Genomic DNA, 57,671 nt, shown 5'->3' with positions numbered 1-57,671 from the left:
CGGTGCGGTGGGGGACGTGCCCCAAGGACGTCGCCGCGCCCGGCCTGGAGTGCTCGACGATCACGGTGCCGCTCGACTACCGCGAGCCGGACGGGCGGAAGATCGAGGTCGCGATCTCCCGCCTGGCGAGCGCGGACCCGGCGCGGCGGCGGGGCGTGCTGCTGCTCAACCCGGGCGGCCCGGGCGCGGCGGGCCTGCGCTTCCCGGCCGACCTCGTGGCCGCCGGCCTGCCGCGCGGTGTGCTGGAGGCCTACGACGTGATCGGGTTCGACCCGCGCGGCGTCGGCCACAGCACGCCGGTGACCTGCGCCCTGACGCCGGAGCAGCAGTTTCGGGGCAACGTCCCGCCGTACGCGGCCACCGCGGCCGAGGTCGCCGAGCGGGCCAGGGAGGTCAGGGCCGTCGCCCGGCAGTGCGCCACCTCGAAGACGGCCTGGATGCTGCCGTACGTCACCACCGCCAACACCGCCCGCGACATGGACCGCGTCCGCGAGGCACTGGGCGAGCCGAGGCTGTCCTACCTCGGCTACTCCTACGGCAGCCACCTCGGCGCGGTGTACGCCACGCTGTTCCCGCGGCGCGGCGACCGGATCGTGATCGACAGCAACCTGCCCCCCGGCGGCATCGGCCACCGGGACAGGAGCCTGTTCGCCCGGGGCTTCGAGGACCGCCTCCCCGACTTCGCCGAGTACGCCGCCGCCCGCCCCGAGCACGGCCTGGGCGGCACACCGCGGCAGGTGACCGCGAAGTACTTCGAGCTCGCCGGGCGGCTGGACAGGACACCGGTGCACGGGGTCGACGGCGCGATGTTCCGGATGATCACGTTCGGCATGCTCTTTCGCGACACGACCTTCCCCGCGCTGGCCGAGCTGTGGAAGATGGCCGACACCGGCCAGGCGCCGCCGCCGGCGGCGCGGGACGCCGTGCCGGACGTGGACAACTCGCTGTCGAGCCATCAGTACGTGATCTGCGGCGACTCGCGCTGGCCCAGGACGGTCGGTACCTACCGGCGTGACGTCGAGGCCGACCGGAAGCGGTACCCGATGTTCGGCGCGGCGGCGGCCAACATCCGGCCGTGCGCGTTCTGGCCGTCCGGCCCCGTCGAGCCGCCGGTGCGCGTCGGTGACCGCGGTCCGTCGAACGTCCTCATGACGCAGTTCCTGCGTGACGCGGGGACGCCGCTGGCCGGCGCGGAGAAGATGCGGCGGGCGCTCGGCGACCGGGCCCGGATGGTGACGGTCGACCAGGGCGGCCACGGTGTCTACCTGTTCGGCGGGAACACCTGCGCGGATGCCGTGGTGACGGCGTTCCTGACCACGGGCGAGCGCCCGGCGCGCGACCTGGCCTGCGCGGCCGAGCCCTCCGCGGCCGGGACGGGCTGAGCGGCCCGCCTGCGCAGCAGCGCGGCGAGGCGGGCCGCGGCGGGCTGGCCGAGCAGGATCCCGAACAGGACCAGCGCCAGCCCGCACAGCTGCCGCGCGGTGAGCGCCTCCCCGGCGACCGTCGTGCCGAGCAGCACCCCGGTCACCGGGTTCAGCAGCCCGACCAGGCCCACCGTCGCCGCCGGCAGGCGCCGCAGCCCTGAGAACCAGGCGGCGAAGGCGAGGGCCGTGGCGACGACGGTGACGTAGCCGAACCCGAGGACCGCCGCTGCGTCCAGGGCCGGCGGCGGGCCCTCCACCGCGACGGCGAAGGGCAGCAGGACCAGGCCGCCGGCGACGAGCTGCCAGGAGGTCGAGGCCAGCGCGCCGACGCGGGCGCCGGGATCGGTGCCGGCGGTCCACCTCTTGGCCAGCACGTAGCCGAACGACGACATCACCATGGCCGCGACGGAGGCGAGCACGCCCGGGGCGTCGACGGCGGCCGCGCCGGTGAACAGCATGAGGCACACCCCGGCGATGCCGACGCCGGCTCCGGCCAGGTGCGCGAGCCGCGGCCGTTCGGCGAGCATCGGCCAGGCCAGGAGCATCATCGCCACGGGCGACGTCGCCATGATCGTCGAGGCGACGCTCGTCGGCAGCAGCTGGGCCGCCAGGTAGACCAGCGCGAAGAACGCGCTCATGTTGAGGGTGCCCAGGACGAGGGACCTCCACCACCACGACCCGCGCGGGAGCCTGCCGCACAGCAGCAGGAGCAGGAGCCCCGCGGGCAGCGCCCTGATGGCCGCTCCGTACAGGGGGTAGCCGGTCGGCAGGAACTGGTGGGTGACGAAGTAGGTCGTCCCCCAGGCGATCGGTGCCGTCGCGGTGAGCAGCGTCCAGCGGAAAGTGGCTTCCATGGAAGCAATATACCTTCCCGGGAAGCTATGATGGCGGCATGAGCGAATCCTTGGATCACGTCGCCCGCATCCAGCGGGAGTGGGCCCGCGAGCGCCCGGATCTGGATGTGAGCCCTCAAGGGGTGATCGGGCGCCTGCACCGCCTGGCCGGGCACCTCACCGAGCAGCTGTGTGTCGTCTACCGGCGCTACGGGCTGGGGGAGGGGGAGTTCGACGTCCTGGCCACCCTGCGGCGCGGGGGCGCGCCCTTCGAGCGCGCCCCCGGGGAGCTCGCCGCCTTCACGATGGTCACCACCGGCGCGATGACCAAGCGTGTCGACCGGCTGGAGCGCGACGGGCTCGTCACCCGCCGCCCGAGCGAGAGCGACGGCCGGGGCCGGGTGGTCGCGCTCACCGCCGCGGGCAGGGAGCTGATCGACCGGGCCTTCGCCGAGCACATGCGCAACGAGCGCCGCCTCCTCGACGAGCTGCCCGCCGAGGAGGTCGCGCTCCTGGAGTCGCTCCTCACCGCCTGGCTGGCTCGTTTCGAGGCGCCCCACTGAATAAATCTACATTGTAAAGGCGCTCGCTCGGGGCACAAAATCATTTACAGCGGACTAAAGACTCATCACCGAAAGACAAGGGCACCCTGTTCGGGTACGGCCGCAACGGGGCGGGCCGCCGGCCCGCGGCTTCGGGGGCCGTACGTCAGGCTGTGACAGCCCGGCGGCCGGCGCCGGACGGTCCTGAGCCCTGGCGCCGCCGTCCGCTCATCGTGAGCGCGTGTCCGTCTCGCCGGCGCCGGTGCCGGTGGGCTGGGTGTGTGGTTGCGGTGTCTTGCGGGGGTGCAGCGCTCCGGCGGAGGCGGCCATGAAGGCGGCCAGGAGGGCGGGGATGCCCAGGGCGGCGGGCAGGCCGACGAGTTCGGCGGCGCCGCCGATGATGGCGGGGCCCGCGACGAGGCCGGCGTAGCCGACGGTGGCGACCTGGGCGATGGCCTGCCCGGCGCGGGCGGGGTCGTGGTTGCCGGCGGCGGAGAAGACCTGGGGGACGATGGTGGCCAGGCCGAGGCCGAAGAGGGTGAATCCGGCGATGGCGACGGGGATCTGGCCGGAGAGCAGGGCGGCGGTCAGGCCCGCGGCGGCCAGGAGGCCGGAGTAGCGGACCAGGCGTACGGGTCCGAGGCGTTGGGCGAGATGGTCTCCGGCGAAGCGGCCGACGGTCATGGCGGTGGAGAAGGCGGCGAATCCGGCGGCGGCGACGGCCTGGGAGGCGCCGAGGTTCTGGAAGAGGTAGACGGCGGTCCAGTCGTTGGCGGCGCCTTCTCCGACGAGTCCTGCGAAGGCGACGACGCCCATGAGGATGATCCAGCCGGTCCAGGGGGCGCGCCGGTGCGGGGTGGTGGTGGTCGTGGCGGGGGGTGGGGTGGTGGGCAGGAGGTGGCGGCGGGCGTACAGGGAGGTGAGGGCGAGGGGGAGGCCGACGGCGGTGAGGGTGGTGGCGGCGCTGAGGTCGAGGGCGGCGAACAGGCCGCCGATGCCCGCGCCGATGAGGCAGCCGAGGCTGAACATGCCGTGGAAGGAGGACATGATGGGGCGGCCGTAGGCGCGTTCGACCTCGACGCCGTGGGCGTTCATGGAGACGTCGAGGAAGGCGTTGGTGAAGCCGAAGAGGAAGAGGGTGGCGATGAGGGCGGGCAGGGTGGGGGCGTAGCCGGGGGGGATGACGGTGAGCGCGGTGGCGATGGCGGCGGGGGTGATGAGGCGGGCGCTGCCGAGGCGGTCGGTGAGGTGTCCGGCGAAGCGCATGCCGGTGACGAGTCCGATGGCGACGGCGAGGAGGCCGTAGCTGAGCTGGCCGTCGCTGAGGTCGAGGTCGTGTTTGACGGCGGGGATGCGGGCGGCCCAGGCGCCGGAGGTGATGCCGAGGAGGATGAAGAAGTGGGAGACGGCCCTGCGGGCGGCTGTGGGGGGCCGGTGGGTGGTGGTCATGGGCTCCCCGGGTGTGTTGGCTCCGGGGCGTATTCAATCATGGTGGTCGGGGGGGATCACAGGGTCAACAGGGTCAGTGGACGGAGAAGCCGCCGTCGACGCAGATGGCCTGGCCGGTGATGTAGGCGCTGGCGTCGCTGGCGAGGAGGACGGCGATGCCGGCGAAGTCGGCGGGGTGGCCGTTGCGGCCGGTCATGGTGCGGGCGGCGAGTGCTTCGACGCGGCCGGGGATGGCTTGGGCGGGTTCGGTGAGGGGGGTGAGGACGAAGCCGGGGATGATGGTGTTGGCGCAGACGCCGTGGGGGGACCAGGCTTCGGCCTGTGAGCGGGTGAGGCCGGTGATGGCGGCTTTGGAGACGCCGTAGGCGCCGCTGTCGCCGAAGGCCCGGTGGGATTGCTGGGAGCCGATGTTGATGATGCGGCCCCAGCCGCGTTCGGCCATGCGGGGGCCGAAGTGCTGGCCGAGCAGGTAGGGGGCGGTGATGTTGACGGCCATGGTCTGTTCGTAGTCGTGGGGGGTGAGGTCGGTCATGGGGGGGCGGATGTTGTTGGCGGCGTTGTTGACGAGGATGTCGATGTCGCCGAAGTGGGTGGGGGCCTGGTGGCACAGGCGGGTGAGGTCGGCGGGGTCGGCGAGGTCGGCGGTGATGGCGGCGGCTTTGATGTGGTGGTCGCGTAGCCGGGTGAGGGCTTCGTCGAGGTGGGTCGGGCGGCGGGCGGCGATGACGACGTTGGCGCCGGCGTCGCCGAGGGCGCGGGCGATGGCGTGTCCGATGCCGGAGCTGCCGCCGGTGACGAGGGCGGTGCGGCCGGTGAGGGAGAAGAGGGTGGTGGTGGGTGCTGCGGGTGTTGTGGGTGCTGTCACAGCGACAGAACCTATCATCCGACCTTTTTGTGGGGGGCGGGATTTCGCAGGGTGAGGGCGGCCTGTTGGATCTTGTCCATGATGGCGGACATGTCGCGCAGGGTGGGGGTGTCGAGGTGTTGCAGCAGGCGCCGGAACTCGGTGAGGCCGGCGTCGGCGATCTGCTCGATGAGGGCGCGTCCGGCGGGGGTGAGCTCGGCGCGGCGGATGCGGCGGTCGCGGGGGTCCTCGCGGCGGGCGACGAGGCCGTGGGCGACGAGGCGGTCGACGATGCCGGTGACGGTGCCGAGGCCGACGTCGAGGTGGGTGGCCAGGTCCTGGCCGGAGGCGGAGCCCTGGCCGGAGAGGATCATGACGACCTTGAGCTGGCGCATGGTGAGGTTGGAGTCGAAGAGAGGGGAGGGGGCGCGGTGCTGGGCCATGAGCCTGCCCAGGTCGCGCTGGATGGCGCCGATCTGGTCGATCAGCTGTTCGCGGTCGTCGTTCACGCTCACCTCTCGCTTCCTGAGAAGGTTATCAGGATTGGTAAGCATCGTTAAATATTCGTATGAGGCGAAGTGTTAGTCTAGGGCGAATCTTGTTGTGACATCCCTCCTTGAGGAGCCCGCCCCCATGACCTCCCTGGCCAGGTTGAGCCTCGCCAACCGCAGCCTCGTCATAATGATCGCGTTGGTGCTGAGCGCGTTCGGCCTGTTCGCGATCCCCTCGCTGAAACAACAGCTCCTGCCCTCGCTGTCGTTCCCGGGCGCGTTCGTGGCGGCCTCCTACCCGGGTGCCTCTCCTGAGATCGTCGAGGAGCAGGTGACCGAGCCGATCGAGAACAGCTTCCAGGGGCTGGAGGGGGTCTCGGAGGTGACCTCGACGTCCCGGGAGGGGATGGCGCAGGTCCAGGTGGCGTTCGAGTACGGCACCGACATCGACGCCGCGGTCGCCGACATGCAGCAGGCGGTCTCGCGGATCGAGGCGCAGCTGCCCGAGGGGGTCGATCCGCAGGTCCTGTCGGGCGGGACCGACGACATCCCGGTGATGCAGCTGGCGGTGGGCGACGGCGGCGACCAGCGGGCCATGGCCGAGAAGCTGGGGCGCCTGGTGGTGCCGGAGCTGCAGGCCATCGAGGGAGTGCGCTCGGCGACGGTGACGGGCACCCGCGACGAGGTGGTGACGATCACTCCGGACCTGCGCAAGATGGCGTTGGCGGGGGTGTCGCCGACGGCGGTGACCGAGGTGCTGCGGGCCAACGGCCAGCCGGTTCCGGCCGGTAGCGTGACCGAGGGCAAGGTGTCGCTGACGGTCCAGGTGGGGGCGCGGATCTCGACGCTGGAGGAGTTGCGGGACCTGTACCTGACGCCGGCCGCGCCGGCGCCGACGGCGCAGCAGGCGCCCGCCCAAGCCCGCCAGATGCCGCCCGGTGGCGGCACGGCCCAGCAGATCCAGCAGGCGCAGCGGGCCGCCCAGGCCCAGGCGCAGCGCCCGGCGGCGGCTCCCAAGCCGGTGCGGCTGGGGGACGTGGCCACGGTGGAGCGGACCCTGGCCGAGGGCACGTCGCTGACGCGCACCAACGGCCAGCCCAGCCTGGGGCTGTCGCTGACGATGACCCCTGACGGCAACGCGGTGGCGATCTCCCACGAGGTGCGCGAGAAGCTCCCGGAGCTGGTGCGCGCCATCGGGGATTCGTCGGAGATGACGGTCATCTTCGACCAGGCGCCGTACGTGGAGCGCTCGATCGAGGACTTGACGACCGAGGGCCTGCTGGGCCTGGCGTTCGCGGTGCTGGTCATCTTGGTCTTTCTGCTGTCGGTGCGCTCGACGCTGGTGACGGCGGCCTCGATCCCGCTGTCGGTGGTCATCGCGCTGATCGCCTTGTGGGTGGGCGACTACTCGCTGAACCTGCTGACGCTGGGCGCGCTGACGATCGCGGTGGGCCGGGTGGTCGACGACTCGATCGTGGTCCTGGAGAACATCAAGCGTCACCTGGGGTACGGGGAGGCCAAGCGCAAGGCGGTGCTGGCCGGGGTGCGCGAGGTCAGCGGCGCGGTGACGGCCTCGACGCTGACGACGGTGGCGGTGTTCCTGCCGATCGCGGTGGTGGGCGGCATGGTGGGGCAGCTGTTCGCGCCGTTCGCGATCACGGTGACGGTGGCGTTGCTGGCGTCGTTGCTGGTGTCGCTGACGGTGGTCCCGGTATTGGCGTACTGGTTTTTGAAGGCGCCGGTGCTCTCGCCGGAGCAGGCGCGGGCGGTGCGTGAGGAGGCCGAGGCCAAGGAGCTGCGCAGCCCCCTGCAGCGGGCCTACCTGCCGGTGTTGCGGTTCGCGACGCGGCGGCGCCTGGTGACGCTCCTGATCGGCGTGGTGGTGTTCGCCGCGACGATGGGACTGGCCGGCCGCCTGGAGACCAACTTCATCGACTCCTCCGGCCAGGACACGATCTCCCTCAGCCAGCGGATGCCGGCGGGCACCGACCTGGAGACGACGGACGCGGCGGCCAAGAAGGTCGAGGAGGTCCTGGCGTCACTGAAGGGCGTGCGCGACTACCAGGTCAACGTGGGCGGCGGCGGCGGCTTCCTGGGCATGGGTGGCGGCGGTGGCACCGGCGACCGGGCCTCGTACTCGCTGACGGTCGCCGAGGGGACCGACACCGTGGCGCTGGAGGAGCAGCTGCGCAAGCAGCTGGGGCAGCTGAGCGAGGCCGAGATCGGCAAGGTCACGATCGGCGGCGGCCAGGGCGCCCCCGGAGGCGGGGCGACCAACCAGCTGCAGGTGATCGTGCAGGCGCCGGACGTGGCGACGCTGCGCACGGCCAGCGAGGCGGTCCGCACCGCGATGGCCGACCTGGGCGGGCTGCGGGACGTGACCTCCAACCTGGCGGCCGGCGCCGAGCGGGTCGAGGTGCGCGTCGACCGGGAGAAGGCCGCGGCCAGGGGGCTGACGGAGACGCAGATCGGGCAGCTGGTGGCCCAGCAGTTCCGCGGGGCGCCGCTGGGCGAGCTGACGCTGGACGGCCGCTCGGGCGCGGTGGTGCTGCGGACCGTGGACGCGCCCGAGGACGTCAAGGCCGTGGAGGCGCTGAAGCTGCAGACCGCCACGGGTGTGGTGAAGCTGTCGCAGGTGGCGAAGGTGTCCACGGTGGCCGGTCCCACGCAGGTGACGCGGATCGACGGCGAGCGCAGCGCGACGGTCTCGGGTACGGCCACCGGCAGCGACCTGGGCGCCACGACGACGCAGCTGACCACCAAGCTGGACGCGCTGGCGCTGCCGGCCGGGGCGAGCTACACCATGGGCGGGGTCAGCGCCGACCAGGCCGAGGCGTTCGGGCAGCTGGGCCTGGCGATGCTGGCGGCGATCGCGATCGTCTTCATGATCATGGTGGCGGCGTTCCGGAGCTTCGTGCAGCCGCTGATCCTGCTGGTGTCGGTGCCGTTCGCGGCGACCGGCGCGATCGGGCTGCTGCTGGCCACGGGCACCCCGATGGGTGTTCCGGCCCTGATCGGCATGCTGATGCTGATCGGCATCGTGGTGACCAACGCGATCGTGCTGATCGACCTGATCAACCAGTACCGCGAGCAGGGCATGGGCATCGTGGAGGCGGTGATCGAAGGCGGCCGGCGCAGGTTGCGGCCGATCCTGATGACCGCCGTGGCGACGATCTTCGCGTTGATCCCGATGGCGCTGGGGCTGACCGGCTCGGGCGGGTTCATCTCCCAGCCGCTGGCGATCGTGGTGATCGGCGGCCTGCTGTCGTCGACGTTGCTGACGCTGGTGCTGGTGCCGACCCTGTATGTGATGGTGGAGCGGCTCAAGGAGCGGCTGGGCCGCAAGAAGCCCGCCAAGGACGGTAAGGACGGCGGTGAGCGGCCGCAGCTGAAGGTCTACGACAAGGACGAGCTGGCGCCGACGACCCGCTAGACCCCGTGGAAGGAGAAGCCGGTCGCCCCTCGGGGCGGCCGGCTTCCGCCTTTTCCGGGGGAGCCGCGCGCCCCTGGTCGGGGCGGGCGGGAACGGCGGAATATACTGACGCAACGTGACTGCCAAGCCGCGTATCCCCAATGTCCTTGCCGCCCGCTACGCCTCCGCGCAGCTGGCCCACCTGTGGTCTTCCGAGTACAAGGTGGTGGCCGAGCGGCGCCTGTGGCTGGCCGTGCTGGCCGCGCAGGCACGCCTGGGAGTGGAGGTGCCCGCCCAGGCGCGGGCCGACTACGAGAAGGTCCTCGACCACGTCGACCTGGAGTCGATCGCCGCCCGCGAGCGCGTCACCCGCCACGACGTCAAGGCCCGCATCGAGGAGTTCAACGCGCTGGCCGGCCACGAGCAGGTCCACAAGGGCATGACCTCACGCGACCTGACCGAGAACGTCGAGCAGCTGCAGATCCGCGACAGCCTGGTGGTCGTGCGCGACCGGTGCGTGGCGCTGCTGGCCGCGCTGGCGCACCTGGCCACGACGCACTCGAATCTGGTGATGGCCGGGCGCTCGCACAACGTGGCCGCGCAGACCACGACGCTGGGCAAGCGGTTCGCCTCGGCGGCCGACGAGCTGCTGGTGGCTTTTGCCCGGCTGGAGGAGCTCATCGCCCGCTACCCGCTGCGCGGCGTCAAGGGGCCGGTCGGCACCGCCCAGGACATGCTGGACCTGCTGGGCGGCGACGCGGGCAAGCTGGCGGAGCTGGAGGACGAGGTGGCCGCGCACCTGGGGTTCGCCCACCGGCTCACCAGCGTGGGACAGGTCTACCCGCGCTCGCTGGACTACGAGGCGCTCACCACGCTGGTGCAGCTGGCCGCCTCCCCCTCCTCGCTGGCCAAGACGATCCGGCTGATGGCCGGGCACGAGCTGGTCACCGAGGGCTTCGCCGAGGGCCAGGTCGGCTCCTCGGCGATGCCGCACAAGATGAACACCCGCTCGTGCGAGCGGGTCAACGGCCTGGCGGTCATCTTGCGCGGGTACGCCTCCATGACCGGGGAGCTGGCCGGCGACCAGTGGAACGAGGGCGACGTCTCCTGCTCGGTGGTACGCCGGGTGGCGCTGCCGGACGCCTTCTTCGCCTTCGACGGGCTGGTGGAGACCATGCTGACGGTGCTGGAGGAGTTCGGCGCCTTCCCCGCGGTGATCGCCGCCGAGCTCGACCGCTACCTGCCGTTCCTGGCCACCACGAAGATGCTGATGGCCGCGGTACGGGCCGGGGTGGGCCGCGAGAGCGCCCATGAGCTGATCAAGGAGCACGCGGTGGCCTCGGCGCTGGCGATGCGCGAGGGCGCGGGCGTCAACGAGCTGATCGCCCGCCTGGGGGCCGACGAGCGCTTCCCCTTGGAGGAGGATCGGCTGGCGGCCCTGCTGGGTGAGCCGATCTCCTTCACCGGCGCGGCCTCGGCCCAGGTGGAGGCGGTCGTGGCCCGCGTGGCGCAGGTCGTGGCCCGCCACCCGCAGGCGGCCGCCTACCGGCCCGGGGCGATCCTCTGACCGCCACGAACACACGAACGCCATGAACCACACGAACGGCGTGAACGGTGTGAACGGCACGCCGGTGCGGCTGAAGGACGCCGCCGAGGTGGCCGAGGCCTGCGCCGGCGACGCGCTCCTGCTGTGGGGAGCGCAGGGGATGGGCCCCGGGGTGCGGGCGTGGGCGCTGGGGGAGGCGGTGGCCGTGGCCTGCCCCGACCTCAACCGCCGCGACCGCCTGACCGTGGGCGGCTCGCCCGGCCCGGTGAGCACCCTGGTGAAACACGCGCTACGGGAGGCCGGCCCCTCCTACCGGATGGTGGGGGAGCGGGCACTGGTCGAGGAAGTCGCCGCCCGGCTGCGGATGCGGGTGCACGGCTCGTTCGAATGGATGGACACCCCGCCCGGCGCCACCTTCACCCCCCCTGCGGCGGCCGGAGGGGCGCGGTGGCTGCCGCAGGCCCAGGAGGGGGAGGTGAGCGTCCTGCTCGCCGAGGCCTCCCCCACCGCCTGGGCGGTACCGGGCGTGGCGGGAGTACGGCGCTGGGCCGGGGTACGCGGCCAGGACGGGCACCTGGTCGCGGTGGCCGCCGACGCCTGGTCCTGCCCCGCGGTGGGATTCGCCGCCGGGGTCGCCACCGCACCGGCCGTACGCGGCCGCGGCTACGGCGAGCGGGTGTGCCGGTTCGTGTTCGCCGAGCTGGCCGCCGCCCACGACCGGGTCGCGCTGATGGTCGACACCGAAAACCACGCCGCCATCACCCTGTACGAGCGGCTGGGACTTCGCCGGCGCCCGCTGGCCGCCGCCGCCCCGGAGGGCGCCTGACCTCACCCGGATCCCCCCTCGCCCGCCCGGCACCGGCCGGGGCGGGGGCCCGGGGGAAAACCTGGTGCGAGGCGCGGTCGCGGCAGGCAGAGTGGACGAAATGATGTCCAGTTTCATACCTGGCCTGGAGCTTTCGCGTGCTTTCTACGCCCAGGTCGTACAGCCGATCATCGCCGACGTGCCGCACAGCGCCGCGCTGATCGGCGCCGGGTCGGAGGTGCTGGCCTTCGACACCGAACGCTCCACCGACCACGACTGGGGCCCCAGGGTGGTGGTGTTCGTCGCGGCGCACCGCACCGAGCCGGTCCGGCGCGCCGTCGGCGAGCAGCTGCCCGCCGACTTTCGCGGCTACCGCACCACCGTGACCGGCGCCCGCCACGGCGTGCAGGTGAGCGACGCGGCGACCTGGTTCACCGAACGGCTCGGCTTCGACCCGCTGCGAGGGGTGGGCGCCCTGGACTGGCTGTCGACCCCCTGGCAGCGGCTGGCCGAGGTCACCAGCGGGGAGGTCTTCCACGACGGCCTGGAGGTCCTGGAGCGCTCCCGTACGGCACTGCGCTGGTACCCCCCCGACCTGGAACGCTACGTGCTGGCCGGGCAGTGGCGGCGCCTGGCCCAGCAGGAGGCCTTCCCCGGCCGGTGCGGGGAGGTCGGCGACGACCTGGGCTCGGCACTGGTCACCGCGAGCCTGGGCCGCGACCTGATGCGGCTGGTGATGCTGACACGCCGGCGCTACCCGCCCTACGCCAAGTGGCTGGGCAGCGCTTTCGCCCGCCTGCCGGGCACGGCCGAGCTGGGCGACGCGCTGTCGGCGGCGCTGGCGGCCACCGGGTGGCGCGAACGCGAGCGGCACCTGGGGGTGGTGTACCGGCGGGTGGCGTCCCTGCACAACCGGATGGGGGTGGCCCCCGCCCTGGAGGGGAGCCTGCGCCCCTACCACAGCCGGCCCTTCCAGGTCATCGACGCCGGCCGGTTCGCCGACGTCCTCGGCGACGCGGTCACCGACCCCCGCGTGCGGGCGCTGCCGCCGGTGGGCTCGATCGACCAGTTCGGCGACTGCGCCGACCTGCTGACCGACCCGCGGCGCTGCCGGGCGGCCACCCGCGCCGTCCTGGACCTGTGAAACCGCGGCCGAGGCGTCGAGGCGGGGTCAGGCGGTGACCGGCTCCCGGTGGCGGGCGAGCATGCGCCGCTCGAACCACAACGTCGCCAGCGGCGGGATCGAGCACACCAGGCCGACGACGACCGTGCCCAGGCTCCAGCGGGCCTGGCGGGCCGCGTACAGCACCGCGGCCAGATAGAGCACGAACAGGGCGCCGTGCACCGGGCCGAAGATCTTCACGCCGAGGTCGCCGGTGGCGGCGACGTACTTGAAGTACATGCCGATGAGCAGTCCCGCCCACGAGCACGCTTCGGCGATCGCCACATAACGGAACAGGCGGAGTGCGGTCGGCACGGCGAGTACACCTCTCCAAAGGGGAAGACGTCCGGACGGCGAGGCATCCGGACAGGGGGCTGACGGACCGGGGTGAACGGCTTCCAGCCTAGGGGGACAGGGGGCCGCCCACCCCGCCGGGCCCCAGAGGCCTGTACGGCGGGGGAGACGCCCTTGACCTGAAGTTAACTTCAGCTTCTAGGGTCATGGTGCGGGCACCGCCCGCGCGCCCTCACCGGGCGCCGGCCGCTGCCACCGGGGACGGCGGGACGCGAGCCGCGCACGGCCGCGGCGCCCCCCCTCACGACGAGCAGCGGCGAGCAGCGGCGAGCAGCGGCGAGCGATGACGAATGACGACGAGTGACGAGCACGGAAACACGGTGAACCTGTGATGAGCATGGAAATGGCGGCCTGGCACTCGCTCTACAGCGCGGTGCACGCCCAGCAGGACCGGCGGCCCTTCTCCAAGGCCACCCTGCGGCGCATCGCCGCCTTCGCCCGCCCGCACCGCACCCTGCTGGTGTGGTTCCTGCTGCTGAGCGTGATCTCGGCGGTGCTGGCGGTGGCCACCCCGGTACTGGCCGGGCAGGTGGTCGACGCGATCGTCGGCGGCGCCGCGACCGGCGTCGTGTTCCGGCTGGCCGCCCTGATCGCGGTGATCGCGCTGGCCGAGGCGGCGCTGGGCCTGCTGACCCGGTGGATGTCGGCCAGCATCGGCGAGGGGCTGATCCTGCGACTGCGCGGCGCCGTCTTCGACCACGTGCAGCGCATGCCGATCGCCTTCTTCACCCGCACCCGTACCGGCGCGCTGGTCAGCCGGTTGAACAACGACGTCATCGGCGCCCAGCGCGCTTTCAGCGACACCCTCTCGGGGGTGGCGGGCAACCTGGTGACGCTCGCCCTGACCCTGGTGGTGATGGTCGGCATCTCCTGGCAGCTGACCGCGCTGGCGCTGATCCTGCTGCCGCTGTTCGTCCTGCCCGCCCGGCGCGTCGGCACCCGGCTGGCCCGGATGGAACGCGAGGCCGCCGACCACAACGCGGCGATGAGCACCCAGATGACCGAACGCTTCTCCGCCCCCGGCGCCACCCTCGTCAAACTGTTCGGCCGCCCCGCCCAGGAGTCGGCCGAGTTCCTGGCACGAGCACGGCGGGTGCGCGACATCGGCGTCCGCACCGCGATGGTGCAGTCGGTGTTCGTCACCGCCCTCACCCTGGTCTCGGCGCTGGCCCTGGCCCTGGTCTACGGGGTCGGCGGCTTCTACGCGCTGAGCGGGAGCCTGGAGCCGGGCGCCCTGGTGGCGCTGGCGCTGCTGCTGACCCGCCTGTACGCGCCGCTGACCGCGCTGGCCGGGGCGCGGGTGGAGGTGATGAGCGCCCTGGTCAGCTTCGAGCGCGTCTTCGAGATCCTCGACCTGCGACCGCTGATCACCGACCGGCCCGACGCCCGCCCAGTGCCCGAGGGGCCGGTGACGGTGGAGTTCGACGACGTCGGCTTCGCCTACCCCTCGGCTGAGAAGGTCTCGCTCGCCTCCCTGGAGGAGGTCGCCACCCTGGACGCGCGCGGCGGCACGACCGTGCTGCACGAGGTGTCCTTCCGCGCCGAGGCCGGGCAGATGATCGCGCTGGTGGGCTCCTCGGGAGCGGGCAAGTCCACGATCGCGCAACTGCTGGCACGCCTGTACGACGTCGACAGCGGCGCGGTACGGCTGGCGGGGGTGGACGTGCGCGAGCTGTCGGCGGCCTCGATCCGTCAGACACTGGGCGTGGTGACCCAGGACGGGCACCTGTTCCACGACTCGATCCGCGCCAACCTGCTGCTGGCCCGCCCCGAGGCCGGCACCGAGGAACTGTGGCAGGTGCTGCGGCGCGCCCGGCTGGCCGACCTGGTCGCCTCGCTGCCCGACGGCCTGGACACCGTGGTCGGCGAACGCGGCTACCGCCTCTCGGGCGGGGAGCGCCAGCGGCTGACCATCGCCCGGCTGCTGCTGGCCCGCCCCAGGGTGGTGGTGCTGGACGAGGCCACCGCCCACCTGGACTCCACCTCCGAGGCCGCGGTCCAAGAGGCCCTGGCCGAGGCGCTGGCCGGACGGACCGCGCTGGTCATCGCCCACCGGCTGTCGACGATCCGCGCCGCGGACCTGATCCTGGTGGTGGAGGACGGGCGGATCGCCGAGCGGGGCACGCACGCCACGCTGCTGGCCGCCGGAGGCCGCTACGCGCAGCTGTATCGCACCCAGTTCGACCGGCGGGCCACCACCCAGACCACCCTGGCCGCCCCGGCCCCCCAGACCACCCTGGCCGCCCCGGCCGCTTCCGGCGGGGGAGACGAGCTCGGCGGGGGAGAGGTCGCCGAAGGCGCCGTGGCCGCCCGCTGAACACCCCGCTGTCCCTCTCCCTTCCGGGAACCGGGGAAGAGGGGTGGCGGGAAGCGGGATCGTCAGGGCCGGTGACCGGCGCGGTCGGCGTTGGCGTGGATGGCGTCACGGATGTAGACGGCCAGGCCCGTGGCCGAGGCCTCGTAGACGGCGGCGAAACGCGGATCGGCGACGTACATGTCGCCCAGGCCGCGGTGGATGTCGTAGGAGCAGTCGTAACACCAGCGGGTGAGGTGCGCCCGGTGCTCTTCGGCCAGCCCCATCGCCCGCGCCCCGCCGGCCGGCAGCCCCGCGAGGTAGGCCTCGGTGAAGTCACGCACCGTCCGGGCGGCCTCCTCGGTGAAGCGCGCCCAGTCGGCCCCGGTCATCGCCGCGGCCCTGGCGCGCGACTGCCGCCAGGTGTCAGTGTGCCCCCAGCGCCGGGACGCCTCCTCGTCGTGGTCCTCGGGAACGAAGTCGCCGAAGATCTCGAAACGCTCCTGGGGGGTCAGCGGGATGCTCAAGATGTTCGCCTCCATGGCGTGCTCGACCGCGGCCGCCATCGCCCGCAACCGGTCGATGCGCCGGGTGAGGAGCTCGTGCTGGCGCCGCAGATGCGTCAGGGTGTCGGTGCCGGGGGCGTCGAGGATGGCGGTGATCTCCTCCAGCGCGAAGCCGAGCTCGCGGTAGAACAGCACGTGCTGCAGGCGCTGCAGGTCGGCGTCGGTGTAGCGGCGGTACCCGGCCGCGGTGCGCCGCCCCGGCGAGACCAGCCCGATCTCGTCGTAGTGGTGCAGCGTGCGCACGCTGACCGCGGCGATGCGCGCCACCTGCCCGATGGAGTGGTCCCGCGCGCGGCCGGGCCCACGGTCGTCCCCGTGACCCGCCTCGCGTGTCGCCTGCCTCATGACGTTCCCCGGTTCACCGTGCCAGCCTGCACCCTCACGTTACGGCAGGGTCAAGCCCCCGGTGCCGGTGCCGGGGGTGATGTCGATGACGGCCTTGCCGGTGACCTGGCGCTCGCGGACCACCCGTACCGCCTCTGCGGCCCGCTCCCAGGAGCCGCGCCAGCCTACCTGCGCCGACAGCGCCCCCGAGGCGAGCAGGCCGGCCAGCAGGCCCAGGTCGGCGCCGACGGCTGAGGCGTCGCCGAAGGAGCTCAGGGTGCGGGCGGCGCCGGGGAAGAAGGTCGAGCCGGGAGGGAAGACGGCGGGCTCGCCGCCGGCCCAGCCGATGCTCTGCAGGGTGGCGCCGGGAGCCAGCAGCCCCCAGGCGGCCACCAGGTAGGGGCCCCCGACGGTCTCCAGCACCACGTCGACCGGCTCGCCCAGCTCCCGCAGGCCGGGGAGACCGACGACGACCTCGTGGGCGCCGAGCGCGGTCAGGGCGGCGGCATGGGCGCCGTCGCGGACCGAGGCGAGAACGTGGGCGCCGGCCCGGGCGGCCAGCTGCACGCCGTAGCGGCCCACTGCGCCGCTCGCCCCGGTGACCAGCACCCGCCGTCCCAGGACCGAGCCGGCCGCGCGCAGGGTACGCAGGACCGTCATGCCCGCCATGGGCAGCGCCGCGGCCTCGGCCAGGGCGGCCCCGCGCGGCAGGGGGGCGACGTCGGCGCCGGAGACCGCCAGCAGCTCGGCCCACGCGCCGGGGCCGAAGGCCAGCACGCGGGTGCCCGCCGCCGGGCCGCTGCCGTCGGCGGCGGCGCGGACGACGACTCCGGCGGCGTCGTGGCCGCCCACGTGACCGGCGGGCAGCTGGGCGAGCATGCCCAGCTCGCCGGGGTTGAGGGAGGCGTGGCGCACCTGGACGAGCACCTGGCCGGGGCCGGGCTCGGGGTCTGGGGCCTGGCCCAGGCGCAGGCCGCAGGGGAGTGAGGGATCGACGACGAGAGCGCGCATGGCGGATGCTCCTGACCGTGAGAGGAGATGCGCGGAAGCCCCCGCACCCCAACAAAACGGACCAATGGTCCGGTTAGTTGTCGGCTAATATACGGACTCACGGTCCGGTTAAGCAAAGAAACGACCACGCGAAAAAACGGGGGACAGCGATGAGCGAACGCGCCGACGCCGCCCGCAACCGCCGCGCCATCCTCACCGCCGCCGAGGACCTCCTGGCCGCCCACGGCCCCCACATCTCCCTGGACCAGGTCGCCGCACACGCCCAGGTAGGCAAGGGCACCGTCTTCCGGCGCTTCGGCAACCGCACCGGACTGATGCAGGCCCTGCTGCAGGAACGAGCCCTGCACCTGCGCCAGGCACTGGAATCGGGCCCGCCACCCCTGGGACCGGGCGCGCCACCCGCCGAGCGCATCGTCGCCTTCCTCGACGCACTCTCCCACCTGGCCGCCGGCAACCTCGCCCTGCTGGCCGCCCACGAACGCTCCTGCGCCACCGACCGCCACGCCGACCCCACCTACGTACGCTGGCACGCCCACCTGGAGACCCTGATCGCCCAGGCTCGCCCCGACCTGGACGCCACCTTCGTCGCCCACGCCCTGCTGGGCATGTTCGACGCCGACATGGTGCGCCGCCTCACCCTGGAGGACGACCCCGGCAGGTTCGCCCGCTCGCTACGCCAGCTGGTGGGGGAGCTGCTGGCCTGACCCGGCCCTGCCGCCGCGCCGCCCCTCTCGAGCGGGCCGTCCCCGGTGACGGCCACCGCGTGCTCCGCGTGCTCCGCGTGCTCCACGTGCGGCGCCCACCCGGCCGGCATGTGACACACTCCGGTTACCCAATACCTGTACCGGTATTGTTATCACGCTTGCTAGGATCTGGCACATGGTGCGACCCCCGCTGACCGAACTCGACCGCGAACGCGGCCACCGCCTGGGCACGATCCTGCGCCAGGCACGCGGCACGCGCAGCATGACCGAAGTGGCCGCCGCCGCCGGAATGTCCGCCGAGACCCTCCGCAAGATAGAGACCGGCCGCATCCCCACCCCGGCCTTCTTCACCGTCGCCGCCCTGGCCCACGCCCTCAACGTCTCCCTGGACGTCCTGGCCGAGGTGTGCGCCGAAGAACACGCCGCCTGAACACCCCCGCCACCCGACGGGACCGGGGCCGTCGGGGGAGCCGGGCGGCCCCCCCGACGGCCCGCCGATCAGCCCGACGCCGGGCCCCGCAGCAACGGATGCGACCGCATCGCCACCTCCAGCTCCCCGGGCAGCTCATCACGGTAACGCCCCAGCGTCGCCAGATCACTGTGCCCCAGAACCCGCCGCACCGCGTCCATGTCCACCGCGTCGGCCAGCAGATGAGTGGCCGTGGTGTGCCGCAACCCGTGCGGCGTCACCGAACGACGCCGATCGGGATCCACCCCCCGCTGCACCCGATCGATCACCGCCTGCACGTCCCCGCGCGCCAGACGCCGCCCCCGCCACGACAACAACAACGCCTTCTCCGCCGAGGCCATCCGCCCGTGCAGCAGATACGCCTCCAGCACCAGCGCCACATCGGCGGGCAACGGCACATCCCGCGTCTTGCCGCCCTTACCGAAGATCCGCCAGTAACGCACCCCGTCGTTGGTGTAGAAATCCTCCACGTTCGCCCGTACCAGCTCCGACACCCGCGGACCCATCGTCGACAACATCAACACGATCAGCCCATCACGCAACTCGGTGTGCTGGTCACGCCGCCGCGTCCGCCCCGTACCCGCCACGGGCGTCTCGGCCACCACCGCACCACCATCGGGCCCGCCGCCCAGCTCACGCGCCGCACCGATCAGACCCCGCGCCTGCTCACGGGTGAGCGCCCGCCGCTCCGGCCGCAGCCCCCCACGCTCCCTGGCCGTCACCGTCGCCATCGCCATCGGATTGACCTGCACCCACCCCGCCAGCACCGCGTGCTTGAACAACGCCGAGATCGACCGCCGAAACCGCGCCTGCGAGGAGGCCGACTGCGAGGCCGTCCGCGACGCGCCCGCCCGCTCGCCGGACCGCGAGCGCCGCCGCCCGTCAGGCTTGCGGGCGAAGGCCAGCAGGACGGCGTCCACGTCCTCACCGGTCAGATCGTCCAGCACCACCTCCTCACCCGCCAGGTCCACGAAAGTGGCCACGTCACGCGCGTACACCTCCGCCGTCGACGCCGACAGCGCACCGGTCAGGGTCTTGGCCCGCACCAGCTCCACATAACGATCGGCCGACTCGCCCACACTGAGACGATTCAGATCAGCTGGCCGCATGATCCCGGCGACACCCCTCCCGCATCCGGGCCGTCGTCAACGGCCACCCACCTCGCACCAGTGCCACATCCCCGCCCGCCGAAACACCACCACCGAGACCACCGGAGTCAGCCGTCACCACCCCCGGCCACCCATGACCGCGGGGGAGCGGCCCACCGGAAAGAACGGCCCCTTCACCACCCCTGCCGCACTCCGACAGATCACCGATCATGCACATCCCCCCACGGTAGACGAACCTCCGCCCTCGCAGGGCCCCCACGAAAAGTCCCACCAACCCGCCCGGGAACACCGCCTACGGGGAGACAAGCCCGGCGTGTCACCTATGAGGGAGATTCGGAGCCTCACGTGCGGGGGAGAGGGGCCTCCGCGACGAGCGGCGGTTCCACGGCGTCCTCCGGACTCTTACGAACGTGTTCAACAGGCCGTCGATATTCGATGGCGCGCTGAGGCGGGCAGGAGGCAGGATCCGGTGCATGAGCCTGCGCTTCCACGAGATCGCCGAGGGACGCCACCGGATACTCAACCCGATCACCGACGCCAAGCTCGACCTGCTGGGCGAGGTGACCCGGCTGCGGCCGGGCATGCGCCAGCTCGACCTCGCGAGCGGCAAGGGCGAGATGCTCTGCCGGTGGGCCGCCGCGCACGGGGTGGAGGGCGTCGGCGTGGACATCAGCCACGTCTTCCATGCCGCCGCCCTGGCACGGGCGGCCGAACTCGGCGTCGAGGACAAGGTGCGCTTCGAACGGGCGGAGGCGGCACACTACGCCGCGGGCGCCAAGGGAGCCGACTACGATCTGGTCTCGTGCATCGGCGCCACCTGGATCGGCGGAGGCCTCACCGGCACCCTCGACCTCATGATCCCCGCGCTCGCCGAGGGCGGCACCCTGCTGGTCGGCGAGCCGTACTGGATCGACGAGCCGCCGCCGGAGGCGTACGAGGCCCTGGGCATGGAGCCGGGAGAGTTCACCTCGCTGGGCGGCATCCTCGAACGGTTCGAGTCGTGCGGGGTCGAGCTGGTCGAGATGGTGCTGGCCGACGGCGACAGCTGGGACCGCTACATGGCGAGCCAGTGGTGGAGCCTCACCGAACACCTCGCCGCCGAGCCCGCCGACCCCGAAGCCGACGAGATCCAGAAGTTCCTCGACCGGGCCCGGAGCTCGCACCTCATGTACGGCAGGCGCTACCTCGGCTGGGGCGTCTTCGTGCTCAAGCGGCCGAAGGGTCGGCCACCTGGCCGATGAACAGCAGGGCCGCGTTCGCCTTGTTCGCCTTGTTCGCCTGCTGCGCGATCGCGAAGGCGAACGGATGGTCGCTCCGCCGGACACGACCTCCACGGCGAGCGAAGAGCTGCTTATGGGGGACTTGAGACGGTATGGTTTATACCAAACAGAATTGAGCTTCTGTATGGTTAAGGGTTTTTTGTGCCGATAGGGCCTGTTCGGCATGCCGTGCAGGTTTTGTCTGCTGGACGCTTCCCGTCACGAGAAGACAGAGGGCGGTGCGCTTCCTTCCGGGTGTGTCATGGCGCTCCGAGACCCCTTATGTGCATGATCGCCACAGCTGATCATTTCGTCGAACAAGATCCAAAAGTCGTCGCACCGCCTAAAATGATCAAAAGGTGGAGTGGTTCCGTTGGTGCGTGCCGCACGAGACTGTCCCATCACGGGTGGCCTGCCCGGTAAGGGCTGCTTCGTGGATGTGATTGGGTCACCCGTCTCGGCTAACCAGCTCTGCGACCATGGTCATCTCGAGCGGTCTGCCCGGTCGAGCGATTTGTCTGATTTGACCGACTCTGTCGGGTGTCTTTCGTTGGCTGTTCAATGACAGTGGCCGGCGTCCACGAAATCAGTGCCCGGGTGGCCTCTCCCCTGGGCCGTCAGGGCAAAATATTCGCTTTGACGGATGAATATGGGCAGGTCAGCGCTACTGAAGATCCCCGCGACCGGCACGTCGCTCCGGATCCGATGGTGGACCACTCCCCCGGTCGGTGATCTCACCGATGGGGTGCGGGCGTGATATCCGGCATCGGGCGGCGGTGACTGCGGCCGGTAGGTGGCGATGAGACCCATAGCGTAATGGGAAGATTACCGACGGTGCCGATCTGGCGGAGTCGGCGCAGGTTCTGAGCCGCCGTGCGTTCGAGGTGCAGGCGCAGCAGGTGGGCGCAGGTTCGTGCGTCACGTTCGGCGCTGTGTGCCAGGCATCTGCCGCAGCGGTGCTGGCCGGAGCACTCACCGCCTACACCCTCGGCGCACTCGCCGGGGCCGCGCTCATGGCGCGCTGGCAGCCGCGCGCGCAAGGCTGGACGGCACTGGCGGGCCTGGCCCTGTACGGCTTCGCACCGCTGAGCCTGTTGCTGCCGGTGCACCCCGCGGTGGTTTTCGTCGCCTACGCGATCGCCGGGCTGGGGATCGAGCTGTTCAACGTGGCGTGGTTCACCGCCACGCAGCGCGAGGTGGACCCTCGCCTGCTGGCACGGGTGTCCTCGCCGGACTTCCTCGTCTCCTACGGCCTGGCGCCCATCGGTCTGGCGTTCCTGGCTCCGGCCGTGGACACCTTCGGCTGGCGGCCGGTGCTGGCGGCCTGCGCGATCATCTGCTTGCTGGCTCCTGCCGCGGCGGCACTGGTCCCGAGCAGCCATGGCTTCTCCGACCGCACCGGTGAACGCCGCCGGAAAGACGCGACGGTTGCTTCACGGGCACGTGGCGGTTCCACAGCCGGGTAAGAGCGAACACGGGTATGGCTTCCCACCCTGGGCCACCGTGTTTGGTACTTCGCCGTCTGGCGCTGGGGCGCCGAGCGCCCTGTGGGCCGGCCGATGTTCCAGCTGATCGAGCCGACTCCTCGTTCGGTTAGGAAAGCAGACAGTCGGCTCGGTACCCGGGCGAGCGTTTCCGGGGTCGAGGCTGTCGAGAACACTGTGACGGTGAGGCCTGAGCCGCGGGCACAGTTCAACGTCAACCACTCACACGAAGAACGGTGGCTACCTCAGGCGCATCGACAGGTGGCGTGCGGGAGTATTCGAGTGCCTCTCCCTTTCTCCGGCCGAAGACGGCCCTGAAGACCTGTTTCCCGCGCGGGTACGCAGTACTCCGATCGCTCGGCAGAGCAGGTAGATGGTGAAGGAGATGGTGGTGACGTACGGGCTGATCGGGATGCTGCTGCCCAGTGCCAGCAGAATGCCGCCCAGCATCGAGGTGAGAGCGAACACGACGCTGAGCAGTGTGACCAGGCCCGGTGAGGCGCTGACTCGCATTGCCGCCGCGGCGGGGGTGACGAGCAGGGCCAGGACCAGGAGCGCGCCCACGACCTGGATGGAGACGGCCACCGACAGGCCAAGGAGGACCATGAAGATGGAGGACAGGGCCCGGACGGGGACGCCCCTGGCGGCGGCGACCTCGGGATCCAGGCTGGCGAACGTGAGAGGCCGCCAGAGCACGCAAAGACCCATCAAGACCACCGCGCAGGTACTGATCAACCAGGTCATCTGCACGGTGTCGACCGCGACGATCTGACCGGTCAGCAGCCCGAACTTGTTCGCCGCCCGCCCCTTGTACAGGGCCAAAAACAGCACACCCAGACCGAGACCGAACGGCATCAACACCCCGATGATCGAATTGCGGTCCCGGGCACGCACCCCCAGAGCGCCGATGATCAGCGCCGCGACGATCGAGCCGGCCAGGGAGCCCGCGGCGACGTTCACACCGACCAGCAACGCCGCGGAGGCGCCGGCGAAGGACAGTTCCGCGACACCGTGCACGGCGAAGGCGAGGTCACGCATCATGACGAAGGTGCCGATGATGCCACCGACCAGGCCCAGCATCGCTCCCGCGACAAGAGAGTTACGGACCAGGAACAACAGCTCGCCGTAGTTGTCGTAGTTGAAGATCTGCTGCCAGATGTCATCGGTCATGCTGGAGGCTCTCCGCCGTGGTCGTGGGAGCCCGGGGCGCCGACGACCACGAACCTGCCGCGGACCCGGAGCACCTCCACCGGGCTTTCGTACAGGTCGGACAAGGTCTGGGAGGTCATGACCTCCTCGGGGGGGCCGATGAGGAACCGTCCCCCGGCGAGGTAGAGCACTCGGTCGACCATCTCCAGGATCGGGTTGATCTCATGCGTGACGAACACCACCGAGGTGGCGCAGGAACGCCGTCGCGCGTCCACCAGGGTGGCCACCACCTGCTGATGGTGCAGATCCAATGACAGCAAGGGCTCGTCGCAGAGCAGAATGGCCGGGTCGGTGGCGAGGGCCTGGGCAACGCGCAGCCGTTGCTGCTCTCCGCCCGACAGCAAGGCGAGGGGAACGTCGGCGAACGCCGTAGCGCCCACGGCCTCCAGGAGTTCCTCCACCCGCCGCCGTGAGCGGCGGCCGCCGGCTGAGAGACCCCAGCGGTGCCCGTCCACGCCGAGCCGGACCAGGTCACGGCCCCGCAGCGGGGTCTGCGCGGCGACGGCCCGCTGCTGCGGGATGTACCCGATCAGATCGCTCCCCCGGCGAACCGGCCGTCCGCCCACCGTCAACGTGCCTGCCGACAGCGCCTGCTGACCGAGAAGGACGCGCAGGAAACTGGTCTTACCCGACCCGTTCGGTCCCAGGACCGCGACGAACTCGCCACGCCGCAGATCCAGGTCCAGGCCCTGCCACAGGGTCCGATCGCCGTAGGCGAGCCCCGCGCCGGCCAGGCTCAGCATGACGTCGCCGTCGTCCATCACCTCGCCGTGACGCGAAGCCGCGGCGTCAACGGGGTCGGCGTCAACGGGGTCGGTCATGTCGCGAGAGCAGCTTGGAGGGCGTCGAGGTTGGCGGTCATCCAGCCGATGTAGTCCTTGCCCTCGGGCAGGGTCTCGGTGAACGTCACGACCGGGATGTCGTTGTCGTCGGCCGCCTTCTTGAGCTGCTCGGTCTGCGGCCCGCTCGTCTGCTCGTTGTAGACCAGAGCTTCGACCTTCTTGTCGCTGAGCAGGGCGAGCGTTTCTCGCAGGACCTCGGGAGAGACGTCGTCGCCTTCCTCGATGGCCTCGCTGAACTCCTCGGGGGTGAGGTTCTTCAGTCCTGCGGCGTCCAGGACGTACAGCGGAACGGGCTCGGTGATGGCCACGGCGGCGCCGCCCGTCTCGACGGCGATTTTCGCCTCGTGGTCGATCAGTGGCTGGAGCTTGTTCTTGAAGGCGTCGGCGTTGGCGGTGAAGGTGGCCGCCGAGGCGGGGTCGGCCTTGGTCAGGGCCGCGGAGATCCGGTCGGTGATCTTGGCGACCGAGGGGAAGTCGTACCAGATGTGTTCGTTGAGTTCGCCGTCTGCGGGTGCCGTCCTGCCGGAGACGGCGACAGCGTTGATGATCTCCGCGGAGGAGTTGCCGCTGGATTTGATCATGGTGTCGACGAAGTCGTCGTACCCGCCGCCGTTCTCGACGACGACCTTGGCCTTGGACAGCGCGAGCTGGTTTTGGGTGTTGGCCTCGTAGGAATGCGGGTCCTGCGCGGGATCGGAGATGATCGAGGTCACCGCGACCTTGTCGCCCCCCACCTGCTTGACGATGTCTCCGTAGACGTTGGTCGAGGCCACCACGGTGATGGGCGTCGAAGGCGGCGCGCTTCCGGTCGCCGAGGAGGTGGGCTGCGACGCGGGTGAGGGTGACGCGCCGCATCCGGCCATCAGCAGCGCCAGGGCACAGAGAGCGGCAGAGCGCATGAGGTGCATGCCGGACCTTCCTAGATCAATAACGATTTTCATTTCAATCTGGTGCTTCGGTGGACAACCCTGTAGAAAGTGAAAACCATTGTCAAGCCGGAGTGATGATCAACATGCCAGAGCCACCCCGGTGGCACACCCGACTCCGCGCGGCCGGCATCCGGGCAACGCGAAAACGCGTCCTGGTCCTGGAGGTGCTGACCGCCGAAAACGGACCGGCCACAGCCCGGCAGCTACACACCGGACTCCTGGCGCGAGACAAGGCAATCGGCCTGACAACCGTCTACCGGACCCTGTCCTCACTCGTGGACGCGGGCCTCGCGCACGCCTTCACCCGGGCGGGCGAGACCACCTACCGGCTCTGCGGCCCCGCCCGGCACCACCACATGATCTGTCGCGTCTGCGGACTCGTCACAGAACAAGGGGCAGAGGAACGAGTGGACGGCTTCCAGGTCGAGGAGGTGTACGGCATCTGCGGCAACTGCACGACATGAGCTGGCCGCCGGCCTCCCAACGCCACGGCGCCACAGCGCCACGGCGAGCGAAGGTCGTGGTGGTTCGCCGCGCCCACCTGGTCGATGTCGTCGCGTTCCCGCGCCCGCTGGAGGCTGAGGCGCTTGCATCTCCTCGTTCGGGTGCTCGGGTGCTGGGTCATCTGCCGGCGATGCCGCCCTAACGTGGTGACGACGCCAGGGGGCGGGCGTGCGCCACGGGGCGGCGGCCGGCGTCGCGAAGGCGAACAGGCGACGTCCATCGCGAGCATCCGTCGAAGTCTTCGTCGTCCTTGGGCGCTCAATACCGTGCGAAGCGGTTCGGCGAGCTCGGCGGGTGCGTGCTGAGGCCCTTGTGTCCGCGGGAGTAGCGGACGAGGCCGGTGCCGGACCGCTTGGTGAGGAGGGCGGCGGGAGGGCGGGGCGGTCCGCCGCGTGAGTCCGCTCCGCCCGTGGGCCTCACCTGGCCCGCCCTCGGCCCTGCCCGCGTCTTCGCCTGTGACCGGAATCCCCAGTTCCGGCTCGCCGCTCTGGCCGAGGGGGGTCACGACGTACTGGTGTTGGAGCGGGAGTCCGACAAGCGCGGTGCGACTTCCATGACATCCCAAGTCCCGGCCCAACGGCTTCGTGGATGGCCTGCATCGTTGGCCCGCAGGAACCCCCAGGCGAGCTTGACGCGGCGGCGCGGCCGTGGGGCTCGTCGGGCCGGCGACGACGGAGGGTCCTGCCGGCTGGTCGCGGTGCGGTGGACGACGAGCAGACTTCCGGAAGTATAAATATGGTTATCATTTCCACTATCCTGTATCGAACGCCGGCATCGTCCGCCGTCAGACCGGCCGCGTGACCACCGTTCTTCCTGCTTCTCGCGGTCGAGGGCAGCGGCTGACGGCTTCACCCAGGGAAGGGAGGACGTCTTGGCAATCACCCCAGGGCCGCTCGGGACCGGTCATGAACGGTCCGGCACCGAGGTGACCGTGAACCCAGACATCTGTGTCGGCGCCGGACAGTGTGTGCTCGCCACTTCCGAGGTCTTCGATCAGGGCCCCGACGGGTTGGTGGTCCTTCTCACCAGGACTGCCCCGCCCTCGCTGCGCACCGCCGTACGGCAGGCCGCGCGTCAATGCCCAGCCGGTGCCGTCACCGTCGCCGACGGCACCGCCCGCTGAGCGGACAGCCCGGCGGCTGTCCCGCGATTCCCCGCACCGTTCGCCACCTCTTCCCACCATCCGGCCAAAGCCGCCGAGACGCCGTGCACCTGCTCCGCGAGCGGCCCGTCTTCAACCGGATGCCCGCCACCGCAGTGCTTTCACATCAAGGAGAACCATGTCCCGCCCTTTCGATCGCCGCCGCTTCCTCCGTCAGGGGGCCCTGGCCGCCGTGGCGCTGGCCGCCGGGCCTGGTTTGATCACCGCCTGCTCGGCTGATGGTTCCACCGCGTCACCGAAGACCGGTGCGGCTTCCGGGACGCCCCGGGCGGGGGGCACGCTCCGGGCCGCCTTCGTCGGTGGTGGCGCCTCCGAGACCCTCGACTTCTTCAACGGCCCCACCCCGATGGACCTGGTGCGGGCCCGTGCCTGGCACGCCACCCTGGGCAATCTCGACCCCGCCGCCGAGGACGGCGTTCGCTACGGGGTCCTCGAAGGCATCGACGTGTCCGAGGATCTGTCCACGTACACCCTGCGCCTTCGCCGCGACGTCCGTTTCACCGATGGTTCCACGTTGACCTCGGCCGATGTCCTGCACTCCCTGGCGGCCCTCGCGGCGGGCAGCACGCTGCCGGTGTACCGGATGGCCTCGCTCAACTTCGACCTCGCCCGCGCGAAGGCCGACGGCGACCTCAAGGTGATCCTGCCGACCGTTCGTCCGATCGCCGACGGCCGTCTGATCCTGTGCCAGGGCAACTTCCTCGTCGTCAAGGACGGAACGAAGCGGTTCGCCACCGGTATGCCGACGTGCGGCCCGTTCACGCTCACCGAGTTCACCGCCGGGCAGGGCGCCGCCTTCACCCGCAACGACGACTACTACGGAGCCGCCCTGGGGCAGGGGCCCCGCCTCGCCGGTCTAGAACTGCGCTCGATCGCCGACTCCGACGCCCGGGCCGGTGCGCTGACGAGCGGTGAGGTCGACTTCGTGCACGACCTCTCCCCCGTCACCGCTCGTACGCTGTCCGCCGATGAGAAGTTCGACCTCGTCTCCTCCAAGAGCCCTTACCTGGTCGGCCTGTCCTTCCGGATGAACATGAACGTCAAGCCGTTCGACGACGAACGGGTGCGTGAGGCGTTCAAACTCGCCGCCGACCGCGAGGCCATGGTGAGGACGGTGTTCTACGGCAACGCCACCGTGGGCAACGACCTGCCTTCGATGGGCTTTCCCGACTACGTCGAGGGGCTCGCGCAGCGGGCGCACGACCCTGACAAGGCCCGTTCCCTGCTCAAGGCCGCCGGCGCGGAGGGGATGGAGGTCGTGCTGACCACGGGGCCGGAGACTCCGGGCATGGTGGAGGTGGCGACCCTGTACGTCGAGGACCTCAAGAGGATCGGGGTGAAGGCCTCGCTCAAGGAGCTGCCCGCCGGCCAGCTCTTCGCCGACTTCGCCGCCTACACCCGGCTGCCGCTGGCCGCCTCCTACCAGGTGCCGGTCCCGGCCCTGTCGACCTACCAGATCGGCACGGCCGGCGGCGCGCCGTCGGCGTTCGGCTGGAAGCGCCCCGACGTCGACGCCCTCGTCTCCAAGTCCCGTGCGCAGAGCGACCCCGCGGAGGCCAAGAGGATCGGAACCGAGGCGCAAAAGGAGCAGTGGGAGGGCGGGAACACGGTGCTTCCGGTGTTCAAGCCCTACGTCAACGCCCAGGCGAAGGGGGTCACCGGCATCCAGGACGACCTGTTCGAGCAGTTCCCCGGTTTTTCCCGGGCAGCCCTGACGTGAGCTGGGCGGTCTTCGTCGGCCGCCGGGTCGCCGGCGCGGCCGTGCTGCTCGTCCTGCTGTCCGGCGCGGTGTTCGCCGCCACGGCCGTGCTGCCGGGAGACGCGGTCAGCGCGGTGGCGGGCACCGACGCCTCCGTGGCGGAACGCGCCCGCGTTCGGGCCGCCCTCGGCCTGGACCGGCCGGTGGCCGAGCGGTATGCCCGGTGGGCGCTCGGCGCGGTCCGCGGCGACCTGGGCACCGGATTCGTCGGGCATCGGCCGGTCGTGGAGGTGCTGGGCGCCCGGCTTCCCAACAGCCTGCTGCTGGCGGGCCTGACCCTCGCCCTCACCGTTCCGCTCGCGGTGCTGCTCGGCCTGTCGTCCGGCCTGCGGGCGGGCACCACCGCCGACCGTCTGGTCTCCTCCCTCGCCCAGGTCGCGGCGGGGATACCGGAGTTCGTGTCGGCGGCGCTGCTGATCGCCGTGTTGTCGGTCTGGTTGGATGTGCTGCCGCGGGTCTCCCTGGTGCCGTTGGGCGGCACCCCGCTGGAGGCCCCGCAGGGCCTGGTGCTGCCCGTGCTCACCCTCACCGCGGTCGCCCTGGCCACGGCCACCCGGCTGATTCGCGTCTCGGCGGCGGATGTGGCGGCCTCCCCGTACGTGGAGACGGCCCGGCTCAACGGGGTGCGTGGCCTGCGCCTGGCCCTGCGTCATGTGCTGCCCAACGCCGTCGGCCCCGCCGTGCAGGCCCTCACGCTCATCACCGGTGTGCTGGTCGGCGGGGCCGTGGTCGTGGAGGGTGTCTTCGACTATCCCGGGATCGGCCGCGAGCTCCAACGGGCCGTCGCGGCCAGGGACATCCCGATGGTGCAGGGCATCGCCACGGCCCTGGCCGCGGTGATGCTGCTGATCCTGCTGCTGGGTGACGTCTGCGGTCGGCTGCTCGATCCGGTGGGCGGGGATCGGCGATGACGGGCGTCCTGATGCGGGAGGGGGAGCTTCGGGCGGGCGGCTCTGCCGCGCGACCACGCCGCCGATGGCTGCCGCTGCTCACCGGGGCCGGGACGTTGTTCGTGGTCGCGGTCGGGTTGTGCGGGCCGGTGTTCGCCCCCTACAGCCCGACCGAGCAGTTGGGGATGCCCTTCCAGCCACCGGACGGCGCCCATCGGCTGGGGACCGACGTCCTGGGCCGGGACGTGCTGAGCCGGGTGCTGTGGGGAGGACAGGTGATCGTCCTCACCGGGTTCGGCGCGACGCTGGTCGCCGGGGCCGCGGGGATGGCCGCGGGCGTGCTGACGGGACTTGCGCCCCGCCGCGTCGGCGATCTCGTCCTGCGGCTCGTGGACGCCTTGGCGGTGCTTCCCGCATTGTTGCTCATTCTCGTGCTGGCGGCCGGTTTCCCCGGCAGCGACCTGGCGGTCGTGGCCGCCGTCGCCCTGGCCACCATCCCGTTCTCGGTGCGTGTGCTGCGCGCGGCCACCCGGCAGGTCGTCGTCACCGGCTACGCCGAAGCGGCGTACGCCCGCGGCGACAGCAGGTGGGCCGTACTGCGCCACGACATCCTGCCCAACATCGCCGGACCGGCACTGGCGGACACGGCCCTGCGGCTGGTCGCCTCCATCCACCTCACCGCCACCGCCGGTTTCCTCGGTCTCGGCCGCGGCGCCCCGGCCCCGAACTGGGGACGCATGATCAACGAGAACATCCCCGGCGCCCCCCTGACGGTCACGCCCTTTTTGGCGCCCACCCTGCTGATCGTGCTGCTCTCGGTCTGCGTCGGCCTGCTGGCCGACTGGTTCGCCGACGCGGCATCCGGGGAGCGACGATGACCACCGCGGACGGCGAGGAACTGCTCCGCGTCACGGGGCTGACGCTGGCTCCGGTCGGCGGCGGCCTTCCCGTCCTGCGGGAGGCGACGCTGACCCTCGCCTCCGGGCGGGTGCTGGGGGTGGTCGGACGCTCCGGCTCCGGCAAGAGCAGCCTGGCGCTGAGCCTGCTCGGCCACGTGCGCCCCGGCCTGGAACGGCGCTCCGGCGCGGTGCGGGTGGCCGGTCTCGATCCGTTCGACCGCTCGGGAGCCCGCCGGTTGCGGGGCCGGGTGGTGTCGTTCATGGGGCAGGATCCGGCGGCCTGCCTCAACCCCGCGCTGCGGATCGGGGAGCAGGTGGCGGAGGCGGTACGGCTGCGCTCTCCCGGACTTTCCGACGTCGCCGGGCAGGTCCGGTCGCTGCTGTCGTCGGTACGGCTGCCGGTCGACCGGGCGTTCCTGCGGCGCCGCCCCCATCAGGTCTCCGGCGGGCAGGCGCAGCGGGTGGCTCTGGCCGCCGCCCTGGCGGGCAGTCCGCGGCTCCTGGTCCTGGACGAGCCGACGGGCAGCCTGGACACCGTGCTGGCCCACCAGATGCGCGAACTGCTGACCGAACTGGTGCGAGACGGTGACCGTGCGGCGGTGCTGGTCAGTCACGACCCCGGCTGGGTCGCGGCGCTGGCGGACGAGGTGATCCGGCTGCAGGACGGACGGATCACCGCCTCCGGTCCTGCGCGGACGGTGCTGGCGGCCGGGCCGCGCGCCCTCGCGCCCGCCGGCCGCGCGGACGCCGAGGCTCCCCGAGCGGTCGCCGGTGAGAACCGGGGTGAGCTGCGGGTATGCGATCTGTCGGCCGCGCACGGCCGCAGGGTCGTCCTGCACGGCGTCTCGCTGACCGTCCCCGCCGGCACGTGCACGGCCGTGGTGGGGCCGTCCGGTTCCGGCAAGACCACCCTTGCCCGCTGTCTGGTCGGCCTGCACCGCGCGGCGCGGGGCACGGCCGGCTGGAGGGACGGGCCCGGCGGGCCGTCTGCCGCTTCGGGACGCGGCCGCGCGGTGCAGTTGGTGGCCCAGGACTCCCGCGGGGCGCTCAATCCACGCGAGTCGGTGCGGACCGCGCTGACGCGGCCGCTGACCGGCCTGAGGGGAATGCCGGCCGAGCAGGCCACCGCCGAGGCCGGCCGGATGCTCGCACTGGTCGGATTGGCGCCGGCGATGCTGTCACGCCGGCCAGGTGAGTTGTCCGGCGGTGAGCGCCAGCGGGTCAACCTGGCGCGGGCCCTGGCCGGTGCGCCGCGGGTGCTGGTCTGTGACGAGATCACCTCGGCGCTGGATCCGGAGATCGGGGCAGGCGTCCTGGACCTGCTGACCTCGCTGCGCCGGACGCTGGGATTGACGGTAGTGCTGGTGACCCACGACCTGGCCGAGGCGGCGCGGTATGCGGACCGGGTCGTTGTGCTGGACGGCGGGCGGGTGGTCGAGTCGGGCCCACCGGGCCGGGTGTTCGCCCGGCCGCGGCACCCGGTGACACGAGAACTGGTCGGCTGCTCCCGTGTGAGCCCGGCACGAGGCCCGGTGTAGGCGGGTGAGGGGAAGGGGATGGTCGCCTTCTTCCCCTCACGATGGGGTCAGGCCGGTGACAGCGTTCCGGCCAGGGCCTTCTTGTCGATCTTTCCGACCGCGGTCAGCGGCATGGCGGCGATCCCCACCACCTGGTCGGGTGCCTTGTAGCGCGCCAGTCCTCGTTCTGCGAGGAAGACGGCCAGTTCCCTCGTCCCCGGTACCGGCCCGCAGCAGACCAGGAACGCCACCGAGCGTTCACCCCAGGTGTCGTCGGGAGCGCCGACCAGTGCCGCCTCAGTGATCAGCGGGTGGGTGAGCAGGTGCTCCTCCACCTCGATCGCCGCGATCTTCTCGCCGCCGCGGTTGATCTGGTCCTTGATCCGCCCGACGACGACCAGGTGACCGGAGGGAAGCCGGCGCACGAGGTCTCCGCTGCGGTAGAAGCCGTCGGGGGTGAAGGCGATGAGGTTGTGCTCCTGCGCACGGTAGTAGCCGCGCGGGGTGTAGGGGCCGCGGGTGAGCAGTTCGCCGGGGAGTCCGTCGTCGACGGGCCGGTCGTCGGGGCCGACGATGAGGATCTCGTCGTCCGGGCAGATCGGGCGCCCCTGGGAGGTGCAGATGAGCTCCTCGGGGTCGTCCAGGCGGGTGAGGCTGATCAGTCCCTCGGCCATGCCGAAGACCTGCTGGACCGTCACGTCCAGCGCGGGGCCGAGCTTGCGGGCGACGTCGTCGGCAAGCCGCGCTCCCCCGACCTGGAGCACCTTGAGGCTGCCGAGGTCCGCCGCGCCGCGGGCACCTTCCTCCATCCAGTGCGGGACCAGGGGCGGGCTGAGCGAGGTGATGGTCACGCGCTCGCGTTCGATCAGCGCGAAGGCGGTCTGCGGGCTCGGATCGGGCGCCACGACGACGGTGCCGCCGGCGGCCAGAGTGCCCAGCACGCCGGGGCAGGCGAAGGTGAAGTTGAAGGCGATCGGCAGGACGGCGAGATAGACGGAGTGCTCGTCGAGCCCGCAGACCTCGGCGGCGGCGCGGGCGTTGTAGGCGTAGTCGTCGTGGGTGCGCGGGATGAGTTTGGGCAGGCCGGTGGTGCCGCCGGAGTGCAGCAGCAGCGCCAGGTCGCCGGCGTCGGGATCCTCCTGGCCGGTCGCGACGGGTGCGGCGTCGGTCCTCAGGTCCTCGAAACGGGTGAAGTCGCGATGCGCGCCCGGGTCGCCGACCACCACCACGTGGCGCAGCGTGCCGCTCCCGGCCTGGTCGGTGAGGATGTGGCGCAGCAGCCCGCGGTGGTCGAATCGGGCGTGCCGGTCGGGGATGACGCAGGCCACCGCGCCCGAGATGCGAACCAGGTGGCCGATCTCGGCGCGGCGGTGTCCCGGCATGGCGTGGACGGGCACCGCGCCGAGGCGCTGGAGGGCGAACCAGAGCAGGACGAACTCCGCGCGGTTGGGCAGCTGGACCACGACACGGTCGCCCTTGCGCAGGCCCAGCCGCCGCAGTCCGTGCGCGAGCCGGTCCGCCTCGGCATCCAGGTCGGCATAGGTCCAGCGGCGGTCGCCGTCGACGAGCGCGGTTCGCCGCGGGTGCCGCGCGGCCCACTCACGTAGGTGCGCGCCGAATGTGCGGCCACTCCAGTATCCGGCGCGACGGTAACGCTCCGCGTCGGCGTGCGGCCAGACCGGGTGGGTCTGGGGCTGGGTCATGGCGATCCCCTTCTTCGTCTCCCGCTGGGAGTGGCATGTGCCTCGTTCATCTGTTTAAGATGCACAAGCAGAAATGATAATCATTTCTACTATATTGCTCCATCGGCACGTCCTTCCGCTGACGCGACGCCACGGGCAAGCACCACGCACATCCGAGAGCCCACACCGGAGGGGACCCCACCCTTGAGTGACGAACACGCCGTCCCAGAACAGACCTCGCCCCCCGCACAGCCGCCTTCGCAGGCACCGGCGTTCGCGCCGGACGACGTACGCGAGGTGGTCGCTCAGGCGCTGGGGATACCGGCGCGGGAGATCGGCCAGGAGCGCGACCTGTTCGAGCTCGGCCTCGACTCCCTCACCGTGATGAGACTCGTCGGCCAGTGGCGCCGCCTCGGTATCGCCGTCACCTTCCAGGACCTGGTCCACGACCCGGTGCTCGGCTCCTGGAGCGCCCTGCTGACGGAGAAGGCGCGGCAGGCCTGCCTCGACACGCCCTCCCCCGCACTCGTCGCGGATCCCGGTCACGACGAGGAGGCGCCGTTCGCGCTGGCGACGATGCAGCACGCCTACTGGATCGGCCGGCAGGACGGCCAGCCGCTGGGCGGCGTCGCCGCCCACTTCTACGTCGAGCTCGACGGCGAGAAGGTGGATCCCGTACGGCTCGATGGGGCGCTGCGCGCTCTGACCGAGCGGCACGGCATGTTGCGGGCCCGCTTCGACGACGAGGGCCGTCAGCGCTACGGCACGTCCGGCACCGGTCTGGTCGTCCACGATCTGCGAGAACTGCCCGCCGACGATGCCGCGGACACGCTGGAGACGTTGCGCGAGCGCCACACCCACGCCCGCCTCGACATCGCGGCGGGCGAGGTCTTCCGGGTCTGCCTGTGCCTGCTGCCCGGCGGGCGCACCAGGCTCCAGCTCGACCTGGACATGATGGCCGGTGACGCGCTGAGCCTGCGCGTCCTGCTCACCGATCTGCGCCGGCTCTATGAGCGCCCCGATGCGTCACTGCCCGCCCTCGGCCTCGACTACGGCCGCTACCTGGCCGAACACGCCCGGCGTCGCGGCCCGGAGCGTGAGCGGGCCGCCCGGTGGTGGCGCGACCGGCTCCCCGGCCTTCCCCGGGCGCCCCGGCTGCCCACGACGGTGGACCCGCTGCGGCCGGTGTCGGCGGCCGACTCCGCGCTCACCCACTCCAGACGCCTGCACCACTGGCTGGACCCGGAGGCCAAGGCCGCCCTCCTGGCCCGGGCACGGCTGCACGGCCTCACCCCCGCCGCCGCCCTGGCCACCGCGTTCGCCGAGGTCATCGCCGCCTGGAGCGACACCCCCCGCTTCCTGCTCAACCTCCCGCTGTTCGACCGGGAGATGCTCACCCCCGACGTCGCCGGCCTCATCGGCGACTTCAGCGGCTCCGTCCTGCTCGACGCGGACATGAGCACCGCCCTGCCCTTCGCCGAACAGGCCCGGCGGCTGCAGGAGGGCCTGCAGGCGGGGGTCGCCCACGGCGCGTACGGCGGCGTGGAGGTGCTGCGCGACCTCGCGCGCCTCGAAGGCGCCCCCGTCCTCGCGCCCGTCGTCTACACCAGCGCCATCGGCCTGGGCGAGATCTTCGAGCCGGAGGTCCAGGCGACCTTCGGCCGGCCGGTGTGGATCATCTCCCAGGGCCCCCAGGTATTCCTGGACGCCCAGGTCACCGAACTCGACGGCGGGCTCCTTCTCAACTGGGACGTCCGCGACGGGGTGCTCGCCCCCGGCGTGCCGGACGCGGCCTTCGACGCCTACCGCCGCCTGGTCACCGGCCTCCTCACCACTTCAGAGGCCTGGCTGCTGCCCGTCGGGCCGCTGCTGGACGCCGGCCGGCTCCCGGTCCGCGCCGTCGCCGCCCTGCCCGCGGCCCCGCGGCCCGGCCACGTCCTGCACACCCGCTTCTTCCACCTCGCCGACGAGCGGCCCGGCCGCGTCGCCGTCGTCACCGAGGGCGGCGACGTGCTGACATACGCCGGCCTCGCCCTGGTGGCGCGCAAGGTGGCGGCCCTGCTGCGCCGCCACGGCGTGCGCGAGGGCGACACCGTGGCCGTCACCCTGCCCAAGGGCGCCGACCAGATCGCCGCCGTCCTCGGGGTGCTCGCCGCGGGAGCCGCTTATGCGCCCGTCGGGGTGGAACAGCCCGCCATCCGGCGCGGCCGCATCCACGCCGTGGCCGGCGCGGCCGTCGTGCTCACCGACGACGCCCACGCCCACCTGTGCGCCGACCTGCCCGGAGTGAGCGTGCTGCGCCTGGCCGACGCCGAGGAGCTACCTCCCGGGCCCGTCGCCCACCCCGGAGCCGACAGTGCCGCGTACCTGCTGTTCACCTCCGGCTCGACCGGGATGCCCAAGGGAGTGGAGGTCTCCCACCGCGCCATCGTCAACACCGTCGACGCGATGGGCGACCAGTTCGGCGTCGGTCCCGGCGACCGCACTCTGGCGATCTCCGCCCTCGACTTCGACCTCGCCACCTACGACATCTTCGCCCCGCTGTCGGTCGGCGGGCAGGTGGTCGTCGTCGGCCAGGAGCACCGGCGCGACGCCCACCACTGGGCCCACCTCGTCCGCGAGCACGACGTCAGCATCATCCAGTGCGTGCCCGCGCTGCTGGACCTGCTCATGGCGGCGGGCCAGGACGGGGGCCTCGGCGACGCGCTGCGCCTGGTCCTGCTCGGCGGCGACTGGGTCGGGCTCGACCAGCCCGCCCGGCTGCGCGCCCTCGTCCCCGGCTGCCGTTTCGTGGCCCTGGGCGGCATGACCGAGGCCGCCGTGCACTCCACCGTCTTCGAGGTCGACGAGGTCGACCCCTCGTGGAAGTCCATCCCCTACGGCGTGCCGCTGCGCAACATGCGGGCCCGCGTCGTGGACGGGCGCGGACGCGACTGCCCCGACCAGGTGCCCGGCGAGCTGTGGATCGGCGGCCCGAGCGTCGCCACCGGCTACCGCGGCGATCCCGAGCGCACCGCGTCCCGGTTCGTCGAGTACGACGGCGAGCGCTGGTACCGCAGCGGCGACCTGGCCCGCTACCGGACGGACGGCGTTCTGGAGTTCCTCGGCCGCGCCGACCACCAGGTGAAGATCGGCGGGCACCGCATCGAACTCGGCGAGGTCGAAGCGGTGCTGGAGGAACATCCGGACGTGCTGCACGCGGTGGCCACCGTGCTGGAGAGCCCGGTCCGCCGCCTCGCCGCGGCCGTGTCGCCCGTATCGCCCGCGGGCGGCGACTTTTTGGACCCCGACGCTCTGCGGAGCCGGGCGGCCGAACGGCTGCCCGCCTACATGCTTCCCGAACACGTCCTGGTCATGGACGCGATGCCGCTCACCTCCAACGGCAAACTCGACCGGGCGGCCGTGCGGCACCTCCTGACGGCCTCCGCACGCGAGCACCCCGTGGCGGCCGAACCCCCGGCCGGCCCGGTGGAGAGCGTGGTCGCGGGCGTGTGGGCCGAACTCCTCGGAGTGCGCGACGTGGGCCGCGGCGACGGCTTCTTCGCCCTCGGCGGGGACTCGCTCATCGCGACCCGCATGATCGGCCGGCTGCGCGCCGCCGGCCTCGGCGGGGCCCGCGTGGCCACGCTCTTCGCCAACCCGGTCCTGCGGGAATTCTGCGCGCTGCTGACCCTGGAGCCCAAGACCCCCGGCCCGGACACCGCGCCGGGCGTCGTCCTTGCGGCCGACCCCGGCCGCGCCCACGAGCCTTTCGCGCTCACCGACGTCCAGGCCGCCTACCACACCGGACGCGACCCCGGTTTCACCCTCGGTGGCGTCGGAACCTGGCACTACAGCGAGTTCGACGGCGCCGACGTGGACTTGGGACGGCTGGAGTGGGCCTGGCAGACCCTCATCCAGCGGCACGGCATGCTGCGCGCCGTCGTGCGAGACGGCACGCAGCAGGTGCTGGAGAGCGTCGCCCCGTATCGAATCGACTGCCGGGAGACCGACGAGGCCGGAGCCGACGAGGCCCTCGCCGCTCTACGCGAGCGAATGTCGCATCAGGTACGCGACCCCGGCCGCTGGCCGCTCTTCGCCGTCGCGGCGGTGCGCTACCCCGGCCCCGCGGGCTCGGCCCGGACCAGGCTCGCCGTCGGCCTGGACTACCTCCTCCTGGACGCACTGTCGATCACCACCCTGTACGCCGAGCTCAACGCCCTCTACGCCGACCCCGACACCTCGCTCCCGGTGATCGAGCTGTCGTTTCGCGACTACCTCACCGGGCTTGCGGCCGACCCCCGCTCCACCGAACGGGCCCGCGCCCACTGGCAGGCGCGGCTGGAGGAACTGCCGCCCGTCCCCGCCCTGCCCCTGGACCGCAACCCGGCGCTGCTCGAGACGCCCCGGTTCACCCGCAGGCAGCTGCGCCTGGACGCCGCCGCCTGGCACGCCGTCAAGGAGCGCGCCGCCCGGCACGGCCTGACGCCCTCCACCGTGCTGCTCGCCGCCTACGGGGAGGTCCTGGCGACCTGGAGCGGAACCGACGCCCTCACCCTCACCCTGACCCTGTTCAACCGGCGCGAGGTACACCCGCACGTCCACCGCGTCCTGGGCGACTTCACCTCCCTGTCCCTGGCCGCCTACCGCCGCTCCGGCGACGGCTGGCTGCCGGCCGCCGCCGCGCTGCAGCGGCGGCAGGCCGAGGACCTCGACCATCAGGACGTGCCGATCGCCTGGCTGCTGCGGGAGTTCGCCCGCCGTGCCGGCACCCTTGATGCCGCCGCGCCGGTGGTGTTCACCAGCGCGCTCGGCGTCGGCGACGCCGGACTGTCCGACCCGTCCTCCGGCTTCCCGCCCAAGGTGTGGGGAATCTCCCAGTCCCCCCAGGTCATCCTGGACAACCAGGTCACCGAGGAGTCGGGTGAGCTGGTCGTCACCTGGGACGCGGTGGAGGAACTGTTTTGCGACGGCGTGCTCGACGCCATGTTCGACGCCCACACCCGGCTGATCCACCACCTGGCCGGCGGCGACTGGAGCGCGCCGATCCCGGACCTGCTGCCCGCCGCGCAGCGGCGGCGGCGTGCGAAGGTGGCGCTGGAGGAGGAGGGGGAGCCGGTCACCCCCCGGCCGCTGCACGAGGCGTTCTTCGAACGCGCCGCCGCCGAACCGGACCGGACGGCACTGGTCACCTCCGAGGGCGGCACCACCAGCTACGGCGCGCTCGCCGACGGGGCGCTGCGCACCGCCGCCGCCCTGCTGGAGCGCGGCGTACGATCAGGTGACCTCGTCGCGGTCAGCCTGCCCAAGGGGCCCGAGCAGATCACGGCCGTGCTGGGTGTGCTGGCCGCGGGCGCCGCCTACGTCCCGGTCGGCCTGGACCAGCCCGCCGGCCGCCGCGACCGGATACGGACGGTCGCGGGAATCGGCCTGACCCTCGGCGAACGGCCCGAACCGCCGCGGGCCGGCGCGCCAGAGGAGATCGGCGCGCACCCGGTGATGTCCCTTCGGGAGGCGCTGAGCCATGAACCGCTGGAGCGGCCACGTCACGTGCCGGCCGAGGCACTCGCCTACGTGATCTTCACGTCCGGGTCGACGGGTGAGCCCAAGGGAGTGAAGATCTCCCACGCCGCGGCCTGGAACACCGTCGCCGACATCGGAGCGCGCCACGACATCGGCCCCGGCGACCGGGTGTTCGCCCTGTCCGCGCTGGACTTCGACCTGTCGGTCTACGACATCTTCGGCCTGCTGTCGGCCGGAGGATCACTGCTGCTGCCCACCGACGAGCTGCGACACGAACCCCGGCGGTGGCCAGAGCTCGTGCACCGCCACGAGGTGACGGTGTGGAACACCGTGCCTGCGCTCCTGGACCTTCTCCTGGACGCCCAGGAGCACGCGGTGACGGACACCGGGGCACTGCGGGGGCTGCGCGTCGCGCTGGTCTCCGGCGACTGGATCGGCCTGGACCTGCCGGGCCGGCTGCGGGCACTCAGCACGCGGCCCTGCCGGTTCGTCGCCATGGGAGGCGCCACCGAGGCGTCGGTGTGGTCCAACACCCTCACCGTCGAGAAGGTGGACCCCGGCTGGGCGTCCATCCCCTACGGACGCCCGCTGACCGGACAGCGCTACCGCGTCGTCGACGACTTCGGCCGCGACTGCCCCGACTGGACGCCCGGCGAGCTGTGGATCGGCGGCGCCGGGCTGGCCATGGGGTACCTGGGCGATCCGCGCCGCACCGCGGAGAAGTTCCCCACCCGCGACGGACAGCGCTGGTACCGCACCGGCGACCTGGGCCGCTACCGCTCGGACGGACTCCTGGAGTTCCTCGGCCGGCTGGACACCCAGCTGAAGATCGCCGGACATCGCATCGAGGCCGGCGAGGTCGAGGCGGCCATCGAAGCCCACCCGGACATCTCGCGGGCCGCCGTGGTGGCCGCGGGCGAGCGCACCGCCCGGCGGCTGGTCGCCTTCGCCGTCCCCCGCGAGCTCCCGGCCGCTCCCCCCGCCGGCCACGAGATCTCCGGACCGGACGCGACCTCGCTCCTGAACCGGCTCCACGGCTGGCTCGGCGAGCGTCTGGCCGCCTACGCCGTACCCTCCCGGATTCTGCCGCTCGCCGCGCTGCCACTGACCGCCAACGGCAAGGTCGACCGCGCCGTGCTGGCCCTGCTGGCCGCCCGGGACACCTCCTCGGCCGGCGCCGAACCGCCCCAGGGGGAGGTGGAGAGCGCCCTCGCCGAGCTGTGGGAGGCCCAGCTGCCCGGTTCGGCGGCAGACCGCAACGCCGACTTCTTCACCGTCGGCGGGGACAGCTTGTCCGCGATCCGCCTGGTGTCGGCGGTCGAACGCCGTTTCGGGACCGGCATCACGATCCGCACCCTCCTGGCCGCACCGACCATCGCCGCCCTCGCCGCGAAGATCACCGCAACGGTCGCCGGCGCGACCGACATCGAAATCGGAGAACTGTGAACATCACCGAGCTGCTGGCCAGATACGCACGTGACGGCGTGGTCCTGTGGGCTCAGGACGGGCGACTGCGCTTCCGGGCGCCCAAGGGCTTTCTCACCGACGAGCGGCGCGCCGAGCTGCGCGCCCACAAGGAGGCGATCCTGCGGCACCTGGCCGAGGCGCAGGAGAGCCGCACCCTGCACCACGACGAGGAAGGCCGCCACGACCCCTTCCCCCTGACGGGCATCCAGGCCGCCTACCTGATCGGCCGGGCCGACGCCTACGCCTACGGCGGTGTCGCCTGCCACGCCTACGTCGAACTGGAGTACGCCGAACTCGACACCGGCCGCGTCAGCGCCGCCTGGCAGCACCTGATCGAACGACACGACATGCTGCGCGCGGTCGTCCACACCGACGGATACCAGCGAGTGCTCCCCGAGACGCCCGAGCTGCGCGTCAGCGTCACCGACACCACCGGCGCGGCGCAGGCCGACGCCGCCCTGGACGACGCCCGCGCCAGGATGTCGCTGCGCCGGGGCCCCACCGACCGCTGGCCGCTGTTCGACGTGCACATCACCCGGGCCCCCGGGCGGGCAGTGCTGCACCTGTCGTTCGACATGCTCACCGTCGACCACGCCAGCCTGCGCATCCTGCTGGCCGAGTTCCACCACCTGTACCGCGACGGCGCCGGCGCACCGGCCCCGCTCGGCATCACCTTCCGGGACTACGTCCTGGCCCGGCGGGCCCTGACGGAAACCCCCGGCTACGCCCGGGACCGGGAGTACTGGACGGCGCGGCTGGAGGAGCTGCCGCCCCCGCCGGAACTGCCGACCGCCGAACCCTGGGCCGCCGAACACGCCGACGACGGTGACGTCCGGTTCCGCCGCCTGGAGCGGCCGCTGCCGGCGCAGGCCGGGCGGCGCCTGAGCGAGCGCGCCAAACAGCGTGGACTCACCGTCTCGACGGTGCTGCTCACCGCGTACGCCGAGATCGTCGGCCGCTGGTCGCGCACCGCGCGCTTCACCCTCAACGTGCCGACCGTGGACCGTCCGGCGCTGCACCAGGACATCGGCCGTCTCGTCGGCGACTTCACCTCGGTGGAGTTGCTCGCCGTGGACCTGAGCGCATCGGCCTCCTTCACCGGCCGGGTCCGGGAGATCGGCGCCCAGCTGCTGGAAGACCTGCAACACCCGCTGTTCACCGGCTCGGAGGTGCTGGCCGAGCTGTCACGCCGGGCCGGCGCCCCCGTGCTGATGCCGGTCGTCTTCACCAGCGCCCTGGGCGGCGCCGGAGCACCGGACGGCATCCCGCCGGAGGTCTCCTACGCGCTCACCCAGACCCCGCAGGTGTGGCTGGACTGCCAGGTCATGGAGCGGGGCGAGACGCTGGTCATGTCCTGGGACATCCGCGAGGGCGCCCTGCCCGACGGCGTTGCCGAGGACATGTTCGGCGCCTACGTCGCGCTGGTCGAACAGCTGGCGGCCGAAGGCGCCGAGGCCGAGGACGCCTGGGAGCGGCCGGCCCGCGTCGAACTGCCCGCGGCGCAGGCGGCCCGCCGGGCCGAGGTCAACGCGACGCGGGGCCCGTTGCCGGACGCGCTGCTTCACGAGCCGGTCCTGGCCCGCGCCCTGGCCACCCCTGAGGCGGTCGCGGTGCGCTCCCCCGAGCGCACCCTGACCTACCGTCAGCTGCTCGGGCGGGCGACGCGGGTGGCCGGCCTGCTGGTCGCGGACGGGCTGCGCCCCGCCGAACCGGTGGCCGTCTGGATGGACAAGGGCTGGGAGCAGGTCGTCGCCGTGCTGGGCACGCTGCTGGCCGGCGGCGCCTACCTGCCCGTCGACACCGCGCAGCCCCCGGCGCGCCGCGACACGATCCTCGCCGACGCCGCCGTCCGTACCGTGCTGACCCAATCCTGGCTGGCGGAGATCGACGATCTCCCCGACGACGTGTCGGCCGTCGTGGTGGACCACCTGCCCGAGAGCGCCGAGGATGACGCGCCCGATGTCATCGCGGCGCGCCGCGCCGCCCCCGACGATCTGGCCTACGTCATCTACACCTCCGGCTCCACCGGCACGCCCAAGGGCGTGATGATCAGCCACCGGGCCGCCCTCAACACGGTCCACGACATCAACCACCGCTACGCCGTCACCGACGGCGACCGCGTCCTCGGCATCGCCTCGCTGGGCTTCGACCTGTCGGTCTACGACATCTTCGGCCCGCTGTCGGCGGGCGGCGTGCTGGTGCTGCCCGAGGCCGGACGCCGCGGCGACCCCTCGCACTGGGCCGACCTCATCTCCAGCTGCGGCGTCACGGTGTGGAACTCGGTGCCCGGCCAGTTGCAGATGCTCTGCGACTGGCTGCGCTCGGAACCCCCCGGCCAGGACGGCACGCTGCGCCTGGCCCTGCTGTCCGGCGACTGGATCCCGGTCACCCTGCCCGACGAGGCGCGGACGATCCTGCCCGGCCTGGAGGTCATCTCCCTGGGCGGCGCCACCGAGGGCTCCATCTGGTCGATCGCGCACCCCATCGGCACGGTGGACACCGCCCGGCCGAGCATCCCCTACGGCCGCCCGCTGACCAACCAGCGTTTCGCCGTGCTCGACCACGCCCTGCGGCCCCGGCCCGACTGGGTCGCCGGTGAGCTGTACATCGGCGGAGCCGGAGTGGCCATGGGCTACTTCGGCGACCAGGCCCGCACCGCGGAGCGTTTCATCACCGATCCGGCCACCGGTGAGCGGATCTACCGCACCGGCGACCTGGGCCGCTACCTGCCTGATGGGGACATCGAGTTCCTCGGCCGCGAGGACGCCCAGGTGAAGATCCGCGGCTACCGGGTGGAACTCGCCGAGATCGAGGCCGCCGTACAGGCCCACCCCTCGGTCGGCGTGGGGGCGGTCCTGGTCGACGACTCCGCCTCGGGCGGGCGCCGCCTGGCCGCGTTCGTCGAAACCGCGCACCACGGCTCCGACGAGCCCGCACCCCCGTCCGCGGTCCGCGCGCGCCAGGCCGCGGCGCACGCCGTAGGCGAGGCCTCCGCGCGGATCGACACCGAACGGCTGACCGCCTTCCTCGACACGCTCGACGAGGTCGCGCTCTCGGTGATGAGCCGGGTGCTCACCGGCGCCGGCCTGTTCGCCGGCGGCGCCGGGCACACCGCCGAGGAGATCTGCGCCGCGCTGCGCTCCACCCCGCGCCACCGCCATGTCCTGCGCCGCTGGCTGCGCGCGCTCACCAGCCGGGGCCGGCTGTCCTACGACGAGGCCACCGCGACCTTCGGCGGGCTGCGCCCGGCCACCGCGGCGGACCTGGAGCACGCCTGGCAGCGCGCCACCGCACTGGAGCGGGAGGTCGGCTGGAGCAGCGAACTGCTCGGGGTCATGCGCACCTGCGCCGACCGGCTGCCCGAACTCATCTCCGGCGACCTCGACATCCGCGCGCTGCTCTTTCCCGGCGCCAGCGTGGAGGCGGCCGACGCCGCCTACCGCGACAACCTGGCCATCCGCCACCTCAACCAGGCCCTGGTGGCCGCCGTGCGGGAGATCGCCGCCGGCCACGCGGGCGAGGAGCGGCTGCGCGTGCTGGAGGTCGGCGGCGGCGTCGGCGGCACGACCGGCGAACTGGTGCCGGCCCTGGCCGAATACGGCGTGGACTACGTGTTCAGCGACCCGTCGGCGTTCTTCCTCAACGAGGCACGCGAGCGCTTCGCCGACCACCCCTGGGTGCGTCACGAACGCCTCGACGTGGACGACGACCTCCGCGAGCAGGGATTTCTCCCCAACTCCTTCGACGTCGTGGTGTGCGCCAACACCCTGCACGCCGCCCGCGACACCGAGGCCGCACTCGCCCGGCTTCGTGAGCTGCTGGTGCCCGGCGGCCATCTGGTGTTCGTGGAGAACACTCGCGACGACCACTACCCGCTGCTGGTGTCCATGGAGTTCCTGGAGGTCGCCGGGCGCACCTGGACCGACCACAGGGCGCACAACGGGCAGTCCTTCCTCACCCGGCCCCAATGGCTGGACCTGCTGGACCGGCACGGAGCGGTGGACGTCGTCTCGCTTCCCGAACCGGGCGACCCGCTGGCCGCTACCGGCCAGGAACTCTTCCTCGCCCGCCTGAAGGCCGACCGCGTCCACGTCACGGCGGGCGAGCTGACGCGCGGCGTGTCCACCCGGCTGCCCGAGTACATGGTTCCGTCGCTGTGGCAGATCGTCGACGCCCTGCCCCGCACGGCCAACGGCAAGACCGACCGCAACCGGCTGCGCTCCTGGCTGCCCCGCGAGGGCGCGCAGGCGGCTCCGGCCGCCGACGAGCGGCCGATGGACGAGCTGGAGAGCAGGCTCGCCGAGCTGTGGGCGCGGCTGCTGGCCGTGGAGCACGTCGGCCGCACCGACGACTTCTTCGCGCTGGGCGGGGACTCCCTGCTCGTGGCCCGCATGGTCGGCCGGCTGCGGGAGCGGATCTGGCAGGCCGCCGAGCTGGAGTGGGAGGTCGTGCTGCGGCACATGCTGCGGCGCCCGACGGTGGCCGGTCTGGCCGCCTTCCTGCGCGGCCTCACCGATGAGCCGTCGGCCGACCGGCCCGACGCGCCGGTCGATCCCGTCATCCACCTGCACGGCACCCGTTCGGCGGACGAACCCACCACCGTCCTTGTCCACGCCGGAACCGGGACGATCATGCCGTACCGGGCGCTGGTCACCGAGATCAGACGGCGCTCCCCCGGGGTCGCCGACGTCGTGGGCCTGGAGGTCCCCGGCCTCGACCGCTACCTGGCCGCCCCGCCCGAGGGACTCATCGAGCAGCTCGCGGCCGACTACGCCCGCGCGCTGACCTCGGGCGGCGGGGAGCGTTTCCACGTCGTGGGGTATTGCCTGGGCGGCCTGATCGCCACCGAGGTGGCCCGCAACCTCGCCGAGTCCGGCGCCCAGGTGGAGAGCCTGACGGTCATCAGCAGCCACAGCCCGAGGTTCCGCCTCGACGACGAACTGCTGTCGGAGTACTCCTTCGCCGTGATGATGGGCATCGACCCGGCCGACCTCGGCTTCCCCGACGACCAGTACCGGGTGGCGGCCGCCACCGACGCCGTGCTGGCCGGCAGTCCCGGCGTGCTGCCCGACGGCGGGCTCGCCGCCCTCACCGGCGAGTACGCCGACGTCGCCGCCTGCTTCCGGAACCTGGCCACCGTCCCGCGTGCCACGCGCATCGCCCGGATGTGCGAGGCGGTACCCGCCTCGGCCGGCAGCTACGAACCGGACCACATGACCCGGCTGTTCTCCGCCTACCGCCAGAGCGTCTTCGCCATCACCCGCTACAGCGCCGAACCCTACGCCGGCGACATCACCTTCCTGCGGCACGACGGCGCCTACCCCTTCCCCGGCAGCAAGGCCGCCGTCACCGAGTACTGGCAGGAGCTCACCCTGGGCGATCTGGAGATCATCGACATCGGCGGCGACCATTTCAGCTGCCTGTCGGTCGAGCACGCCCCCGCGGTGCTGAAGATCCTCGCCGAGCTGACCGACGGCGCGGTGACCCGATGAGCGGCACGCGCGTCGTCGGGGTGCTGGGCGCCTCCGGCGCGGTGGGCCGGGCCGCGGTCCGCGAGCTGCGCGACCTCGGCCACAGTGCGCTGCGTCTGGGCGGGCGCCGCACGGACGCGCTGCGGGCCGTGGCCGGCCAGGAACTCGCCGGGGCCGGTGACATCGTCCGGACCGACGTCGAGGACGCCGCGAGCCTGGCCGCCTTCGTACGAGGATGCGACGTCGTCCTCAACTGCGCCGGCCCGACCTACCGGCTCAGGGCCACCGTGGCCTCGGCCGCGCTGGCCGCCGGAGCGCACTGCGTCGACGTGGCCGGCGACGACCCGGCCGCCGAAGACCTGCTCGCCGACGGCGACCCGGCCCGCGAGGGCCGGACCGTGATCCTGTCGGCGGGAGCGCTGCCCGGCCTGTCGGCCATCCTGCCGCGCTGGCTCGCCCGCCAGGATCTGGACGAGGTGTCGGCGCTGACCGCTCACTGCGGCGGCCTGGAGTCCTGCTCGCCCACCGTGGCCGTCGACCTGATGCTCTCCCTCACCGCGGGCGGCGCGAACGGCGCCGCCTACGGGGAACCGCTGGCCGCCGTCCGCGGCGGACGCCGGATCTCCCGGGCGCTGCGGGCCGCCGAGGACGCCGAGATCCCCGGCTTTCCCGGCCGGGTGGCCGTGCAGCCCTTCCTCAGCGGCGAGAGCGAACGCCTGGCCACGCTTCTCGGGCTGGAGCGGGTGGACTGGTTCAACGTCCACCCCGGCCCGCAGGTACGCGCCCTGCTGAACCTGTTGCCGGGCCGCCTCGCCGCCGGAGCCGACCTCGGCGAACTCGCCGCCCGGCTGATCCTGGCCGCCGACCTCGACCTGGCCGGACGCACGCCCTACTACGTGCTCGACTTCCAGCTGACCGGCACCTCGGCCGGCCGGCCCGCGTGGCGCCGGCTGACGGTACGCACCGCCAGCAGCTACCGGCTCACCGCCGCCGTCGGGGCGCTGGCCGTAGACGCGATCGCGCGGGCGAGCGTCCCGCCCGGCGTGCACTTCGCCTGCGACGTGCTCGACCCGGACACCGTCGCCGACCGGCTCCGCGGCGGCGCCGTCGACCGGTTCGAGCTGTCCGGGTCCGCCGACGAGCCGCGCGCCGGCGATCCGGTCGAGGAGGGCGTCCTGTGAACGAGCAGGCCCCGCTGCGGGTGGTGGTCTGCGGCACCAACTTCGGCCGCTTCTACGCCGAAGCCGTCCTGGCCCACCCCGGCTACACCTTGGCCGCGATCCTCAGCCGCGGCTCCGCCGCCTCCCGCGCCTACGCGCGAGGGCTCGGCGTCCCCTATTACACCGAGGTCGACCGGCTGCCGGACGACCTCGACGCGGCGTGCGTCGTGGTCGGCTCATCGATATCGGGAGGAGAGGGAACCGCGCTGGCCAAGGCCCTGATCGGCCGCGGCGTCCACGTCCTGCAGGAACACCCCGTCCATCTGGACGAGCTGACCGAATGCCTCAAACTCGCCCGCCGCCACCGCGTGCAGTACCGGCTCAACACCCACTACCCGCACGTCGAGCCGGTGCGCGCGTTCATCCAGGCCGCCCGCCGGCTCACCGCCCGCCAAAAACCGCTGTTCCTCGACGCCGCCACCCCCGTCCATCTGATGCAACCGATGGTGGACATCCTCGGGCGGGCACTCGGCTCACTGCGCCCCTGGCGGTTCACCGACCCCCTGCCCCTGCCCGAGCAGTTCGGCACACAGCCGTTCCGCCTCCTGCAGGGAGTACTCGGCGGGACACCTCTGACCGTGCGGGTCCACCACCAGCTCGACCCCGCCGACCGCGACAACCACGCCCTGCACTGGCACCGGGTGTCGCTGGGCACCGAGGGCGGGGTCCTCACGCTGGCCGACACCCACGGGCCGCTGCTGTGGAGCCCACGCCTGCACGTCGACCGCGACGACGAGCGCCGGTTCGTGCTCGACGGGCCGGGCACCGGCGACCTCGACCTCACGACGACCTCGGTCGTCGGCGGCACCGGGACGTTCCGCGAGGTGTTCGCCGAGTTGTGGCCCCAGGCCGTCGGCCGCGCGCTCGACGGGCTGCGAGAGGCCGTGGCCGACGGTGAGGACGTCCTGCGGGCCGCGCAGTACGACCTGACGGTGTGCCGTATCTGGTCCGATCTGGCCGCACGGCTCGGACCACCGGAGATCATCCGGCCTCCCGCGCCCCACCCCCTTCCGGTCGGCGAGCTGTTCCCCGCCCGGCCGGCCCCGGCCGAAGAACGAGAACCGATTCCCGCACCCGAACCCCCCGCCGACACCGGATCCAAGCCGGTTCCCCCATCGCAGGCGCCCGGCCCGTCCGGCGCGGCGGAGCTTTCGTACACGCCGTCGGCCGAGTTCTTCGACCTCGTCGCCACCGGGCACACCGCCGGCGCGAGCGCCCCCGCCGTCGCGCGGGCACTGGCCGGCGCGGACCTCTCGCACGGGCCGGTGCTCGACATCGGGGCCGGTACCGGCCTGCTGACCGAGGCCGTCGCCCGGGCCCGGCCCGACGCGGAGATCCTCGCCTGCGAACCGGCCACCGGCATGCGGGCCGTCCTGACCAGCCGCGTCTTCAGCGACCCGTACCTGCGCCCCAGGGTGACGATCACCGCTGACGCCGCTCCGGAGCTGGAACTGCCCGACCGCGTCAGCGCCGTCCTGCTGTGCGGCGTGCTCGGCCACCTGGACACCGGGCAACGCCGGCGGCTGTGGGAGCGCCTGCTGCGACGCCTGCCCCCCAACGGTGTCGTCATCGTCGAGCTCATGGGGGTGGAAAGCCCCCTGGTCCTTCCCGAGGCCCGGATGGCCACCGCCCGCGCCGGTCGCCACCGCTACGAATGGTGGTTCTCCGGCGCCCCCGACCAGGACGACCCCGCCACGATGCGGCTGCACACCACCTGGCGGGTGTACCGGGACGACGAGGACGTCCCGCTACGCCTGGTGCACGACTCCTACCGGTGGATTCCCTTCGGGCTGCGGCAGGTGGCCGAGGAGTCCGGGCTGCACGCGCGACTGCTGCCCACCCGGCCCGGGGCGCCCCCACTGGCCGAGCTCACCCGGCAGCCGGTCGCGACCGCCCCTGTCCCCACCCCACGCCCCGTTCTCCCCTGACACCCCTCTCGCCAAGAACGAAGGACCACCGATGAACCCGCCCACGCCTTCCAGCGTGCCCTCCGCACCCGCGCCCGCCGCGGAAGAGGCCACCTCCCTTGCGGCGGACACCACCCGCCCGCGGGACTTCCCCATCCGCCGGGGCTGCCCCTTCTCCGCCCCCGAGGAGTACACCCGCCTGCGCACCCTCGAACCCGTCGCCCGGGTCACCCTGCCCACCGGACGCGAGGCCTGGGTGGTCTCCCGCTACGAGGACGTCCGCGAACTCCTCGCCGACCCGCGGATCAGCGCCGACATCCGCCGCCCCAACTTCCCCGCACTCGGCGAGGGCGAGCAGGAGATCGGGGCCCGCCTGCGCCCCTTCATCCGCACCGACGCCCCCGAGCACACCCGCTACCGCCGGATGCTGCTGCCGGAGTTCACCGTCCGCCGGATCCGCGCCATGCGGCCCGCCGTGCAGACCATCGTGGACGGCCTCCTGGACTCCATGCTCGCGAACGAGGCCCCCGTCGACTTCATCCCCCTCTACGCCAACGCCGTCTCCACCTCCGTGATCTGCGAACTGCTGGGCATCCCCGCGGAGAACCTGGAGTTCTTCCGCGACGTCACCCGCGTCTCCGGATCGCGCACCAGCACCGCCGAGCAGGTCGCCGAGGCGCTGGGCGGACTGTTCGCCCTGATCTCCGACCTGGTGGCCCAGCGACAAGAGCAGCCGGGCGAGGACCTGCTGTCCAGACTCGTCGTCAACCACCTGCAGACCGGCAACGTCACCCTGCCCGAACTGCTGTCCACCGTGGGCATCACCATCAACGCCGGACGCGAGACCAGCACGAACATGATCGCTCTGAGCACGCTGCTGCTTCTCCAGCGGCCGGATCTGATGGAGGAGCTGCGAGCCGACCCCTCCCTGATGCCGGCCGCCGTCGATGAGTTCCTGCGGGTGATGTCGATCGCCGACTCCATCCCGTTGCGGGTCGCCGCCCAGGACATCGAGATCTCCGGCACGGTGATACCCGCCGACGACGGCGTCATCGCCCTGCTGGCCGGCGCCGACCACGACCCCGAGCAGTTCCCCGACCCCGACCGGGTCGACTTCCACCGCTCGGACAACCACCACGTCGCCTTCGGCTACGGCGTCCACCAGTGCATCGGCCAGCACCTGGCCCGGCTGGAGCTGGAAGTGGCCCTGGAGACGCTGATCCGCCGCGTGCCGACGCTGCGCCTGGCAACCCCGGACGAAGAGATCGACTTCAAACACGACTCGGCCACCTTCGGCATCGAGCGGCTGCCGGTGACGTGGTGAGCACCCATCCGCCCGCCTCGTGGACGGGCACGGCCACCCACCCGGCGCCGCGGCGTTTGGGCCCGTGGATCCGGTGCTGGAGCCCGCGGCCGGCGGCCCGGCTACGGCTGATCTGCCTTCCGCACGCCGGTGGCGGCGCCGGTTTCTACCGCCCCTGGGCAGCCCTGCTGCCGCCGGAGGTCGAGCTGTGGGCCATCCAGTACCCGGGCAGGGAGGATCGCTTCGAAGATCCCATGGTGGATCGGATGGAGGAGCTGGTCACAGCCGTCACCGACGCCCTGGTGCCGCTGCTCGACCGCCCCTACGCCCTGTTCGGCCACAGCATGGGCTCGGCCGTCGCCTGGGAGGTGACCCACGCCCTGCGGCGCCGTGAGGCGCTCGGCCCGCGACGGCTGTTCGTATCCGGCCGCGAGGCCCCCGGCACCGCCACCGTCGGTGAGGTTCACCGGCAGAGCGACGACGTCCTGTGCCGGGAACTGCGACGGCTCGGCGGCACCGGCGACGAGGTGCTGGCCGATCCCGATCTGCGCCCGATGGTGCTCGGCTGCGTGCGCAACGACTACCGCCTCATCGAGACCTACCGCCCCATCTCCCGGCCCCCGCTGCGCTGCCCGATCGAGGTGTTCACCGGCGAGGCCGATCCGGAGCTGACCCCGCGAAGCGGTCGCGACCGGGCCGGCGGATGGGCGGATCTCACCACCGCCCGCACCGAGGTCCACACCTTCCCCGGCGACCACTTCTACCTCGCTCCACAACGCCGGGAGGTCATCACGGCGGTGCTTCGACGTCTGGACCCGTCGCTGGCCATGGGCACTCACCGATGGCCCAGCACCCCCTGACCATCCGGCCGCGCCCGCCCGACCAGGAGAACCTCATGATCGACTACTACTCGCCCTCGGCCGAGTTCTACGAGATGGTCGCCACCCGCCACACCGCCAGCAGCGGACCACCGCTCGCCCGTGTACTTGCCGGCGTCGACGTCTCCCACGGCCCCGTACTGGAGATCGGCGCCGGCACCGGCCGCATCACCGAGGTCATCGCCGCCGCGCTGCCGCAGGCGGAGATCATCGCCGCCGAGCCCTCCGCCACCATGCGGGCCGTCCTCACCTCCCGCATCGCCCGGGAGGCGGACCTGCGCCGCCGCGTCACCGTCGTCGACGGCTCGGCACAGGACCTCCGACTCCCCGAAAGGCTCTCCGCGGTAGTGATCTTCGGCGTGGCCGGGCATCTCACCGCCACCGAACGCCGCACCCTGTGGCGACGCCTCCGCGAGCGGCTGCCCGACGGCGGTCTCATCGTCGTCGAGCTGATGGGGGTCTCCGCTCCACGCCTCATCCCGCCGGTGATGTCCCTTCGCGAGACCATCGGCCGCCAGACCTACGAGTGGTGGATCGGCGGCGAGCCCGCCCAGGACGACGCCATGCGATTCACCACCACCTGGAAGGTCCTGCGAGACGGCCGCACCGTCCGCGAGGTCACCGACAGCTACGACTGGCACACCTTCGACGTCGCCCGGCTCGCCCGCGAGGCGGGCATGACAAGCCGCCGCATCACCGAAGCCGGCGGCCAGGCCATCCCCGAAATCGGAGTGCTTGTCAAATGACCCGACCCACCTCACGCCAAGGATCGCAGCGGCCTGGCGCGCCCGCTCTACACAGCGTCCCTGACGCCTCCGGTACTCCCGGCACACCCGGCGCCTCCCCGGGCCCGGCCCCGTCGGAGGCCCCGAGAGTGCCGCCGTTGCGCGGCATCCTTCGCCAGGTCCGGGGCCGCCTCGCCCTGGCCGTCGCCCTGCAGGCCGCCGGCGCGCTGGCCGGAGTCGTCCCCTTCATCGCCGTCGCCCGGATCGCCGTCCACCTCACCGACGGCTCCCCTGTCCTCGGCGACGAGCTGTGGCCGCTGGTCACCCTCGCGTGCCTGTCCGGTCTCGCGGCCATGCTTCTGGGATCGGCCGCCGGGGTGGTCAGCCATCTCGCCGACAACGACCTGCAACTCGCGCTGCGCCGCCGGCTGGCCGAGCACACCGGCCGGCTGCCGCTGGGATGGATCACCTCCAGGGGCGCGGGAGAGATCAAACGCGCCGTACAGGATGACGTGCACGCGCTGCACACGCTTGTCGCCCACACCCTCCTCGACGTCACCGCCGTCCTCACCGCCCCGCTTCTCGCGCTGGTCTACCTGTTCACGATCGACTGGCGGCTCGCGCTGCTCAGCGTGCTGCCGCTGGCCCTGGGCGCCTACCTGTTCAGCCGCGCCATGGCCGGAGCGGCGGCGCAGATGGCCGAGTACGGAGCGGCCCTGGGCCGCATCTCCTCGGCCGCCGTGGAGTTCTCCAACGGCATCGCCGTTCTGAAGACCTTCGGCCGAAGCCGTAGGGTCCACGAACGCTTCCTGGCCGCCACCGACGGCTTCTCCGACTTCTTCACCTCCTGGGTCCGCACCACGCTGGTCGCCTCCACCGCGGCCCTGCTCGTCGTCTCCCCGGTCGTCGTCCTGCTCCTGCCGGCCGTGGTGGGAGCGGTGTTCGTCGCCGGAGGGTGGATGAGTGCCGCTGACCTCGTGCCGTTCATCCTGCTGGGACCGGCCGTCGCCGCTCCCATGGGCGTGGTCGGCCCCCGAATCCAGCAGATTCGGGCCGGCCAGGCCGCCGCCGCCCGCGTCTCCGCCCTGCTCGACGCCCCGATCCTGCCGCAGAGCGCGACACCCGCCCTCCCCCAGGGCTCCCGCATCTCGATGCGTGAGGTGTCCTTCTCCTACGACGGCCGTACCGACGCCCTGAGCGGTATCGACCTCGACCTGGAACCCGGCACCGTCACCGCGCTCGTCGGCCCCTCCGGATCGGGCAAATCCACCCTCGCCTCACTGCTTCTGCGTTTCCACGACGTCACGGCGGGCGCCATCACCATCGGGGGTGCCGACATCCGCGACATACCCGCCGCCGACCTCTACCGCCACGTCGGCTTCGTCCTGCAGGACGTGCGGCTGCTGCGGGCCTCCGTCGCCGACAACATCCGCCTCGGCCGCCCCTCGGCCGGCGACGACCAGGTCGAACAGGCCGCCCGCGCCGCCCAGATCCATGACCGGATCACCGAACTGCCCGCCGGTTACGCCACCGAGGTCAGCACCGGCGTCTCCTTCTCCGGTGGCGAACGGCAACGCCTGTCCATCGCCCGCGCCCTGCTCGCCGACGCCCCCGTCCTCGTCCTGGACGAGGCCACCGCGTACGCCGACCCCTACTCCGAAGCGCTGATCCAGGACGCGCTGTCCACCCTGGCCGCCGGTCGCACGCTGCTCGTCATCGCCCACCGGCTGGCGACCGTCCGCCACGCCGACCGGATCGTGGTGCTCGACGGCGGGCGGATCGTCGAACAGGGCCGCCATTCGGACCTGCTGGCCGCCGAAGGCCGCTACGCCCGGCTGTGGAGAGCCCAGGAGAGGGCACAGGACGGCAGCGAAACAGCGCCCGCCCCCACCCCGGCCCTCACGGCATCAACCGTCCACGGCAGCCCCGACGCCTCCCCGGAGAGAACCTCGCGATGATCCGTCATCTCTACCGTGTCCTCGGACCCGAGGGATCCGGTTTCCTGAACCGTCTCCTCGTCGTACTGGCGGGCGCCGCCATCCTCCAGGGCCTCGCCTTCACCCTGCTGGTGCCGGTGCTGCGCACCCTGCTCGGCGAGAGGCCGGGCGAGGTGTGGCCGTGGCTCGCCGCCCTGACGGTCTGCTCACTGGCCTACGCCGCCCTCCAGGCCGTCGCTGTGAGCAGCGGCTTCACCATCGGCTCCCGGCTCTCGCGGGTGCTGCACCGGCGACTCGCCGACCGCGCCCTGGACCTGCCCATCGGCTGGTTCACCCCCGGGCGGGCCGCCGAACTCAGCCGCCTGGCCAGCCAGAACGTCATCCAGGTGATGAACATGCCGGCGCACCTGCTGCGTCCGCTGACCGGCTCGGTGCTCACCCCGCTCACCATCGTGGCCGCCACCTTCCTCTTCGACGGCCGGGTCGCGCTCGTGCTGCTGCTGTGCGCGCCGGTGCTGCTGGCGGTCCACCTGTGGAGCACCTCGGTGATGAGCAGGCTGGATCGGGGACGCGACGGAGCGATCGGCGAATCGGCCGACCGCGTCCTGGAGTTCACGCAGAACCAGCCGGTCCTGCGCGCCTTCGGCCGGACCGTCGACGGCTACGGGGCACTCGACGACGCCCTGGTGGCGGAGTCGCGTGCCGATCGCCGGCTGATTCACCGCGGCATGCCGGGCCTGGTCTCCTTCGCCTTCGCCACCCGCACGGTCTTCGCCCTCCTGCTGGCCTTGGGAGTCTCCTGGACTCTGGGCGGCTCCATGGACGTGCCGACCCTGCTGGCCCTGCTGGTGCTCGTCGGCCGGCTCACCGACAGCCTGTCCAGCGCGGCCGACCTGGGCGCCGGGATGCGGATCGCCCGCAACAGCCTGGAACGGCTGGACGCCGTCCTCGGCCGCCAACCGTTCCCGCAGCCGGCCGAGCCCCGGCTGCCGGAGGGAGCCGACGTGGAGTTCGACGCGGTTCGCTTCGGCTACCGGAACGACACCACGGGTGACTCCACCTCCCTCACCGATCCGGAAGCCGAGTCGCTCCGCGACGTGAGCTTCCGCATCCCCGAGCGCAGCATGACCGCTCTCATCGGGCCCTCCGGCGCCGGCAAGACCACCGTCGCCCGGCTGCTGGCCCGCTTCTGGGACACCACCGCCGGCACGGTCCGCATCGGAGGGGTCGACGTCCGCGACATCGCCTCCGAGGACCTGGCCGCGACCGTCTCGATCGTCTTCCAGGACGTCTACCTCTTCGAGGGCACGATCGAGGACAACGTCCGCGTCGGTGATCCGGATGCCAGTGAGGAGAAACTCCGCCGCGCCGCGGTCATGGCCGGGCTGGACCGGGTGGTGCAGGAGATGCCCGACGGCTGGGCCACCCGGGTCGGCGAGGGCGGCACCGCCCTGTCCGGCGGACAGCGTCAGCGGGTCTCCATCGCCCGCGCCCTGCTCAAGGACTCGCCGATCCTCATCCTGGACGAGGCGACCGCCGCGCTCGACCAGGAGAACGAGGCCGTGCTGACGTCCACGGTCCAGGCCCTGGCCGCCGAGAAGACACTGCTCGTCATCACCCACCGCCTCAGCACCGTGCTCGCCGCCGACCAGGTCCTCGTCATGGAGAACGGACGGATCACCGAACGCGGCACGCACCCCCAACTCGCCGCCGCCGGCGGCACCTACGCCGACTTCTGGCGACAGCGCGCCAACGCCGACGGCTGGCGGCTGGAAGTGGCCCCGTGACCTCAGCGGCCCCGATCGGCACGTCCACCGAAGCACGAGAACACCGCACGGCAAGGAGCACAACGATGACCGCCAGGCGATCCGAACCGTGGGCCGACTGGGCACGAGCCGTACCCGGTCTCGAATGCGCCGCCCTGATCGACGCCCCGGACGACCCGGCCCGCGCGGCCGTGCGCCTCGCCAGAGCCGGCCTCGGCGAGCAGTACGCCCTCTACGAGCACGCCGGAGTCTGGTATTTCGCGGCGGGTTCCGCCGTCACGCTCACCGCGGACGCGACCGAGGTCGTCGCCCGCGCCGACGGGCGCACGTGGACCGCGGCCACCGAAGGCCGGCCACTGGACAGGGTCGCCGAAGCGCTCACGGCACTCGGAAGCAACGGTGAGGCAACCCGCCACCTGTACGGATGGGCCACCTTCGAACTCGCCCACCTGCTGCACGGCGACCCCGCCGCCGCGGGAACGCAGCCACTCCTGTCGTTCCTGGTTCCCTGCCTGGAGGTGGCCCTCAGACCGGGCAAGGCCGACCTGCGAGCCGTCGACGAGGCCTGGGCCGCGAAGGTCACGGCCCTGCTCCGGAGCCCGGACGACCTCGTCGCGGCCGATACGACGATGACCTCACCGGCCGCGACGGACACCGAACGCCTCATCGCCTCCGGCGCGTCCGCCTACCGCCACGCCGTCGCCCGCGGCGTCGCCGACATCCAGGCGGGCCTCATGGAAAAAGCCGTTCTGTCGCGGGTCGTCGTGCTGCCCGAGGGGAATGATCCCGACTTCGCCGCCTCCTACCTCGCCGGGCGCCGGGCCAACACCCCCGCGCGTTCCTTCCTGCTGGACCTCGGCGGCCGGCGAGCCGCCGGCTTCAGCCCGGAGACCGTCGTCGAGGTGGAGGCGAACGGCCGGATCCGCACCCAGCCGCTCGCGGGCACCCGGGCCCTGGGGCCCGACCTCGCCGAGAACGACCGCCTGCGCGAAGAACTCCGCACCGACCCCAAGGAGGTGCACGAGCACGCGATCTCGGTGCGGCTGGCCGCCGAGGAGATGGAGACGATCTGCCGGCCCGGCTCGGTGGTGATCGAGGAGTTCATGACGGTCAAGGCGCGCGGCTCGGTACAGCATCTCGCCTCCCAGGTCGCCGGACAGTTACGCGAGGACCTCGGCCCCTGGTCGGCGTTCGCGGCGCTTTTCCCGGCGGTCACCGTCACCGGCGTACCCAAAAGCGCCGCCCTCGCGGCTCTGAACCGCCACGAGATCGAGCCCCGAGGACTCTACGGCGGGGCGGTGTTCCGAGCGGGAACCGACGGCTCACTGGACGCGGCACTGGTCCTGCGTACGCTGTTCGCGCAGGGAGAGCGCACCTGGCTCCGTGCCGGGGCGGGCGTCATGGGCCAGTCCACCCCGGAACGCGAATACGAGGAGACGTGCGAGAAGCTACGAAGCGTCGTCCCGCACATGCGGTTCCACCGTACGTGAGCGAGCCGCGCGCTTTCCGGGCAGGGGACGTGCTCGTTCAGCTCCCTTGATCGAGCTTTCGCGTGGGGATCGGAGCGACCTGACACGACAGAGCGCATGTCCGAGCTTCGGAGCGGTTCGCAGAGCGCGGCCGATTACTTGTCCTGGCACGGCCGAGTGGTTCTTCGGGCGGTCGATCGTCCCTTCGACCATGTCGCGTTTCTTGGACCGCTCGGCATCGGAACCGGTCGGGCCACTTTCGGCCGAGCCGCGTCTGGGGCGCTGGCCCGCTGGTCACAAAGCTCGGAGACGCTATGGCGGACCTTACGTCCCGGTGGTCGTCTCACTGACCTGCCACCGTTGGAAGATTCGCGTAATGGGACCGGACTGTCCATCAAGGTCCGGTGTGGAACACCGAAGTGATCTGACACGATAGGGCGCGTGTCTGAGCTTCGAACCGGTCCCCGCGACGTGCGGACCGACGACGAGAGCCCGCTCCCCCCTGACTCCTGGGGGCGTACGGCCTCGGCGGGCGGTGCCCTGCCGTGGGGG

General features: G+C 72.2%; 37 protein-coding genes and 2 pseudogenes (1 of these 39 running past the window's edge). 27 read left to right on the top strand and 12 right to left on the bottom strand.

Annotated features, from left to right (window positions below):
• Positions 1-1,289 (top strand): annotated as a pseudogene (locus ACFYWM_RS09510) (alpha/beta hydrolase); its annotated part reaches 217 nt to the left of the window's first position; the annotation flags it as partial.
• On the opposite strand, the gene ACFYWM_RS09505 reads toward ACFYWM_RS09510, so the two are convergent.
• Positions 1,262-2,278, bottom strand: a complete 1,017-nt coding sequence (locus tag ACFYWM_RS09505) for an EamA family transporter (protein WP_389911245.1) — start codon at positions 2,276-2,278, stop codon at positions 1,262-1,264. The pseudogene ACFYWM_RS09510 and the gene ACFYWM_RS09505 overlap by 28 nt on opposite strands.
• A 38-nt stretch (positions 2,279-2,316) precedes the next feature.
• Here ACFYWM_RS09505 and ACFYWM_RS09500 point away from each other — a divergent pair, with 38 nt between their 5' ends.
• A complete protein-coding gene (locus ACFYWM_RS09500; RefSeq protein ID WP_389911242.1) occupies positions 2,317-2,820 on the top strand; it encodes a MarR family winged helix-turn-helix transcriptional regulator in 504 nt (167 codons plus the stop codon).
• Positions 2,821-3,027: 207 nt separating this feature from the next.
• Here ACFYWM_RS09500 and ACFYWM_RS09495 read toward each other — a convergent pair whose 3' ends face one another.
• From ACFYWM_RS09495 to ACFYWM_RS09485, 3 genes are all read right to left on the bottom strand, one after another.
• Positions 3,028-4,248 (bottom strand): MFS transporter, encoded by a 1,221-nt coding sequence (locus ACFYWM_RS09495; RefSeq protein WP_389911239.1) that lies wholly within the window; start codon positions 4,246-4,248, stop codon positions 3,028-3,030.
• Between the two features lie 73 nt (positions 4,249-4,321).
• The gene (locus ACFYWM_RS09490; RefSeq protein WP_389911236.1) at positions 4,322-5,113 is read right to left on the bottom strand and encodes an SDR family NAD(P)-dependent oxidoreductase; all 792 of its coding nucleotides are present in this window, start codon (positions 5,111-5,113) and stop codon (positions 4,322-4,324) included.
• Positions 5,114-5,127: 14 nt separating this feature from the next.
• The gene (locus ACFYWM_RS09485) at positions 5,128-5,607 is read right to left on the bottom strand and encodes a MarR family winged helix-turn-helix transcriptional regulator (RefSeq protein WP_389911233.1); all 480 of its coding nucleotides are present in this window, start codon (positions 5,605-5,607) and stop codon (positions 5,128-5,130) included.
• A gap of 118 nt (positions 5,608-5,725) precedes the next feature.
• Between ACFYWM_RS09485 and ACFYWM_RS09480 the strand changes: the two genes are divergently transcribed.
• From ACFYWM_RS09480 to ACFYWM_RS09465, 4 genes are all read left to right on the top strand, one after another.
• Positions 5,726-9,016, top strand: coding sequence for an efflux RND transporter permease subunit (locus ACFYWM_RS09480; RefSeq protein WP_389911230.1), 3,291 nt, complete (start codon positions 5,726-5,728; stop codon positions 9,014-9,016).
• Between the two features lie 115 nt (positions 9,017-9,131).
• Positions 9,132-10,562: an adenylosuccinate lyase gene (gene purB / locus ACFYWM_RS09475; RefSeq protein ID WP_389911227.1), complete on the top strand. Its 1,431-nt coding sequence runs from the start codon at positions 9,132-9,134 to the stop codon at positions 10,560-10,562.
• Positions 10,563-10,584: 22 nt separating this feature from the next.
• Positions 10,585-11,367: a GNAT family N-acetyltransferase gene (locus ACFYWM_RS09470; protein WP_389911225.1), complete on the top strand. Its 783-nt coding sequence runs from the start codon at positions 10,585-10,587 to the stop codon at positions 11,365-11,367.
• A gap of 103 nt (positions 11,368-11,470) precedes the next feature.
• The gene (locus ACFYWM_RS09465) at positions 11,471-12,490 is read left to right on the top strand and encodes a DUF4037 domain-containing protein (protein WP_389911222.1); all 1,020 of its coding nucleotides are present in this window, start codon (positions 11,471-11,473) and stop codon (positions 12,488-12,490) included.
• 27 nt (positions 12,491-12,517) lie between these two features.
• Here the strand turns inward: ACFYWM_RS09465 and ACFYWM_RS09460 are convergent, their stop codons facing one another.
• Positions 12,518-12,823 carry a DUF3817 domain-containing protein gene (locus tag ACFYWM_RS09460; RefSeq protein WP_389911220.1) on the bottom strand — a complete coding sequence of 102 codons (306 nt, stop codon included), beginning with the start codon at positions 12,821-12,823 and terminating at the stop codon, positions 12,518-12,520.
• A gap of 370 nt (positions 12,824-13,193) precedes the next feature.
• Between ACFYWM_RS09460 and ACFYWM_RS09455 the strand changes: the two genes are divergently transcribed.
• Positions 13,194-15,179 carry an ABC transporter ATP-binding protein gene (locus ACFYWM_RS09455; RefSeq protein WP_389911218.1) on the top strand — a complete coding sequence of 662 codons (1,986 nt, stop codon included), beginning with the start codon at positions 13,194-13,196 and terminating at the stop codon, positions 15,177-15,179.
• Positions 15,180-15,241: 62 nt separating this feature from the next.
• Here the strand turns inward: ACFYWM_RS09455 and ACFYWM_RS09450 are convergent, their stop codons facing one another.
• Positions 15,242-16,066: a MerR family transcriptional regulator gene (locus ACFYWM_RS09450; RefSeq protein WP_389911216.1), complete on the bottom strand. Its 825-nt coding sequence runs from the start codon at positions 16,064-16,066 to the stop codon at positions 15,242-15,244.
• 39 nt (positions 16,067-16,105) lie between these two features.
• On the bottom strand, positions 16,106-17,056 hold the full coding sequence (locus tag ACFYWM_RS09445; protein WP_389911213.1) for a zinc-binding dehydrogenase: 951 nt from the start codon (positions 17,054-17,056) through the stop codon (positions 16,106-16,108).
• 149 nt (positions 17,057-17,205) lie between these two features.
• Here ACFYWM_RS09445 and ACFYWM_RS09440 point away from each other — a divergent pair, with 149 nt between their 5' ends.
• Positions 17,206-17,760 carry a TetR/AcrR family transcriptional regulator gene (locus ACFYWM_RS09440; RefSeq protein ID WP_389911210.1) on the top strand — a complete coding sequence of 185 codons (555 nt, stop codon included), beginning with the start codon at positions 17,206-17,208 and terminating at the stop codon, positions 17,758-17,760.
• Positions 17,761-17,935: 175 nt separating this feature from the next.
• Entirely contained in the window at positions 17,936-18,190 is a 255-nt protein-coding gene (locus tag ACFYWM_RS09435) for a helix-turn-helix domain-containing protein (protein WP_389911208.1), read from the top strand.
• A 68-nt stretch (positions 18,191-18,258) separates the two neighbouring features.
• On the opposite strand, the gene ACFYWM_RS09430 is transcribed toward ACFYWM_RS09435, so the two are convergent.
• Positions 18,259-19,338, bottom strand: coding sequence for a tyrosine-type recombinase/integrase (locus tag ACFYWM_RS09430; protein ID WP_389911205.1), 1,080 nt, complete (start codon positions 19,336-19,338; stop codon positions 18,259-18,261).
• A gap of 473 nt (positions 19,339-19,811) precedes the next feature.
• Between ACFYWM_RS09430 and ACFYWM_RS09425 the strand changes: the two genes are divergently transcribed.
• Both ACFYWM_RS09425 and ACFYWM_RS09420 read left to right on the top strand, forming a co-directional pair.
• Positions 19,812-20,579 (top strand): SAM-dependent methyltransferase, encoded by a 768-nt coding sequence (locus ACFYWM_RS09425; protein ID WP_389911202.1) that lies wholly within the window; start codon positions 19,812-19,814, stop codon positions 20,577-20,579.
• A 971-nt stretch (positions 20,580-21,550) separates the two neighbouring features.
• Positions 21,551-22,063 (top strand): annotated as a pseudogene (locus ACFYWM_RS09420) (hypothetical protein); the annotation flags it as partial.
• Between the two features lie 258 nt (positions 22,064-22,321).
• On the opposite strand, the gene ACFYWM_RS09415 reads toward ACFYWM_RS09420, so the two are convergent.
• The 3 genes from ACFYWM_RS09415 to ACFYWM_RS09405 are packed head-to-tail and all read right to left on the bottom strand — an operon-like array spanning position 22,322 to position 25,031.
• Complete coding sequence (locus ACFYWM_RS09415) at positions 22,322-23,251, bottom strand: metal ABC transporter permease (RefSeq protein ID WP_389911199.1); 930 nt, start codon at positions 23,249-23,251, stop codon at positions 22,322-22,324.
• On the bottom strand, positions 23,248-24,111 hold the full coding sequence (locus tag ACFYWM_RS09410; RefSeq protein WP_389911197.1) for a metal ABC transporter ATP-binding protein: 864 nt from the start codon (positions 24,109-24,111) through the stop codon (positions 23,248-23,250). The genes ACFYWM_RS09415 and ACFYWM_RS09410 overlap by 4 nt, the downstream gene beginning before the upstream one ends.
• Positions 24,108-25,031: a metal ABC transporter solute-binding protein, Zn/Mn family gene (locus tag ACFYWM_RS09405; protein ID WP_389911194.1), complete on the bottom strand. Its 924-nt coding sequence runs from the start codon at positions 25,029-25,031 to the stop codon at positions 24,108-24,110. Before ACFYWM_RS09405 ends, ACFYWM_RS09410 begins: the two co-directional genes overlap by 4 nt.
• A 59-nt stretch (positions 25,032-25,090) precedes the next feature.
• Here ACFYWM_RS09405 and ACFYWM_RS09400 point away from each other — a divergent pair, with 59 nt between their 5' ends.
• The 6 genes from ACFYWM_RS09400 (at position 25,091) to ACFYWM_RS09375 (ending at position 31,813) form a co-directional block, all read left to right on the top strand.
• Entirely contained in the window at positions 25,091-25,525 is a 435-nt protein-coding gene (locus tag ACFYWM_RS09400) for a Fur family transcriptional regulator (RefSeq protein ID WP_389911191.1), read from the top strand.
• Positions 25,526-26,496: 971 nt separating this feature from the next.
• Complete coding sequence (locus tag ACFYWM_RS09395; protein WP_389911188.1) at positions 26,497-26,688, top strand: ferredoxin; 192 nt, start codon at positions 26,497-26,499, stop codon at positions 26,686-26,688.
• 157 nt (positions 26,689-26,845) lie between these two features.
• On the top strand, positions 26,846-28,447 hold the full coding sequence (locus ACFYWM_RS09390; RefSeq protein WP_389911185.1) for an ABC transporter substrate-binding protein: 1,602 nt from the start codon (positions 26,846-26,848) through the stop codon (positions 28,445-28,447).
• On the top strand, positions 28,444-29,397 hold the full coding sequence (locus tag ACFYWM_RS09385) for an ABC transporter permease (protein ID WP_389911180.1): 954 nt from the start codon (positions 28,444-28,446) through the stop codon (positions 29,395-29,397). Before ACFYWM_RS09390 ends, ACFYWM_RS09385 begins: the two co-directional genes overlap by 4 nt.
• Positions 29,394-30,254 carry an ABC transporter permease gene (locus ACFYWM_RS09380; protein WP_389911177.1) on the top strand — a complete coding sequence of 287 codons (861 nt, stop codon included), beginning with the start codon at positions 29,394-29,396 and terminating at the stop codon, positions 30,252-30,254. The genes ACFYWM_RS09385 and ACFYWM_RS09380 overlap by 4 nt, the downstream gene beginning before the upstream one ends.
• The gene (locus ACFYWM_RS09375; protein ID WP_389911174.1) at positions 30,251-31,813 is read left to right on the top strand and encodes an ABC transporter ATP-binding protein; all 1,563 of its coding nucleotides are present in this window, start codon (positions 30,251-30,253) and stop codon (positions 31,811-31,813) included. Before ACFYWM_RS09380 ends, ACFYWM_RS09375 begins: the two co-directional genes overlap by 4 nt.
• 47 nt (positions 31,814-31,860) lie before the next feature.
• Here ACFYWM_RS09375 and ACFYWM_RS09370 read toward each other — a convergent pair whose 3' ends face one another.
• A complete protein-coding gene (locus ACFYWM_RS09370; protein WP_389911171.1) occupies positions 31,861-33,495 on the bottom strand; it encodes a (2,3-dihydroxybenzoyl)adenylate synthase in 1,635 nt (544 codons plus the stop codon).
• Between the two features lie 183 nt (positions 33,496-33,678).
• Between ACFYWM_RS09370 and ACFYWM_RS09365 the strand changes: the two genes are divergently transcribed.
• The 10 genes from ACFYWM_RS09365 (at position 33,679) to ACFYWM_RS09320 (ending at position 57,140) form a co-directional block, all read left to right on the top strand.
• Positions 33,679-40,422, top strand: coding sequence for an amino acid adenylation domain-containing protein (locus ACFYWM_RS09365; protein ID WP_389911168.1), 6,744 nt, complete (start codon positions 33,679-33,681; stop codon positions 40,420-40,422).
• A complete protein-coding gene (locus ACFYWM_RS09360) occupies positions 40,419-45,935 on the top strand; it encodes an amino acid adenylation domain-containing protein (protein WP_389911165.1) in 5,517 nt (1,838 codons plus the stop codon). The genes ACFYWM_RS09365 and ACFYWM_RS09360 overlap by 4 nt, the downstream gene beginning before the upstream one ends.
• Entirely contained in the window at positions 45,932-47,095 is a 1,164-nt protein-coding gene (locus ACFYWM_RS09355; RefSeq protein WP_389911162.1) for a saccharopine dehydrogenase NADP-binding domain-containing protein, read from the top strand. The genes ACFYWM_RS09360 and ACFYWM_RS09355 overlap by 4 nt, the downstream gene beginning before the upstream one ends.
• Positions 47,092-49,062, top strand: coding sequence for a Gfo/Idh/MocA family oxidoreductase (locus ACFYWM_RS09350; protein ID WP_389911159.1), 1,971 nt, complete (start codon positions 47,092-47,094; stop codon positions 49,060-49,062). Before ACFYWM_RS09355 ends, ACFYWM_RS09350 begins: the two co-directional genes overlap by 4 nt.
• Before the next feature lie 31 nt (positions 49,063-49,093).
• Positions 49,094-50,365, top strand: a complete 1,272-nt coding sequence (locus tag ACFYWM_RS09345) for a cytochrome P450 (RefSeq protein ID WP_389911156.1) — start codon at positions 49,094-49,096, stop codon at positions 50,363-50,365.
• Positions 50,362-51,204, top strand: a complete 843-nt coding sequence (locus tag ACFYWM_RS09340) for a thioesterase II family protein (protein WP_389911153.1) — start codon at positions 50,362-50,364, stop codon at positions 51,202-51,204. The genes ACFYWM_RS09345 and ACFYWM_RS09340 overlap by 4 nt, the downstream gene beginning before the upstream one ends.
• Entirely contained in the window at positions 51,186-51,968 is a 783-nt protein-coding gene (locus ACFYWM_RS09335; RefSeq protein WP_389911151.1) for a class I SAM-dependent methyltransferase, read from the top strand. Before ACFYWM_RS09340 ends, ACFYWM_RS09335 begins: the two co-directional genes overlap by 19 nt.
• 128 nt (positions 51,969-52,096) lie before the next feature.
• Complete coding sequence (locus ACFYWM_RS09330) at positions 52,097-53,905, top strand: ABC transporter ATP-binding protein (protein ID WP_389911148.1); 1,809 nt, start codon at positions 52,097-52,099, stop codon at positions 53,903-53,905.
• Entirely contained in the window at positions 53,902-55,671 is a 1,770-nt protein-coding gene (locus ACFYWM_RS09325; protein ID WP_389911146.1) for an ABC transporter ATP-binding protein, read from the top strand. Before ACFYWM_RS09330 ends, ACFYWM_RS09325 begins: the two co-directional genes overlap by 4 nt.
• A gap of 65 nt (positions 55,672-55,736) precedes the next feature.
• On the top strand, positions 55,737-57,140 hold the full coding sequence (locus tag ACFYWM_RS09320) for a salicylate synthase (protein ID WP_389911143.1): 1,404 nt from the start codon (positions 55,737-55,739) through the stop codon (positions 57,138-57,140).
• The last annotated feature ends 531 nt before the right edge of the window (positions 57,141-57,671 follow it).

It is taken from the genome of Streptosporangium sp. NPDC002721, assembly GCF_042888905.1.
In the GTDB taxonomy this organism is placed as follows: domain Bacteria; phylum Actinomycetota; class Actinomycetes; order Streptosporangiales; family Streptosporangiaceae; genus Streptosporangium.
The sequence above is the reverse complement of the archived record's forward strand: the minus strand, read 5'-3'. Positions and strand labels throughout refer to the sequence as shown.

Excerpts from the sequence above, each read along its gene's own strand:
- ACFYWM_RS09480 (WP_389911230.1), top strand. The coding sequence starts at position 5,726 with ATGACCTCCCTGGCCAGGTTGAGCCTCGCCAACCGCAGCCTCGTCATA.
- ACFYWM_RS09410 (WP_389911197.1), bottom strand. The coding sequence starts at position 24,111 with ATGACCGACCCCGTTGACGCCGACCCCGTTGACGCCGCGGCTTCGCGT.
- ACFYWM_RS09345 (WP_389911156.1), top strand. The coding sequence starts at position 49,094 with ATGAACCCGCCCACGCCTTCCAGCGTGCCCTCCGCACCCGCGCCCGCC.
- ACFYWM_RS09325 (WP_389911146.1), top strand. The coding sequence starts at position 53,902 with ATGATCCGTCATCTCTACCGTGTCCTCGGACCCGAGGGATCCGGTTTC.
- ACFYWM_RS09390 (WP_389911185.1), top strand. The coding sequence starts at position 26,846 with ATGTCCCGCCCTTTCGATCGCCGCCGCTTCCTCCGTCAGGGGGCCCTG.
- ACFYWM_RS09320 (WP_389911143.1), top strand. The coding sequence starts at position 55,737 with ATGACCGCCAGGCGATCCGAACCGTGGGCCGACTGGGCACGAGCCGTA.
- ACFYWM_RS09500 (WP_389911242.1), top strand. The coding sequence starts at position 2,317 with ATGAGCGAATCCTTGGATCACGTCGCCCGCATCCAGCGGGAGTGGGCC.
- ACFYWM_RS09430 (WP_389911205.1), bottom strand. The coding sequence starts at position 19,338 with ATGCGGCCAGCTGATCTGAATCGTCTCAGTGTGGGCGAGTCGGCCGAT.
- ACFYWM_RS09335 (WP_389911151.1), top strand. The coding sequence starts at position 51,186 with ATGGCCCAGCACCCCCTGACCATCCGGCCGCGCCCGCCCGACCAGGAG.
- ACFYWM_RS09465 (WP_389911222.1), top strand. The coding sequence starts at position 11,471 with ATGTCCAGTTTCATACCTGGCCTGGAGCTTTCGCGTGCTTTCTACGCC.
- ACFYWM_RS09505 (WP_389911245.1), bottom strand. The coding sequence starts at position 2,278 with ATGGAAGCCACTTTCCGCTGGACGCTGCTCACCGCGACGGCACCGATC.
- ACFYWM_RS09435 (WP_389911208.1), top strand. The coding sequence starts at position 17,936 with ATGGTGCGACCCCCGCTGACCGAACTCGACCGCGAACGCGGCCACCGC.
- ACFYWM_RS09375 (WP_389911174.1), top strand. The coding sequence starts at position 30,251 with ATGACCACCGCGGACGGCGAGGAACTGCTCCGCGTCACGGGGCTGACG.
- ACFYWM_RS09445 (WP_389911213.1), bottom strand. The coding sequence starts at position 17,056 with ATGCGCGCTCTCGTCGTCGATCCCTCACTCCCCTGCGGCCTGCGCCTG.
- ACFYWM_RS09415 (WP_389911199.1), bottom strand. The coding sequence starts at position 23,251 with ATGACCGATGACATCTGGCAGCAGATCTTCAACTACGACAACTACGGC.
- ACFYWM_RS09455 (WP_389911218.1), top strand. The coding sequence starts at position 13,194 with ATGAGCATGGAAATGGCGGCCTGGCACTCGCTCTACAGCGCGGTGCAC.
- ACFYWM_RS09425 (WP_389911202.1), top strand. The coding sequence starts at position 19,812 with ATGAGCCTGCGCTTCCACGAGATCGCCGAGGGACGCCACCGGATACTC.
- ACFYWM_RS09495 (WP_389911239.1), bottom strand. The coding sequence starts at position 4,248 with ATGACCACCACCCACCGGCCCCCCACAGCCGCCCGCAGGGCCGTCTCC.
- ACFYWM_RS09355 (WP_389911162.1), top strand. The coding sequence starts at position 45,932 with ATGAGCGGCACGCGCGTCGTCGGGGTGCTGGGCGCCTCCGGCGCGGTG.
- ACFYWM_RS09450 (WP_389911216.1), bottom strand. The coding sequence starts at position 16,066 with ATGAGGCAGGCGACACGCGAGGCGGGTCACGGGGACGACCGTGGGCCC.
- ACFYWM_RS09380 (WP_389911177.1), top strand. The coding sequence starts at position 29,394 with ATGACGGGCGTCCTGATGCGGGAGGGGGAGCTTCGGGCGGGCGGCTCT.
- ACFYWM_RS09405 (WP_389911194.1), bottom strand. The coding sequence starts at position 25,031 with ATGCGCTCTGCCGCTCTCTGTGCCCTGGCGCTGCTGATGGCCGGATGC.
- ACFYWM_RS09470 (WP_389911225.1), top strand. The coding sequence starts at position 10,585 with ATGAACCACACGAACGGCGTGAACGGTGTGAACGGCACGCCGGTGCGG.
- ACFYWM_RS09370 (WP_389911171.1), bottom strand. The coding sequence starts at position 33,495 with ATGACCCAGCCCCAGACCCACCCGGTCTGGCCGCACGCCGACGCGGAG.
- ACFYWM_RS09440 (WP_389911210.1), top strand. The coding sequence starts at position 17,206 with ATGAGCGAACGCGCCGACGCCGCCCGCAACCGCCGCGCCATCCTCACC.